The organism is Aestuariibaculum sediminum, assembly GCF_014596945.1.
GTDB classification, from domain to species: Bacteria; Bacteroidota; Bacteroidia; order Flavobacteriales; family Flavobacteriaceae; genus Aestuariibaculum; species Aestuariibaculum sediminum.
Genome location: NZ_JACVXB010000008.1, coordinates 12,329 through 69,999 on the forward strand (window position 1 = coordinate 12,329; position 57,671 = coordinate 69,999).

At 34.1% G+C, this 57,671-nt stretch carries 31 protein-coding genes (1 of these 31 cut by a window edge); 24 read left to right on the top strand and 7 right to left on the bottom strand.

Features of this window, described 5'->3' with window-relative positions; all coding sequences use genetic code 11:
- Positions 1-416: TlpA family protein disulfide reductase (locus tag ICJ83_RS14685; protein WP_188231165.1), on the top strand; the 416-nt coding region annotated here is incomplete at its 5' end.
- A gap of 336 nt (positions 417-752) precedes the next feature.
- Positions 753-1,817 (top strand): NADH:flavin oxidoreductase/NADH oxidase, encoded by a 1,065-nt coding sequence (locus ICJ83_RS14690; protein WP_188231166.1) that lies wholly within the window; start codon positions 753-755, stop codon positions 1,815-1,817.
- A 389-nt stretch (positions 1,818-2,206) separates the two neighbouring features.
- On the opposite strand, the gene ICJ83_RS14700 is transcribed toward ICJ83_RS14690, so the two are convergent.
- A complete protein-coding gene (locus ICJ83_RS14700; protein WP_188231167.1) occupies positions 2,207-2,803 on the bottom strand; it encodes an RNA polymerase sigma-70 factor in 597 nt (198 codons plus the stop codon).
- A 136-nt stretch (positions 2,804-2,939) separates the two neighbouring features.
- Here ICJ83_RS14700 and ICJ83_RS14705 point away from each other — a divergent pair, with 136 nt between their 5' ends.
- The 6 genes from ICJ83_RS14705 (at position 2,940) to ICJ83_RS14730 (ending at position 12,803) form a co-directional block, all read left to right on the top strand.
- A complete protein-coding gene (locus tag ICJ83_RS14705; protein WP_188231168.1) occupies positions 2,940-4,091 on the top strand; it encodes a FecR family protein in 1,152 nt (383 codons plus the stop codon).
- A gap of 157 nt (positions 4,092-4,248) precedes the next feature.
- Entirely contained in the window at positions 4,249-7,644 is a 3,396-nt protein-coding gene (locus tag ICJ83_RS14710) for a SusC/RagA family TonB-linked outer membrane protein (protein ID WP_188231169.1), read from the top strand.
- A gap of 44 nt (positions 7,645-7,688) precedes the next feature.
- Complete coding sequence (locus ICJ83_RS14715; protein ID WP_188231170.1) at positions 7,689-9,194, top strand: RagB/SusD family nutrient uptake outer membrane protein; 1,506 nt, start codon at positions 7,689-7,691, stop codon at positions 9,192-9,194.
- Between the two features lie 390 nt (positions 9,195-9,584).
- A complete protein-coding gene (locus ICJ83_RS14720) occupies positions 9,585-10,787 on the top strand; it encodes a TlpA disulfide reductase family protein (protein WP_188231171.1) in 1,203 nt (400 codons plus the stop codon).
- A 7-nt stretch (positions 10,788-10,794) separates the two neighbouring features.
- Entirely contained in the window at positions 10,795-12,291 is a 1,497-nt protein-coding gene (locus tag ICJ83_RS14725) for a hypothetical protein (protein ID WP_188231172.1), read from the top strand.
- Positions 12,292-12,299: 8 nt separating this feature from the next.
- A complete protein-coding gene (locus ICJ83_RS14730) occupies positions 12,300-12,803 on the top strand; it encodes a protein-disulfide reductase DsbD domain-containing protein (RefSeq protein ID WP_188231173.1) in 504 nt (167 codons plus the stop codon).
- A 280-nt stretch (positions 12,804-13,083) separates the two neighbouring features.
- Here the strand turns inward: ICJ83_RS14730 and ICJ83_RS14735 are convergent, their stop codons facing one another.
- From ICJ83_RS14735 to ICJ83_RS14745, 3 genes are all read right to left on the bottom strand, one after another.
- The gene (locus ICJ83_RS14735) at positions 13,084-17,124 is read right to left on the bottom strand and encodes a pectinesterase family protein (RefSeq protein ID WP_188231174.1); all 4,041 of its coding nucleotides are present in this window, start codon (positions 17,122-17,124) and stop codon (positions 13,084-13,086) included.
- An 88-nt stretch (positions 17,125-17,212) separates the two neighbouring features.
- Positions 17,213-19,030, bottom strand: coding sequence for a T9SS type A sorting domain-containing protein (locus ICJ83_RS14740; protein ID WP_188231175.1), 1,818 nt, complete (start codon positions 19,028-19,030; stop codon positions 17,213-17,215).
- Positions 19,031-19,092: 62 nt separating this feature from the next.
- Positions 19,093-21,807 carry a pectinesterase family protein gene (locus tag ICJ83_RS14745; protein WP_188231176.1) on the bottom strand — a complete coding sequence of 905 codons (2,715 nt, stop codon included), beginning with the start codon at positions 21,805-21,807 and terminating at the stop codon, positions 19,093-19,095.
- 262 nt (positions 21,808-22,069) lie between these two features.
- On the opposite strand from ICJ83_RS14745, the gene ICJ83_RS14750 reads away from it, so the two are divergent.
- The 3 genes from ICJ83_RS14750 to ICJ83_RS14760 all read left to right on the top strand — a co-directional run bounded on the left by ICJ83_RS14750 (position 22,070) and on the right by ICJ83_RS14760 (position 33,763).
- Positions 22,070-26,452 carry a hybrid sensor histidine kinase/response regulator transcription factor gene (locus ICJ83_RS14750; protein WP_188231177.1) on the top strand — a complete coding sequence of 1,461 codons (4,383 nt, stop codon included), beginning with the start codon at positions 22,070-22,072 and terminating at the stop codon, positions 26,450-26,452.
- 466 nt (positions 26,453-26,918) lie between these two features.
- On the top strand, positions 26,919-32,360 hold the full coding sequence (locus tag ICJ83_RS14755) for an HYR domain-containing protein (protein ID WP_188231178.1): 5,442 nt from the start codon (positions 26,919-26,921) through the stop codon (positions 32,358-32,360).
- 455 nt (positions 32,361-32,815) lie between these two features.
- Positions 32,816-33,763 carry a S1 family peptidase gene (locus tag ICJ83_RS14760; RefSeq protein ID WP_188231179.1) on the top strand — a complete coding sequence of 316 codons (948 nt, stop codon included), beginning with the start codon at positions 32,816-32,818 and terminating at the stop codon, positions 33,761-33,763.
- A gap of 182 nt (positions 33,764-33,945) precedes the next feature.
- On the opposite strand, the gene ICJ83_RS14765 is transcribed toward ICJ83_RS14760, so the two are convergent.
- Positions 33,946-34,533, bottom strand: coding sequence for an RNA polymerase sigma factor (locus ICJ83_RS14765; protein WP_223154797.1), 588 nt, complete (start codon positions 34,531-34,533; stop codon positions 33,946-33,948).
- A gap of 220 nt (positions 34,534-34,753) precedes the next feature.
- Between ICJ83_RS14765 and ICJ83_RS14770 the strand changes: the two genes are divergently transcribed.
- The 6 genes from ICJ83_RS14770 to ICJ83_RS14795 all read left to right on the top strand — a co-directional run bounded on the left by ICJ83_RS14770 (position 34,754) and on the right by ICJ83_RS14795 (position 44,304).
- A complete protein-coding gene (locus ICJ83_RS14770) occupies positions 34,754-35,902 on the top strand; it encodes a FecR family protein (protein ID WP_188231181.1) in 1,149 nt (382 codons plus the stop codon).
- A gap of 154 nt (positions 35,903-36,056) precedes the next feature.
- The gene (locus ICJ83_RS14775; protein WP_223154798.1) at positions 36,057-39,365 is read left to right on the top strand and encodes a SusC/RagA family TonB-linked outer membrane protein; all 3,309 of its coding nucleotides are present in this window, start codon (positions 36,057-36,059) and stop codon (positions 39,363-39,365) included.
- Positions 39,366-39,378: 13 nt separating this feature from the next.
- The gene (locus tag ICJ83_RS14780; protein ID WP_188231182.1) at positions 39,379-40,800 is read left to right on the top strand and encodes a RagB/SusD family nutrient uptake outer membrane protein; all 1,422 of its coding nucleotides are present in this window, start codon (positions 39,379-39,381) and stop codon (positions 40,798-40,800) included.
- Between the two features lie 25 nt (positions 40,801-40,825).
- Positions 40,826-41,548 (top strand): DUF4843 domain-containing protein, encoded by a 723-nt coding sequence (locus tag ICJ83_RS14785; protein WP_188231183.1) that lies wholly within the window; start codon positions 40,826-40,828, stop codon positions 41,546-41,548.
- A gap of 25 nt (positions 41,549-41,573) precedes the next feature.
- Entirely contained in the window at positions 41,574-43,079 is a 1,506-nt protein-coding gene (locus ICJ83_RS14790) for a PKD-like family lipoprotein (protein WP_188231184.1), read from the top strand.
- 10 nt (positions 43,080-43,089) lie between these two features.
- A complete protein-coding gene (locus ICJ83_RS14795; protein ID WP_188231185.1) occupies positions 43,090-44,304 on the top strand; it encodes a thioredoxin family protein in 1,215 nt (404 codons plus the stop codon).
- Positions 44,305-44,551: 247 nt separating this feature from the next.
- Here the strand turns inward: ICJ83_RS14795 and ICJ83_RS14800 are convergent, their stop codons facing one another.
- Positions 44,552-46,000, bottom strand: coding sequence for a sialate O-acetylesterase (locus tag ICJ83_RS14800; RefSeq protein ID WP_188231186.1), 1,449 nt, complete (start codon positions 45,998-46,000; stop codon positions 44,552-44,554).
- A gap of 299 nt (positions 46,001-46,299) precedes the next feature.
- Here ICJ83_RS14800 and ICJ83_RS14805 point away from each other — a divergent pair, with 299 nt between their 5' ends.
- On the top strand, positions 46,300-47,202 hold the full coding sequence (locus ICJ83_RS14805; RefSeq protein WP_188231187.1) for a S1 family peptidase: 903 nt from the start codon (positions 46,300-46,302) through the stop codon (positions 47,200-47,202).
- Between the two features lie 296 nt (positions 47,203-47,498).
- On the opposite strand, the gene ICJ83_RS14810 is transcribed toward ICJ83_RS14805, so the two are convergent.
- A complete protein-coding gene (locus ICJ83_RS14810; protein ID WP_188231188.1) occupies positions 47,499-47,903 on the bottom strand; it encodes a hypothetical protein in 405 nt (134 codons plus the stop codon).
- An 846-nt stretch (positions 47,904-48,749) separates the two neighbouring features.
- Between ICJ83_RS14810 and ICJ83_RS14815 the strand changes: the two genes are divergently transcribed.
- From ICJ83_RS14815 to ICJ83_RS14840, 6 genes are all read left to right on the top strand, one after another.
- On the top strand, positions 48,750-49,028 hold the full coding sequence (locus ICJ83_RS14815; protein WP_188231189.1) for a hypothetical protein: 279 nt from the start codon (positions 48,750-48,752) through the stop codon (positions 49,026-49,028).
- A 99-nt stretch (positions 49,029-49,127) separates the two neighbouring features.
- Complete coding sequence (locus ICJ83_RS14820; RefSeq protein WP_188231190.1) at positions 49,128-50,189, top strand: alpha-L-fucosidase; 1,062 nt, start codon at positions 49,128-49,130, stop codon at positions 50,187-50,189.
- A gap of 32 nt (positions 50,190-50,221) precedes the next feature.
- A complete protein-coding gene (locus tag ICJ83_RS14825) occupies positions 50,222-52,306 on the top strand; it encodes an alpha-galactosidase (protein ID WP_188231191.1) in 2,085 nt (694 codons plus the stop codon).
- A gap of 192 nt (positions 52,307-52,498) precedes the next feature.
- Positions 52,499-55,669: a SusC/RagA family TonB-linked outer membrane protein gene (locus tag ICJ83_RS14830; RefSeq protein WP_188231192.1), complete on the top strand. Its 3,171-nt coding sequence runs from the start codon at positions 52,499-52,501 to the stop codon at positions 55,667-55,669.
- Between the two features lie 42 nt (positions 55,670-55,711).
- Positions 55,712-57,181 carry a RagB/SusD family nutrient uptake outer membrane protein gene (locus tag ICJ83_RS14835; protein WP_188231193.1) on the top strand — a complete coding sequence of 490 codons (1,470 nt, stop codon included), beginning with the start codon at positions 55,712-55,714 and terminating at the stop codon, positions 57,179-57,181.
- 128 nt (positions 57,182-57,309) lie between these two features.
- A protein-coding gene (locus ICJ83_RS14840; RefSeq protein ID WP_223154799.1) for a VCBS repeat-containing protein crosses the window boundary here: on the top strand, positions 57,310-57,671 show its 5' end (the start). It continues 2,974 nt past the right edge of the window; the window shows 362 of its 3,336 coding nt (coding positions 1-362); the start codon lies at positions 57,310-57,312; its stop codon lies beyond the right edge, outside the window.

Sequence of the window (57,671 nt, forward strand, 5' to 3'; positions counted from 1 at the left end):
CTTTAAAACTGGCTGATTTCAAAGGGAAATATTTACTTATAGATTTTTGGGCATCGTGGTGTGTTCCTTGTAGAAAAGGGAATCCGCATTTAATTAGTTTATATCACAAATATCATTCTAAAGGATTAGAAATTCTTGGCGTGTCTGATGATGATAGAGCACATGACAAATGGAAAAATGCAGTAGAAAAAGATGGAATAGGTATTTGGCACCATGTTTTAAGAGGTTTAGAATATAAAGAAGGGACTTACCAACGTATAAACAAAGACAAGGATATAAGTGATGCTTATAATATTCATTCGTTGCCAACCAAAATACTTGTAGACCCTAATGGGGTAATTGTTGGACGTTATGGTGGCGGTGGCGGCACTGATGACGATATGGATAAAGATTTAGCAGAAATTTTTAATCAATAGATAAAAAATGAAAACAGAAACCAGAAGTTAGAGAAATGGTTGATGGAAAATGAATTTTGAACCAGCCAAATACCTTTGCTGTGGTTTATATTAAGCAGTTTGAAGGGAAAAATCCAATTGCAAGAAAATATAAAGATAGGATAACTACTAAGGATTAGATTGAATGGATTATTATGTCCGCTTTGCATGGCTCTCGGTTACCATACGATCCACCTAATAAAGAAGCCGAATTGTATAAAACTAAAGTAGAACTTGATTTGCTAAATAAGCTAGAAAAAAACAAGACTGTCAATTCAATTTGGTTTAGTATTTTTATTTTATCAAATTGAATAGATTATGACAAAATTGTTTAGTCCTTTAAAAATAAAGGGAATTACTTTAAAAAATAGAATAGGGGTTTCTCCCATGTGTCAATATACTTCTATTGATGGTTTTGCAAACCAATGGCATCTTGTGCATTTGGGTAGTAGAGCTGTAGGAGGTGCTTCGCTAATTATAGCCGAAGCTACAGCGGTTTCTCCAGAAGGTCGAATTTCTCCTAAAGATTTAGGAATCTGGAAAGATGAGCATATTGAAAAGTTATCAGAGATAACAGCTTTTATTAAAGAAAATGGTAGTGTGGCAGGTATTCAATTGGCACATTCAGGAAGAAAGGGAAGTACCATGGCACCAACCGAAGGATATGGCACTGTAAATATTGAGTCAGGTGGTTGGAATCCTGTGGCACCATCCCCTTTACCTTATTCTGAAAACTATCCTCAACCTATTGCGTTATCTGTTGAAGGAATTAAAAAAGTTGTCGATGATTTTAAAATGGCAACAAAAAGAGCTTTACAAAGCGGATTTGAAATTATAGAGATTCATGCTTCACATGGGTATTTATTGCATCAGTTTCTGTCTCCTTTAAGTAACCAAAGGAAAGATAATTATGGCGGAAGCTTTGAAAATCGTATTAAATTATTACTTGAAGTAGTAAATGCAGTAAAATCTGTACTTCCAGAAGAATCCCCTTTATTTGTTAGAATTCCGGCAACAGATTGGGTTAATGGTGGATGGGAAACTAATGATGCAATAAGACTAACATCTATATTAAAAAAAGAAGGTGTTGATGTGGTAGATGTTACAACAGGAGGATTAAGTAACGAACAAAAAATACCTGTTGGACCAGGATATCAAACACCTTTTGCTTCTAAAATTAAAAAGGAAACAGGTATGCTAACAGCTACTGTTGGAATGATTACTAATGCTGCACAAGCAGAATATATTTTAGTCAATGAAGACGCAGATATAATTTTGTTAGCTAGAGAATTTTTAAGGAATCCTTATTTTCCTCTAACAGCAGCTTCAGAGCTGGGAGAAGATATTACCTGGCCCGCACAGTACAACAGAGCTAAATTGTAATTTTAGATAAGTTTTGTAACTTACTTCCAAAAGCCTTTATGAGGTACTCTATTAGATTGTTTTTTGTCATTATTTTTAGTCAACAATTTTATGCTGCAAACCCCAACAGTTTGTTTTCCGAATATATGGTTATCGAGCTGGACTTGCAACAAAAACTGTATAAATAGTTGAATGACTGTACTGCAAAAAACGGAAATAGAGTACCTCTTGCGGCGGGAAAAATTGAGTATAGCTTAATTTATAGTAAACCCTTATTTAATAATATTTTATATAAAGAATTGGGCTGGTTCCTTATGTCCACTGTAGGTGGTTCATGGTTTCTGTCCCTATCCACATAATAACTATTTAAAGTTAATATTATTTTTTACGCTTTTTTAAAACGTTCGGGCTTAAGGGAGGCTTACCTTTCTTTTATTCAGAAAACTTAAAAACAAATTAAAAACATCTTTATCCTTTAAATTTTTTCTCAGAATTTTATAGGCTTTTCCGATTTGGTTTTCGACTGTATTTTTCGAAATATTTAATTTTTCTGCTATTTGACTGTATTTTAGGTTTTTAAATTTACAAAGCATAAAAATCTCTTTACATCTTAGCGGAAGCTCATCAATTTCTTCTTTAAGTAGACTGATTTTTTTATTTAAAATGTCGTTATCTTCTTCAATAATATCTCTTAGTAATTTATATCTCAATTCTTCTAAATTTTTATTTAAGGTGTTTTCTTTCCTGATTAAATCTAAAAAAGCATGGTAAACAGATGTCATTAGGTAGCTTTTAATATTGCCCTTAAAATTGATATAATTTTTAGATTCCCAAAATTTCAAAAGAACGTCTTGTACTATATCTTCAGCTTTTTGAGTGTCGTTAGTATAATTACAAGCAAACGCACATAAATCCTGATAATATTTCAAATAAATATCATCGAAATTTTCCTCTACATTTGTTGTAAAATTATCGGAGTATTTTTTATTTGTAAGAGAATTGTTCAAATAAATTCTAGTTTTATTGATAATAATACAAAAGAAATAAAAATAATAAAACAGTAGTGGTTTTTTTAAAATAATCCGTTCTATATATAAAAACAATTGCTAGAAAAGAAAAAATAAATCCTTGTTTATAATAAAAATGAAAAAGATAATTGCAAAATATATCAATAATGAAGCTTCTAAAGAAGACTGTGACCTTTTAGAAGAATGGTTAAAGGATGATAATAATAAAAGGAAGTTTAAAGAGTATTTAAGAATTAACTATCTCACAAAGGCGGATTATGAATTTAAAGGCCTGACCAGCCAGAATGATTCAAGATTGGAAGAATCTGATGTTAAAGTTTTCAATATTAATTATAAAACGTTTTTTAAATATGCTGCGGCAGCATGTATTATTGCGTTTGTTAGTTATGGATTATTTACAAATCAATTTGATTTTAATCAAAAGAAAAACAATATAGCAAACCAGGAGCGTGTAATTTCTCCAGGTACGAACAAAGCTACTTTAACTTTACAGGATGGTACAGAAGTTTATCTGGATAAGGAAAATGCATATGAAAACTCCTATGTTAAAGGGAGTGAAAAGGAATTAGTTTATCAAAGTGCGGTTACCGAAAAGAATGATGTAATCCAATATAATTATTTAACCATTCCGCGTGGTGGTCAATTTAGTTTAGTGTTATCAGATGGAACGAAAGTTTGGTTAAATTCAGATTCTAAATTAAAGTATCCCGTTAAGTTTATTAAGGGAGAGTCAAGACAGGTTGAACTTGTGTATGGAGAAGCCTATTTTGATGTAACCCATAGTTCTGATCATGGAGGAGCAGATTTTAAAGTTTATACAGAGGGGCAAGAAGTTGAAGTACTAGGGACAGAATTTAATGTAAAAGCTTATCCAGAAGAAGCTAATATTTATACAACATTGTTGGAAGGATCTGTTGCTCTTCATACTATGAATGAAAAACATGAAACGCTTCTTCCTGGACAACAATCGATTTTAAATAAATCAACCCATAGTATTTTGGTGTCTAATGTAGAAACCTTTTACGAAGTTGCCTGGAAAAAGGGCGTATTTAGCTTTAAAAATAAATCTTTAATAGATATAATGCAAGTACTTTCCAGATGGTATGATGTTGACGTTGTCTTTCAGGATAAAAATTTAGAAAAAGTACTGTTTACGGGACAAATTAGTAAGGATCAAGATATTGATAATATTTTATCCTTAATACAGAATACAAATTTTATACATGCCTATGAAATTGAAAACAATAAAATCATTTTAAAAAACTAAAAAGGGAATAAAGGTTTCGCTCGCCAAAGTAAAAGCCTTTATCCCTTGTGAGTATTAATCAATTAATAAAAATTAACTAACAACAACAAACAAATTTATGGAAATTAATTTAACTAAGGCTTTTTACCTTTTCAGGAAGAAGCTTATTAAAATTGCTATGAAAACTTTTGTCTTTTTATTATGTACAACTATGTTTGGTTTAACACCAGATGCTATTCTATCACAGAATGCTAAAATAATGGTTGAATCAAATAGGAAACTAACCGTCGATGAAGTTTTCGAATTAATCATGAGTCAAACGGATTACACTTTCGTGTACCAATCCGATATGTTTAAAGGCTATCCTGAAATCAGCCTGAAAAGAGGGATAATAGGTGCGAACGATTTATTGAATTTAAGTTTAAATCAAGACGAGTTTGAATTTTCTTTTCAAGATAGTAATACCATCCTTATTAAAAAGCTCATTCAAAATCAACAAGAATTTACTTTAACAGGAAGAGTTACCGATATAAACGGTGTGCCTTTACCTGGGGTAACAGTATATGTAACGAATCATGATTTTAAAGGTAAAATTGAGAAAGATTTTATCATAAGAGGAACGAGTACAGATTTTGATGGACAATACTCTGTAAGAGCAGAAGTAGGAAATACATTGGTAGCTTCTTTTATAGGTTACGAAATGTATTCTGAAAAAATAGTAGAAGAAAAATCGATTTTCAATATTATACTTAAAGAACAAATTAGTGCTTTAGAAGAAGTTCTTGTGGTAGGATACGGTACAACTAAAAAGAAAGATTTAACGGGGTCTGTGGGGTCTGTTGATTCAGAAGATATTCAACAAATAAAAACTCAAACTATCGATCAAGCGCTCGTTGGTAAGGTAGCTGGTGTTTTTGTACAAAATAGAGGAGGTCAGCCTGGCGCTGGTGCTTTTGTGCAAATTCGTGGGTTAAGTCAAATACGCGGAGATAATCAACCTCTTTATGTTGTTGATGGTGTCCCTATTAACATTACACCAAATACTGAAACCTTGGGTTTAATAAATTATGGGGCTAGAGAAAACCCATTGCTATCTATAAACCCAGAGGATGTAGAGCGTGTAGATATATTAAAAGATGCTTCGGCAGCGGCTATTTATGGTTCGCGTGCAGCTAATGGAGTTGTTATTGTAACCACAAAACGAGGAAAGCAAAATCAGGCTCCGAGATTTTCTTTTAACGCAAGTACAACCATTCAAAACCCGGTCGATACTTACGACTATTTAAGTACTTCAGAATATATAGATGTGGCCAAAGCAAATGCTCAAAGCGTGCTAGATCAATATCCACCAGTTTATTGGCCTTTATATTTTCCAAATGAATATGCCATGGTAAATGATCCGGATAATTATTTTGGATCAGCAGATACCGATTGGCAGGATTTAATTACCAATAAGAATGCTTTATGGACACAGTATAGTTTTAATGTTGGTGGAGGATCTGAAAAGGTAAATTATTTTACTTCTTTTGGCGTTTCAGATCAAGATGGTGTGATGATTGAAAATAATTTTAAACGCTACAGTTACAGTGCAAATATAGATGCTAATGTAACAGATAACTTTAAAGTTGGTACCTCTATTAACTATAATTATTCGGTAAATAAAAACAAAGGATTTGGTTCATTGGGCCTTGGTGAATTCAGGCCAGACCTGACACCATATAACGAAGATGGTACTTATGCCACCTTTGATGGGATGTATGGAGAACAGTATACACTTTTAGGTGATGGTATGCAAACCCGTTATAAAGCTGTTGCAAAAAATTTATTAGGAACCGTTTATGGAGAAGTTAAAATTTTAGAAGGATTAAAATTTCGTTCTCAAATTAATATTAGACAAAGTCAAGATAGAACAGACCGATTTTTAACTTCAAAATCTACAAACGCTTTATTCGAAGGTTTATATTATGCTAGACCAGGTGCCAATTTAGAAGTTCAAACCAATAATGGTTGGTCTACCACCTTTACTAATACACTAAATTATAATAAAAGTTTTGGGGATCATACTATTGACGCTGTTGCAGGTATATCTTGGGATCGTAATCGATATGATGCAGAATCTCAAAGTTATCGTGGTTTTCCTGATGATAATATTTTAACAAATATTGGTTCGGCTAGTTTTATTGATGAAGCTAGTAGTGAGCATTTACAACAAGGTTTAAACTCATTGTTTGGTAGAGTAAACTATAATTATAAAAACAGATATTTAGCGACGTTTACTGCACGTCGAGATGGATCAACAAAATTTGGACCAGATAACCAATTTGGTTTTTTCCCTTCAGGAGCTTTAGCATGGAATGTTCATAATGAAAGTTTTTTTAATGTAGAATCCATAAATCAGTTAAAGTTAAGAGCTTCAATGGGACGTGTAGGATCAGATAACTTACCTTCATTTACCTATTTAGCGTATTATCAGTCTCTGGAAAATAACGATTCTTTTTATGATGGACAAAATGGTATTGCTGTTACAGGTGTTCCAAATACTGGTATTCGTTGGGAAGAGACCGATCAGTTAGATTTAGGATTAGAATTTGGGTTGTTTGGGAGCCGATTAAATGGAGAAATTGTGTATTACGAGAAGAATACATCAGGAATCATTTTATTTACCCAGATACCTTCAGAAACAGGTGCTACATCTTGGGATACTAACGTAGCAGATGTTTCCAATAAAGGTTGGGAATTTACCATTGGGGGAGATATTTTTAGAGGTGAAAATCTGCGTTGGAATTCTTCGATCAATTTATCAACAGTTAAAAATAATGTAGATCATTTATATGGCGCAAATACAGGATTCCAAACAGGGATTATTGAAGGAGAGCCTATTGGTGTTATTACAGGTTATGATGTGATTAAAATAGCGCAAACTCAAGAGGAAATAGATGAACTTAATACAGCTGCTGGAGGAATGTATCAGTCGACTTTAACACAGCCAGGCGATTATATTTTTAAAGATATTACAGGAGATGGAATAGTTAATACTAGAGATAGAGACCCTATAGGTGACCCTAATCCAGATTTCTTTGGAGGATGGAATAATCAATTAACTTATAAAAACTGGGATTTTACAATGAACTGGACTTTTGTTGAAGGGGCAGAAAGATCATATCAGCCTATTTCAAATTTGTATTTTATGGCGCCAAATTCTAATCTTACAACTTTAGTTAATGATACTTGGGCTCCAGATAATACTAATGCATCTTATGCAAGGCTCGGTTCCAGAACACATGGATTTACACCAACATCAAGATCTGTAGTTGATGCTTCTTACATTAAATTACGTTCAGCATCTGTAGCCTATAATTTGCCGAAACAGTGGTTTGGTAAGTTAGGAGTAACTAATACTAAGTTAACTTTAAGTGGTAATAATTTAATTATAATTTCAAATTATCCTGGGCTTGACCCAGAAGATGTTGTAAACTTTGGATTTGCCAACAGGTCAACAAATTTTAATGCTGATAATGGTAGGTCATATCCTAATACAAGAACGTTTACATTCTCTTTAAATGTTACATTCTAAAGAAATAAAGTTGGACTTAAGTAAATTAAAAAATGATTAAAAGAATGAGAAATTTAACAATATATAAGTACACGGCCTGTTTAACTTTAGCCATTATGGTGAACTCCTGCCAATTAACAGAGGAATTAGATGACTATAAACCATTGTATGCTTTAGAAGCCGAAACAGCTATTAATACACAAGAAACAGCAGAATTGGCATTAGTTGGTGCTTATTCAGCATTTAGACAAGGTTCACAAGGAGGGTTTCCAGAAATGTTTTTAACGCCAGATATACTTAGCGGTTATAGTACAGCTGGAGCTTCTTCTGCAAGTAGGCCTGAAGAACAAGGCTGGGTTCAAAATAACCCTTTGGCAACAGGCGCATCAACAACCCAATCAATTTATACAGCATTATATGATTTAGTTAATAGAACCAATTGGTTGATTAATGCGGTTGACAAATTAGAACCAAATGTTTTTGAGCCTTCAAGTAGAAAGTCAGAAATTTTGGGTGAAGCTAAAATTTTAAGAGCTTTAGGACATTTTTATTTACTTAGAAATTTTGGACAGTTTTATAATGTCAATTCAGAATACGGAATTAATTTAAGATTAGAACCGGTAAGATCAGATGAAGCATTTCCAAGAAATACAGTTCAAGAAACCTATACTTCTATTCTTGAAGATTTAGATGTGGGTATTGCAGAAGGGCCTGATTTAAGAACTAAAAAATATACAAACAGTACATTTGCAAAGGCCTTAAAGGCAAAGGTGTTATTGTATATGGGAGCGTATGGCCAGGCAGCAAATTTAGCGCAAGACATAATTGATGGTGCTAATACAAACTTTATGTTAGAGCCAACCTACGGAGCTATTTTTGACGATCATGATTCGCCAGCGATTTTTCAAAGTTCTGAAATTTTATTTGGAACGGCAGGCGAGCCTGCGGCTGGTACAGGCATTGGAAATTTTTACAGTGGCTTTGCGATTACCATTACACAAAACTATTTAGATGCTATTTCAGAGACATTTGAGGTAGATGGTCAAATGATAGATATTGATGGTGAGAATAGGGGGAAAGCAATAATATTTGATAATGTTTCTTTTGGAGGTTTTTATTCAACTAAATATACAACTTATTTTACTTCAGGTGACTATGAGATGATTTACCACATGCGTATGGCTGAAGTGTATTTAATTTTGGCAGAAGCCAGCGCCAGAGCAAATAATATGGTTACAACAGAAGCTCTAAATGCTTTAAACGAAATTCGTTTAAGAGCGGGAGCAACCACTACAGGAGGTGACGGTTTTGAAACCTACCCAAACACTATTAGTTTAGACCAGTTTTTAACTGCCGTACGCTATGAGAAATTAGCAGAGATATACCAAGAAGGTGGTGAAAACTGGTATGATTTAATACGTTATGATTATGCAGATGGATTTGGTACAGGTTTTCAAGTATCAGATGTTAAACCGACCGCTACAGATTCAGATAAGTTTATCTTACCAATTCCAACTGAGTCAATTGATGCAGGAGGTAATGTGGTAGATCAGAACCCAGGATATAATTAATATTCAGATAAAAGCAACCTAACAAAAATTTGTTAGGTTGTTTTTCTAAATATTATAAAATCAATCAAAAAAACATAAAAATTCACTTTTCATATTAAGTTTCTTTTTGTTTAGGAGAGGCTATAAATGATCCCCATTTTGTTAAATAAAAGTTTATTCGAATCAGAATTTATGGAACTCGAAAATTACCAACTTGTTTAATAAAAACTGAGACCCAATTTTCAAGATTTAATGTCTGTACCTTGTTATTTTACGAGTTTGTTTTGCATATCCCTGTGGTTATCGAAAATAAAAAAGGTAATCAATAAGCTGTTCTAAATAAAAGACATGCTACAGTATTAAATCGTATTAAAAAGACATTTGAAATTAAATAATAAAACGAAATCAATAATGAAAAAAGTATTAATCATAGTTGCCGTATGTTTAACCGCATTGGCATGTAAACAAGAAAAGCCTTTGGCAGAGGGTACGTATAGAATAAATGGAACGATATCTGGATTGGAAAATGGTGAAATTTATTTAATGAATCGTGATTTAGATACCATTAAAGTTAAAAATGGAGCATTCATCATTGAGAATACTATTGAAAATGGCGTAAAGCTTATACACATATCAAAGACCTCCAATAAAGGAGCAAAGCAAGGAGAATTCGTTTCAATATTTGTAGAGCCAACAAAAATGACTTTAAATATTGATTATGAAGACTTTTCAGAGGCTAAATTGTCAGGTTCTAAAACCCAAGACGATCAGTACAGGTTACAAGCCATTTTAGACAAAATCTCTGAAGACTATAAAGAAGAGAAGAATCATGCTGACGCAGTAAGAAAAAAATACCATGAGGCGTTCAAGGCAGGTGCAAGTGATGAAGAATTGGAAGCTATTAAATATGAGGATGATGAAGCAAGAGGAAAACTCGCGTCAATGTGGGAAAAGCAAAGTGAGGCTACTTTACAATTTATTAAGGATAATCCGAAATCCTATGTCAGCTTTCATTCATTTTTATTTCAAATAAATAAACTAAAATATGCCGAGGCTAAAGCTATTTTAGATCAGCTTAATCCAGAGTACTTAAAAACCGACTTAGGAAAAGATATTCGTCAAGAAGTAGACAATTTACAAAAGGGAATACCCGGAGCTAAAGCAGCGAATTTCGAAACGGTAGATATTAATGGAGACTCTTTAAAACTGGCTGATTTCAAAGGGAAATATTTACTTATAGATTTTTGGGCATCGTGGTGTGTTCCTTGTAGAAAAGGGAATCCGCATTTAATTAGTTTATATCACAAATATCATTCTAAAGGATTAGAAATTCTTGGCGTGTCTGATGATGATAGAGCACATGACAAATGGAAAAATGCAGTAGAAAAAGATGGAATAGGTATTTGGCACCATGTTTTAAGAGGTTTAGAATATAAAGAAGGGACTTACCAACGTATAAACAAAGACAAGGATATAAGTGATGCTTATAATATTCATTCGTTACCAACCAAAATACTTGTAGACCCTAACGGGGTAATTGTTGGACGTTATGGTGGCGGTGGCGGCACTGATGACGATATGGATAAAGATTTAGCAGAGATTTTTAATCAATAGATAAAAAATGAAGACAAAATCAAAATTTCTAACAATAGCATTGCTGCTATTTACAATGATAAGCTTTGGGCAAAAAAAACAAGATGTGAGTGTACTGTATGTAGGTTTTGATCCAAAAACACCAATTCCTGAAGAACTATTGGGAGGTTTGGGTATAGCTAGCATGACCCCAGAGCGATTTAAGGACGATTATAAAACCCGATTTCCTGAGTTTAAAAGTTATCTTGAAACTTATTTTAGAAAAGTAAAAACTGTTGATGCCAGAGTGTATAAAGTAGAAATGTCAGCTCATTTTGATGTTACAATTTTTGATCAGGCTATTAAACCATGGAAACCTCAGGTAAGAGAAATGGTTGATGGTAAAATGAATTTTGAACCAGCCAAATACCTTACTGAGGATTTTGATCATGCCACCATTTTTATAGGCCATACGGCTCCGCTAATGGGCCAGAGTATTGGGTCTAAATTAGACTGGTTGTGTTTGTGCTTAGATGCCGATGCGCATCACATAAAGACAGAGCATCCTATTTTTAAAGGGCCTTTTCCAGTTGAATTGACTCTTAAAAAGAAAGCTACCCCAGAAGGGATTTTTCTTTATCCATCAGGAAAAGATGTGCCGAAAGAAATTCCTATGTGGCGTGTACAAAAGGAGGGGTATCTAGAAGGAAAAGGTTACAGGGTAGGCATGGTGTCACGTGGTGACGGTTTTTTAGACTCTCCAGATGCTGAATATATATCTAGTGGGGTTAATACTAAAGACGTTGGAGCTGTTGCTATCGGGCGTCATGGTAATTTCTTTATGTGGGGCTTTTCAGGGTCACCAGATTATATGACTGATGAAGCGAAACAGGTATTTGCAAATGCTGTGGTTTATATGAAGCAGTTTAAAGGGAAAAAGCCAATCGCAAGAAAATATAATGATAGGATATCTACTAAGGACAGGATTGATTTGATTGTTGGAAGTTTGACGGATGATTCTTATTCAAATTATAAAGTTTACATAGAAAAGAATAATGAAAAATCAGCAAAGTATTTTTCCGATTTGAAAAGCAAAAAGCAAAATGGAGAAACACTTACCGATAGCGAAGAGCAGATGTTGCAAGTAACGCCTAAACCCATGGGCATTCCATCAAAGGAAGAGTTCTTTCAACAAGTGTCAGGTTCATTTTTTGAACCAAAATATGAAAATAATATTCAGGAGCTTATAGATTATTTAGAAGCGAATAGAAAATATATGTATTCTGATCCAGATGGATTTCATTCCCTAAAAATCGATGAGGATTTAAAGAAAATAGGAGTCGGAAATGATTCCTTAGATTTTTTTGAAGTTATTATTCCATTGCTAAAGGATGCTGAAAAGATGGAAATAGCAAAACGAGTATTGTTACGTTATACAGGCATGGAAAAATCTCATAAAGAATGGCGTAAATGGTATAAAACCAACAATGATAAACTGTTTTTTACAGAATCAGGTGGCTATAAATGGATGATAAATAACAGATAATAGAAGTTATGCGACGTTTAGTATTCTATATGCTACTCCTTTGCTACAGTAGTGTTACGGCTCAAATTGAGTTAGACAAGGATTTTAAGTTAGCTGTTGAAAAAGCATCAAAAGAACTCGAGGTAAAAAGGCCAGAAACTACAGATCCTGTTAAGGTTAATGCAAATGTAGTTTGGAACGAATCGAAAGATCAGCTAGCTGTTATTGTTAAAGCCTCCATTTTAAGGGGCTGGCATATATATGCATTTGTTCCTGAAAATCAACCTTATATTGAGTTTAATACGGTTTTAAATAATATTGAGGGTTTAGAACCGATAACATCATGGAAAAACCCACCCCCATTACCTTACGAACAGGGTATTTATATTTATGAGGGAGATTTAATATTTACAAGGTATTTTAATTTGAAAGAAAGGTCTAAGAAGCCTATAGAAGCTGGGTTGTTTTATCAAACTTGTAATATTAATCAGTGTTTGCGTCCCAATCAAAAGACAATAAATATTACACTTTAAAATTAGATAATAACAAAGTGAAATAAATTGATGTAGATGTTTGCTAATTAAGCATAAATGAGATTGTTAGAAATAATGAATTGATCTTATACTTAAGAGACTTTTGTTAAAAATATAACTGATATATTGTATGGTTAAAAAATTTAAAATAAAGATGTTAAATGTAGGTTTTAATCAGTGGATTTAAACAATCAGAAAGGATTAGGTGTCTCGGTTAACACACTAAAAAAAGCCAGCTATAATAAAGTTATAACTGGCTTTTAGATTGTTAACAATGTATTTAGTTTTTAACGATTTTGGATGTTTGTGACCCTTTTTCTGAATCAACTTTTAACAAATATACACCCGAAGGTATTTTAGACATATTAATTATCGTTTTCGTGTTTTTTACTTCCATTTTACTAATAATTAATCTTCCATCTAGTGCAAAAAGAGACATTGTTGTTTTTGCACTCAAAGAAGGTATAGATATAAAAATAACATCATTCACGGGGTTTGGAAAAACTTTAACTCCTAATGATTTATTTTCTTTAACCCCTAAACTGCTAATATCTACTTGATTAGAAGCTTTTCCTAAGCCTCCCATGGCATTAGCAGCTCTCACAGTGTAAATGCCTGTTGTGTTACCCGCGATATCATAACTATTTGTTATTACAAAATCGACAAAAACATTGTCTTTGAAAACAGCCCAGCCTAAAACATAATTATCATCATCCCAGTTAATAGTAGATCCTGATTTTGAAACAATAGGTGTTAATGCTTGCTCAGTGTACAAGGTTGGTTGCCAGCTATCAGTGCCACCTAAAACGTTTGGAATTGTATATTGAGAAGCTTCCGCTTCATTTAAGGTAGGGTCTAATGTAACAGAGGTAGCATCTTTTGTATAATCAGTTCTTCTCTGACTTAAATCCACCTCAATTCCTGAAGATGTTAAGCTTTTATATTCAGCAAAACGATATGGTACAACATTCATTGGATCTCCCCAAGCTCCTGCAGTAGGTAATTTATTCATTATCGTATTTATATAAACTACTTTAGGTGCATTATTCCAAGGCCTTCCTAATCCAAAAATGCCATCTTGTTGTGCGTCACCATCAATAGTACAGTTGCTAAATACATAACCCCAATCTGAACTGGTAGCTGCTGCGGTAACAATGCCTCCACCACCAGAAGCTCTGTTTTCCATATACAGTAGGCATTCATTAAAGAAAATATCGCCATTTCCAAAAATATAATCTACGGTACCGTGAATCTCTCCATTTTCCCAATACGTTCTTCCGGCTCCGGTATAATAGGTGTCTTGATTACTTAATAATCTAACATTTTTGAATATGTTTTTATCACCTTGATGACGTAAAGCCACGGCACGTTTTTCAGGTATTCCTAAGCGATAGTCCATTTTATTAAGCAAAGTAAGGTCTTGCATATAAATGTTATCTGCATTAGATGTAAAATTAATTGTTGGTGTTTTATCTATTCCTTCTTGAGCTTGAGTTGGATTGTTAAAAAGTGTTACACCTTCAGTACTTTGCCCGATTAGTGAAATATTAGGTAGACTAATAAATGTTTGTTGTGTTGCATCTCCTGTGGTATTTCCTAAGTCATATTCTCCATTCGGGAAGAAAATATAAAATCTATTACCACTATTTTTTGCGGCATCTGCAGCTGCTAAAGCTGCTGCAAAATCACCATCAACGCCCACTATAAAGTCATAAGCTTTTTTAGTTACTGTTGGTTTGTTAAGTGTGGTAAACGAAATTGAAATAGCATCTGTTAACGTATTATCCGCTAAATCTGAAATTACGTTACCTGCTAAATTAAAGGTGTAAGTTGTGTTATATTCTAAGCTGGAATAGTTAAACGATATGGATTTTCCAAATACTACAGGTGTTAGATTTTGTCCATTAAGAGAGGCAGTTGTATTATCAGCAATTTTAACGCGCTCATCAAAATTTAATACCACTTTTCCTGTTGCCGAGGCCCCTGTGGCATTGTTGGCAGGAACAGAACTGCTAAGAACAGGTGCTGTACCATCATCAAATACACTTTCTGTACCGTAAACATATATGTTAGATATGGAAGTACCATCGTTACCACTTCCAAGAATAGATGATGTGTAATCTGGAATCCATCTTATATAAACTTCAGTTTGATTGTTAGCATTCGCAGGGAGATTAAAAGAACCATCAACCCATGTATTTAAAGTACTCGTATCGTAAGTGCCTATTTCAATAAAATTAGTACCGTCTATTGAGTACTCACATTTTTGAGTTGCATAGCCAGAATAGCTCGTTAACATTTTAGCTTGAACACTAATGTCTTTATAATCAGAAGCATTAATTTTTAATTGGTAATAGTATTTATCAGCTATCTGAGTCCAGTTAATCCGGCAATATTCACCATACCAAGGTCCACCTGAGTTTACTCTAGCTACATAAGAGAAATTTAATCCTCCAGTAGTAGCTCCAGCGGCATCTCTTAGAACCAAAGTAGTAGCATCGTTAACAACATTCGATGAAAAATCTACAGTAACCACATCGTCATAAAAATCCCATCCAACAATATAGTCGGCTGCATTGTAATTTGCTGTAATAGCTTTATTGGAATCCATAGTAACATTAAGTTCGCTATTGGTTTCTCCTGTTCCCCAATTAGAGAAATTAAGGATAGGGTTACCACTGGCAGTTAAAGTCACATTAGTACCAGCTTCATACATTCGTTTACCATCGATCATGGTTCCAGCAGGATTAATGTCTATCATATATTGGTTAGCACCACCTTCAACGGTAAGATTTAATTCGTATGTAGTTAACTGATTAAAAACAGCAGTATAGCTTACATTATCGGTTACAGTAATTTGTAATGGGTTATCAGTTGAAACCGTAGCACCTAAATCATCCTGCCATTCCACGAATTCATAACCAAAGTTAGCATTAGCTGTTAAGTTAACAACCGTACCATCATCTACAGTAGCGGGATTGTCAGAAATGATTGCGCCGCCTTCAGAAGGGGATACAGCTGTTGTAACTGTATATTGTGCCACATCAGCTATTGTTCCATTTAGGTGGCCCGTAATGGAAATGTTGGCTAGTGCAACTTCTTTACCGCTACCTAGACTGTGGATATAAATTTCTAAAGTAGTTTTACCGCCAAGTGCCGGAATTGATAAGCCAGAAACATCCATGTTAAATGTGTTGGTATCACTGGCTTCGCTTGTTGCATCTCCATCTCTCGCGGGTTTAATACCTGTTCCAATTAATGTTGATGTGCCATTAGATGATTTCCAGTAAACATCTATAACTCCGGTTCCAGTTCCATACCTTTGGCAGTCAAATGATATGTTGGTTGGGGTAAAATCTAAACCTGTAACTGGAGTAAATTCAAAACCAATTAAGTTAGTAACATCAGGACCTGTTGGAGTTGTAGCTCCACTTTCATTTTTAAAAGATGTATAAGTTATTGTAGGATTAGATCCAGATCTTGTTCCATTATATGAATAGTTGCTACCTTTCGATACGTTATCAGGTTTGTAATAACTGGCGTCGGTATAGGTTGCGGTTTGTCCTTCAGTACCCAAATTAAAAGCCCAGTCGATTGTTGAAACCGTGTTTGTTGGTAATGTAGTAGATGTACCACTCACTTTAAAAGAATCTACATAAAAATAATTACCCGTGGCTGCGTCGTCTTTTACACCTATTAATCTTACCAAAACATTGCTCTTGTTTTTGGCAACAATATCTAATTGCGTTGTTTTAAGTTGCCACCAACAACAGTTTCCGGTTGCTTGACCTGCTGATGCCCAGGAGGTTCCTTCGTCAACAGAATAATAAACATAAAGATTATCTGTTACTACATTTTGCGTAGTGTAAGAGAGGTCTAGTTTTATTTGATTGTAACCTGTTGTTGGGAAAGAGAACTGAAAATAATTGGAATGATTGGAAGGATTTGTGAAATCTGCAGGAGATGTAGCACCTTGTATTCTTGCTGAATTGTGATAGGTCGTGGTGCCTTGATATACATTTTTTATTTGACCACCTTGTAATGGAACCATTGTCATTTCATAATCTGTAAGTGTACCTTCAGCAGTATTGGGATAAAAAACATCATTAACACTAACATTGATATCCAGTGCGTCGGCAGCATCTCTTGCTGTTGCATTTGGAGTGTAAATGTAGGGACCAGTGCCACTTTTATCATAATCATAATCAAATGTCCACTCAGCTAGTGTGGTCTGAGCAACCAATTGTAAGCTGGTTGCCAAAAAAACAATAAAAAAAGAGTAAAAAGCCCAATGCTTTTTTAGTTGTAAAGTTGGTTTCATAATTTAATGGTTTAGTTTAATTTAATACTGTTATGATTATTGGAAGATAAAACCTCCTAGATGTTATAGATTGCATATTCATAATGGTTTATTCTTTGACAATGGTTTTATTTATAACACCATGGTCCGTAATTATTTTAATTACATAAATGCCTTCCCCTGAGTTAATGTTCACTTTTGTTGTTTTATTTATAATTTCGTTGGCGTTTATTAAGCGAATTTGTTGACCAAGCATATTGAATACCGAAATTTGTTTAACCTTTCCTGCTTTAGCGAAATCTATATGAAATTCATTTTTAAATGGTACGGGATATATTTTTATTAAAGAGTTATCAATGGTATTGTCTCCTACAGATAAAGAATTTTTATTTTGACTACTTATTATTGAAGAAACAAGGTGATTTAAATAAACTTCCACATTCGTATAACCTCCGTCTAGAGAAGTAGATGTTCCATCGGAAGCATTGTTTTTATTAAGTCCGTTTGCGTCCTCCCATGTATCTGGCATACCATCACTATCGGTATCAGTAGGAGCTATTGTTGAATTGTATACCGGCCATCCACCAACATCAGTTTGTGTATCAATGATACCATTAGAGCTGCCATTAGAACCATTATATGTATAAGTGCCATTTTCTGTTTCGGTAACTATTCGAACATCTATAGCGTCGCGCACCAGGGAAGCCCCACCATATGCAAGCACTTTTGCATAAGCCTCGGTAGCAGAATGTGTTGAAACATTACCTTGCACATTGTGCGGTACATTTAGTTTCATCATTGTTTTATCGGATTCAGAAATGGGAATGGTATACTCACATATTATGGTATTTCCGCCACTATCTTTACATGAACTTGGATAGGTATTATAGGTGCTATGAAATTGATTATACACGCCATATGTCCAATTATCATTAGTGGGATTGGGATGCCCATGTACATAATTACCATCAATGTAAAACTTTCCCCAAGTATCATATACTGCAGTGCCTTTTACTTTATTCTTATCGATTGATATAATTCGCCCTTCTTTAGTTGTTCCGTTATTTGCTAATGTGGCAGGACCTGGCTTGTAATAGTTATTAATAAGGTTTATATTCATCGCTTCACCGCCATAGGAGCTATTGTGTCCCCAATTATAAATGACATTGTTTCTAAAATCCACTAAGTCGGTAAGAGCGAAAGCTGACCCAGCTGTCTCACCAAATCTTGCATTACGACTATCATGGTGGGCCAATAAGTTATGATGAAAGGAAGCATTTTTTCCTCCCCAAATACCACCATAACCATGAGCACCCTTTCCATGAACAGAATTGCGCAGGCTTTCTGAAATAATGCACCATTGTACGGTTGAGTTTTGATTATTATAAAAAGACACACATTCATCTGTAGACCAGCTCATAGAGCAATGGTCTATAATAATATTGTTATGGAATCTGCCACCTAAAGCATCGCCTTCATGTTGTGCTTCATCCCCCATTCTAAATCTCATAAAGCGGATTATTACATTATCGGCATCAACGGTTACAGAATAATTTTTTAAGCATATACCATCACCAGGGGCAGACTGGCCAGCTATGGTAATATTTCCGTTAGTTATTTTTAAATCTTTGGTAAGTTCAATAATTCCAGAAACTTTAAACATAACAGTTCTCGTTCCACTAGCCTCAACAGCTGCACGTAAACTGCCTGTTCCAGAGTCGTTCAAATTGGTTACATATATAATCTGACCACCTCTGCCTCCTGTAACTTGCATTCCAAAACCTTCAGCCCCAGGAAATGCTGATGGGTCAACCAAGCTATTAAAAGCATTTAAATAATTTGAAGTAATCGTAATTTTATTTGCATTTTCTCTTGGTAAAAAAGCGCAAAAGAGTAATGGAATAATTAATAATAAAATTTTCCTCATAGATGTATGAATTAATATTAAATACGCATTTTTCATTTTGATTTAAAGCACATTTCTTTTGTTTAATTTTTATAAATCTTGAGAGTTCCCAACTTGCCGTCTATTTTATAGCGAACAATATAGATTCCTGATTTCAGCCACTTAATGTCAATAGCTTTAGAAGCTTTTGTTTTGTGTACGTTCTGTCCTAAAAGGTTATAGATTTCAAGGTTTTCTAGATGACCTTTTATTTTTAACATGCCGGATTCTATAAAAACCTTGTCGTCTATACTTAAACTAGAATCAACAATAATAGAACCAATGCCTGATAGCAAACCAGGGTGTGTAGAAGCATCGTACGTTCCATTTGCCAGCGAAGTTCCGTTTAGTGTAAATTGTTGCACTGTAACATCAACATTTAATACCGCGGTAGCACTTCCTGCAATATCCATATTCAAAATAGGACCTGCGCATTTAGCATGATTGAAAATGGCCTGGTTATTCACTGCTAGGTCAATTTTTCCATTCCCGAAGGCATTTTCAAGCAACCCGTTAATTGCAGAATATCCTCCCGCATTATAGGCGGCTATGGTTAAGTCCCATGTTCCTGTAAAACTACTGTTATCTCCACCTAAGTTTACGGTGGCACTATTAGCAATATCTCTTGTATTACGCACTATCACTTTATTGGTACCGGTAATGGTTCCTGGTAATTCCATGATACTACCGGCAACATTTGCACTATTCATAAAAAGAGAGATATCGCCTTCAAGAGCGATATCGGCATCTAGATAAAATCCAGTTCCACTTGTAGCATATGAAATATTGGTTCCCTGGTACATGGTAACAGAACCTAAACATTCAGAATCATTTCGTCTTAAACGAATACTCCCCCCATTTTGCACATACATATTTCCAGCAAATGGCGCGCTTTGAGCCTCAATGGTTACGCCATCGACAATAATTTTTTCGCCTGTTTCAGGTAATAGTGCGGGTGAATAATTATTAGCATCGTCCCAATTTCCTCCAAGAAACGTAAACTCACTTGGTCGTCCTATAATTATTTTACCACTACCGCTAATAGTAGAGGCATGTGTAGTAGCATCGTACTGTCCAATAGGTTGTATGGTACCATCAATATACCATTCGCTAATGGTAATATCTTGGTTAAGGACGAGTTGCGCTGTTCCTTCTGTATAAAGCGCTGTATTCACATCAATGGCATTGCTAACATCAATGGTTAAGGCGCCATTGGTTTTTACAGTTATTTTGCCAGATGTACCTAAGGCACTTTCAACTTTAGCTTGTAAATCTCCTGCATCAACAATCACATCTCCCGAAAAACCGGTGTTTTCATTGTTGAATAGGCATATGCCAGAACCTGTTTTAGTAATTTGATGCACACCAATAAGAGCGGCTGTTATATTGAGGTTGTTAGCGGTATTTATATAAGAATCGCCTTTTGTTTTAATAGTTCCTGCAAAAGATACATTAGCAGAAGACGAAAGTGTTGATTGATTAAGTGTTAATAGGGTTGCTGAACTGCTAGCTGAAACATCTATTATTGCTCCATTTATTAAATTTAAATCGGCCGCAAAGTTTCCTCCATTAGCATCTATAGTTATGTTGCCATCAACATTTGCCGCTTCAGAGATTGTAGGAATTCCATCCGGATTCCAGTTATTAGCTTCCAGCCATCTATTTGTTCCAGCACCACCATCCCAATCGTAAACGGTTACTGTTGGTGCTATTACTGTAGGGTCCCAATTATCAGAACCAGCCAGAACGATTTCGGGTTCATATAAATTGGCCTCTGTTTGATCTACCATGGCTCTTAGACCAGCCCAATCCGCTCTTCCGCTCATATTAGCTCCTGCACCCGTATTCATCCATTCATACAAGTGAAGGTCTGTACTCGTATCTGAATAGGCCATATTCCACTTATCACCCCATCCTTCAGGATGAATTTCTGCTGGCATGTCGCAATACAGCCAAGCTACTTTTGGGTATTCGTGCCATGGCCGCCCTAGTCGAATTAAAGCGCCATCATCTCCAGCTCTGGGGCTGTTCGGCTTGTAAGTTAAATGGCACTCATAAAAAACAAACCCATAATCCTGATTGATGGTAGTCGAAGGAGCAGTAATCCAGCCGCCGCCGTAACTTCTTATCTCACACTGATTAAAAAATGCTACACCTCGACCGTAGATATAATCGGTTCTTCCCTCTATCACACACCCATCAAAATAAGCTCTGGAGGTTTCGTTCATCCAAAAATAAATAGTGTCTTGGTATGCTAGTATGTCGCAATTAACAAATACGTTCCGGTCTGATTGAATGGTAAGAGCTTGAGCTTGACCAACTGGTCCAGCTGTATTACGAAAGCTGATGTTTTCAGCCCTAAAATCGTTAGCCATAATGGTTAGTGTAGCTGCCGTTCTTATCAAGTCACTATTGCTGTTCCAAAGTGCAACTTTTTCGTCAGGACAAAGCCCGTCACCACCATCATTACAATTATAAATGTCGTAAGAAATAATGGTTTCTTGCCTACTTTCTCCAATTAAGGTGATGTTTGTTTTGTTGGCAGGGATGATTAACTTTTCTTGGTCGTAAAGCCCTCGTTTTACATAAATAATTGTTGGTGTGCCAGCGGGAGCGGCATTAAAAGCCGCTTGAATGGAAGTGAAGTCTCCCGTTCCATTAATATCTACTGTAATATCTGGAGTAAAGTTTTGAGCATAAGCAACAAGAGATAGTAATAGGCCAATAAAGAATAGGCCTACTCTTTTAGGGAGTTTCATAATAATTAGTGGTCTTATTTAGTTTAGTTTCGACCATATAGAATAAATCTATATGCAATCGATTACAAAAATACAATAATCAAGGACTTTCAGTATGGTCAAATTACAATAATAAAGGGGGTAAATAACAAATGGAGCTTTTTTATGAGTTATATTGTATTAATAATAAATTGTATATTTCTTATTTTAAAATCATGTTTTAAAACATATTTATGATTACCAATTTTAATTTTTAAGACCTTCCATTTAAGAACTAATGTTAATGAAACGAATAGAAAACTTTTACTTTTTATTTATAATTTTTTTAGGAGCTTTTAATTGGCTGGAAGGGCAACAAAATTTCTCGGTGGAACATTTTTTAGTTGAAGACGGTCTGCCTCATAATACCATAAGTCATATTATCCAAGATAAAAAAGGGTTTATATGGATGGCCACTTTTAATGGGCTTAGTAAATATGATGGTTATACTTTTCAAAACTATAAGCCACAATCGTCTGATGAAGTTTTGATGAAAAATAATCGCATCGATAAAATTATTGAGGATGAATATGGCCGTATTTGGATGCAGTCTAATTCAAATAAACCAAATACGTTTTGTTTCGACCCCAAAACAGAAGTTTTTTGGAATACTGATTTAATTCCAGATTTACCCAGAGGAGAGTTTAGACTAAGTGGCGTAAAAACGAGTAAATCGGGATTAGTATGGCTGCTTTCTGAAACGAATGGGTGTATTTTAGTTTCCGATTCATTATTTAAAACTAAAGTATATAGTAAAGAACTAAATACACTTAATGCGTCGACTGTAAATTCGGTTTATGAAGATGCACAAGGTAACTCATGGTTATTAACTAATAACGGGCTAACGCTTTTAAAGGTAAATAATTTAAATAAACCCAATTATTACTTTTCAAAGCAAACGGGACAAGCTACGTGTTTTTACACAACCGTGGAATTTGATGATGAAATTTGGTTTGGAGGATCACAAGGAATAATTGCCAAATACTCAAAGATAGATCATTCTTTTAGAACACTTAAGCTTGAGTTGAATGCTAATATAATTTGGATGAAAAAGCTTAACCAGCAGACTGTTTTAGCTGTTACAAACCAAGAAGGCTTTTGTTCTATAAATATTGACACCGGTGTTATTCAGTTTTATAATTCTAAAACACTTTCAGGTCTAAATACCGATGATTTGTCTCCTGTAACTCTTTTACAAAATAGGTGGTTTTGGTTTGTAAATAATCAAAAAACAGGTATTAATCTTTTTGATTTTTCTAAACAACAGCTTCATTGTTATCCATCTAACAATCAGAGTTTACCAGTGCCTACGTCTATTCCTAGATCTTTTGTTTTTACCGATCTTATGGGGGATATTTGGATACAACCTCAAGGTGGAGGTTTCTCAAAATTCAACCAAAATAATAATGAACTTACACCATTTAATTATAAGGGCTATTTTCCAAAAGGTAATTTTTCAAATAGTTTTCTTGCTGCATTATTCGATAAGCAAGGTAATCTATGGTATAGTACGCGTTCATCGGGTTTGGTAAAAGTGGTATTTAGTGAAAACAAGTTTAAAACAACTATTACAACTAATGGGTTTAATCAATCTTCTATTAACGATGTTAGAGCGATTATGCAGGATAAATCAGGAAATATTTGGGTAGGTAACAAACAAAACAAAATAATTGTTTTAGATAAAGATTTTAATAGAATTGGAGATTTTTCTTCCTTGGGAATGTTAAAAGACAATGCCAAATGGAATAAACCCGCTTATAAAATTTTACAAGATAATCAATTGAATATTTGGATTGGTACCCGAGGCGATGGGCTTTACAAATTAATTCCGAAAGAGACTTCTTTTTCTTACAAAGTGATTCATTTTAAGTCAGATAATTCCAACCCCTATAGTATAAGTAGTAATGATATTTACAGTATTTTTCAAGATAAAACTAATAGAATTTGGTTAGGAACATTTGGAGGAGGTGTTAATCTCATAGAAACTGATGCTTTTGGAGAAACCAGTTTTATTAATTACAAAAATAAATGGCACCATTATCCTATTAATGTTTTTAATAAGGTTCGCTGTTTAAAACAAACCTCTGAAGGGTTATTGTGTGCAGGAACAACTAAAGGAATGTTGATTTTTAATCCAAACGAGATTTTACAACCTCAATCTGAATTTAAAACGTATGAAATTGGTTTAAAGGAAACACATAAAGGATTAAGTGGAAATGATGTAATTGATATTTGTATCACCAAAAAAGAAGAAATTTTTATTGCCACAGTTTCTGGAGGTATTAACAAAGTAACAGAAAAAGATTCTTTTGGATTTCCGGTAACTTTTAAAAGTTTTACTAAAAAAGAAGGTTTGCCTTCAGATAATATACTTTCATTATTAGAAGATGTTGATGGTAAAATATGGGTTACAACAGATTATACATTATCTCGTTTTAATCCTGAGCAAGAATTTTTTGAAGTTTTTCATGACGTAAAACCAAATATTTCTCATGGTAATTTTTCAGAGGCAACCAGTGTGCAATTAAGTTCAGGAGAATTGCTGTTCGGGTTTTCTGAAGGCATTTTACATTTTTTTTCTGAGGATTTTAAAACTAATAATTATTCTCCTTATTTAGCATTATCAAACTTTCAACTATTTAACCAAAGCGTTCCTATAAACAAGGATTCTCCATTAAGTTTATCTTTAGATAATACCAAAGGGTTGGTTTTATCTCACAACCAAAATTTCTTTACCATTGAATTTGCCGCTTTAGATTATAAAAAGCCTGCAAACATTAATTATTCCTACAAATTGGAAGAGTTTGATAAAAACTGGAACAACAATCAAACATATGGTTCTGCAACGTACACCAATGTCCCTAAAGGAGAATATGTTTTTAAGGTAAAGTCAACCAATAGTCAAGGCGTTTGGGTCGAAAACCAGCGAGAGTTACCTATTAAGATAAAACCATCTATTTGGGAGACTAATTTGGCCTATGCTCTGTACACAATAGTTTTTATTGTTGTTTTTTTATTGGTTAACTATGTTGTTATTACAATCTATCGTTTAAAAACTAAAGTGAAGTTAGAAAAAGAAATGTTTAACATGAAACAAAAGTTTTTTACAGACATTTCTCATGAACTCCGAACTCCTTTAACACTCATTGCATCACCCATAGAATATTTAATTAATGACAATAGAACACCAGAAACCATAAAAAAGCAACTTTTATTCATATCGCATAATTCGAATAGGTTGCAGCGGTTGGTTAATCAAATATTGGATTTCCGTAAGATAGAGGAAACAAAAATTAAAGTTTCTGAAATAAAAGTTGCGATGTTTGTAAAAGATATTTTCAATGATTTTAAGGGAGTTGCAAAAGAACGGGGTGTTAATTTTAAATTTTTTAATTACGCAAATGATTCTACAATTTGGGTAGACAAAAATGGTTTCGAAAAAATAATAATAAATCTTTTATCCAACGCTTTAAAATTTACTCCAAAAGGAAAATCTGTTTATGTTAAAATAACTAATAATGAGAAACAATTAGGAATTCATGTGGTAGATGAAGGAATAGGAATTTCAAAGGATAACCAAAAAAAGCTATTTAATCGCTTTGTGTCATTTAATAATAAAATTAATAGGCCAAGTACGGGAATTGGTTTGTCTTTGATAAAAGAGATAACTGCTAAGCATAGCGCAAAATTACATTTTGATAGTGAAGAAGGAAAAGGTAGTGCCTTTTCTGTGTATTTTAAATTAGGTAAGGCACATTTTTCAAACGATGTAGATTTTATAACCGAGGAAGAAATAACAGAACCAATATTAGATCCAACATTATTGTCCACTACAAATGTGATGCAAGAAAAAGTTAAAATTTTGGTTGTTGAAGACAAATTAGAATTACGGTTATTCATTAAATCTATTCTTGAGGATAAATACGAAGTAATAGAGGCAGAAGATGGAGAAAAGGGTTATGAATTAGCTATAATGGAAGCTCCCACATTTATTGTTAGTGATATTATGATGCCTAATTTAAATGGAGTTGATTTTTTAAAGAAGATTAGAAACAATACTGAAACAAGTCATATTCCAGTAATTCTTCTTACTGCTAAAACCAATATAGAAAGTAAGCTAGAAGGCCTTTCTTATGGAGCAGACGATTATATTACAAAACCTTTTAGTGTATCTTATTTTATTGCTCGAATAGAAAACTTACTTAATCAGAGAAAGAGATTGCAGGATATTTTTAGTGTTTTTGATAAAAGTGTTAATGGCTATAAGCCAATGCCAAGCTTGATTACAGAACAGGATGAAGAGATAATGAAAAAAGTAATGCATTCTATTGAAAAAAACATAGATAATAACAATTTTACGGTGGAAGAATTAGGAGCAATAGTTGGAATTAATCGTACTACATTTGGTAATAAAATAAAAAGTTTAACGGGATTTACCCCTGTGGAATTTATTAAAGATGTAAGATTAAAGAGAGCAGAACAGCTTATTGTTAATACTCAGCTATTAATAAAGGAAATTGCCTCAATGTCAGGTTTTGTGGACATGAAATATTTTGGTAAGTCTTTTAAAAAAAAATATGGAGTAACTCCAATGGAATATAGAAAACAAAAAAACAGATTTGAATAGCCAGTTTAAAGGAAAACTGACACTGTCCCGTAAAGTTTTTGTTAAACAAATTTCTACAACCAGGATAACTGCGATTGGAATCAGTAGCATCTTTAAATTTTCTTTAGTATTTGCTTACCTAAATTATTCAACCTTATATTTTTAGATCCATTAAGTCTTAAGATTTATGGCTGAGTACAAATAGCAACTCCAAATTATTGCTAATGCTATTTTGGGTGGCTTGCACATACTGGTCACTGTATCGATTTTAAGGAAGGTGCATGCCTAAAATGTTAGATAAATAAGAGCAAATTTAACCACAAATGAATCGATTGAAATACTTAGTTTACTTGTCCTGTTCACAATGGTATAAGTATTTGATAATTAATAATTAAAAAATTAATGAAAAGAACTTAAGTTATGTAGATGGTTGGTTATTTCATCATTAGTAATTAAATTAGCTATTGATTAACCCTATTTAACTTTTATGATAAAGCTATACCAATTTTATGTTCATGGAATTCTAAAGATTTTATTAAGTTACCACCTAAATTCTTTCACAAATAAATTAGCTACATTATTGTTTTTTATTGTATTACTTCAAGTTAATGTTGCTGGGGCTCAAAACCTTGTTCATAATTTTGAGTTTAACGGTAATTTCAATGACTCCAAAAGTACGGGGATTTCTTTAACACCAGATAATATAGCAACTTCATCTTTTCAAACTAATCCCAACGGATGGACTTGGACACAGCCAACTTCCCCAGGAGGAGGATTGGTATTACAAACCGACCAACTTTCCGATCCACAAAGTTATTCTTTGGGATTTCGTATAGAATTCGATCAAACAAGTCCAGGTTATAAAAAAATTCTCTCTTTTAAAGGGCAAACAGATGATAACGGATTGTACTACCACAATTCCAATTTGCAGTTTTATCCTTTTGGAGCAAATAATGCCTTGACTTATGCTGCTAATACTTTTTATGATTTTGTGTTTGTTAGAAATAGTAGTGACAATATCAAAGTTTATATTGTTGATGCAAGCGGCAGTGTAACTCAGGTTTATGATGAATCGGATGTAAGCGATGCCTCAGTGCCTCATCAAGTAAATGGAAAATATGAATTTCTATTTTTTAAAAATGATAATGTCGGAACCGAGCATACCACAGGCGGTACAATTCGTGGAATCCGATTATGGGATGCACCCCTTTCGGCAGCAGAGATTTCAGGAGCTCTTTCGTCAGTCACAACAGGGGATCCGTTAGTTGTAACTTCAGGATCAGCTACTTTTTCAGGAGAAGTAAATCCACAGGGCACTTCAGCAAATTTTGAATTCGAGTATGGTGAAACAACTGCTTATGGACAAACAGTTACGGGTAGTCCAGCAAGCGGCACTGGAAATGCGCCTATTGCTGTTCAAGCTACCGTTTTAGGTTTAAAGGCAGAAACTACATATCATTACCGGTTAAAATCTACCAATGTGTCTGGTTCAGCCTATGGTTCTGATAAAACGTTTACAACTTTAGCCGCGCCGGGTGGGGTAACTGGTTCTGAAATTTGGCTTGATGCTTCTGACCCTGATGCAGATGGTGATATTGCAAATAACCCGGGAGATGGTATAGATATTACCACGTGGAAAGATAAATCGGGTAATGGAAATGATGTTACTACCTCTGGTATTACACAAGGAGGAGTTAATCCGCCTTCGTATCTTAATAATCAATTTAACGGAAAAGCTGCATTGCGTTTTGACAAGAATAATAGTGAGGCTTTGGGTAAAATTCTTGATTCGAATTACCTTGGAGATTTTACCGTATTTATTGTTTTAGAAGGACAAACAGCTTCTCCTGCTAATTTCGAATCATTTTTTAGTTCATGGAACGATCCAAACAACGCCTCTAGCTTTCAGATAGACTATAACAGCGGTTCGTCTAATTTTCAGGTACGAACAACTGAAGGAAATGTTGCTTTCGGTCCTTTTAATCAAGAACTTGATCTTTTCACAGTTCGGCAAGAAAATAACAATCTGGAAACTTACTCGGACGGCGTACTGCAAAACAACCTGAACGTTAGTACTACGAAAGGATTTAATGCCTATCGCATTGGGATCAATAGAAATGCAGGCTCTTTTTACGATTCAAAAATAGCAGAGGTTATTATTTATCCAAGAGCCTTAAATGCTTGTGAAATGGAAGAGGTGAACGATTATCTGGGATCAAAATATGGACGTGATTATTATAACCTAGCTTCGAATTTTAACCATACTACAGACTTCCCAAATGATGTTGCCGGAATTGGAGCTTTCTCGTCGGCCTGTTCAGGAAATAAAACAATTAACGAAGGAATATCAAGTATCTTAACTATCAACAACCCTAGTTCAAATGATACGCCTAATGAATTCCTTACATTGGCACATAATGACGGAACATTAACAACATCAGGTGCTAATTTACCTTTAGATCAGTCCGGAATGTTACGACTGGAAAAAGCCTGGAAAGCTGACCGTGACGGAGATGTAGGAACCGTAGATATGCAATTTGATATAGACGGTATTTCCGTTAGTGGAACACAAACTTCTGAGTTTCTTTTGGTAATTGATTCGGATGGTGATGGTGATTTTAATACGGGCACTACACAGGTTGTAAATGCTGATACTTTTGCAAATAACAGGGTTGATTTTAATGGCGTTTTAATCCCTGACGGAGGGGTGTTTACCTTGATTACGGGCGCAACTCCAGGACCGGGAGTATCAGGTACTAATTTATGGCTAAAAGCGAATAACGGAACGACTAGCAGTGGATCAGACCTAACCAGCTGGGTCGATCAAAGTGGCATCAATACTTTTACCAAAGTTGGAACATTAGGACTTAAACAAAATGCCGTAAATTTTAATCCAACAGTAGAAATTCTTAATACCAATGCTCCTGCTAATCAGTTGCCACCAAACCGGTTAGATGGCAATGCACCGATTACCGTTTCCGAAGCTTATGCTGTATATAAAACCAATTCAGAATCGCATGCTACTGTTGTTGGAACTACAGTTTCTTATCCTCCAAGTGATCCAAATTACGGAAATTGGGGTAATGCATTTTTTGGAGGGTTACTCAATAAATGGGCTTTAGTAAGCCGTGGATCGCCTTACCAATATTATGCTAATCCGGTACTAACAGATCAATTTTCAATAAACAATTTTGATGTGGGAACTACTCATGCATCTAATCAATCGGCAAGATTTAATGGTGCTTTTTTGAATACTACTAATAGTGGTGAAGACTTTAGTGAAGTGTTGCTGACCCCGATGGTAGGAGGAACAAACAATCCCTCTACTTCTGGTTGGCTGCCTATGGATGGGGAAATAGCTGAAATTTTATTATTCCCAAGCTCCTTAATCTTGGATGATAAAATTAAAGTAGAGTCATATCTCGCTGTTAAATATGGAGTCAATCTAGCTTCTTCTTTAGGAAACTATTTGGCCTCAGATAATACCATTATTTGGGGTAATACTACCTATTGGAATGATGTTTTTGGAGTAGGAAAAGATGATGGCAGCGGTTTGAATCAGATTCAAAGTAATAGTATCAATACCGGTTCAGGAGATGGAACAGGTCAAAGCGGTAAAGGGAATATAGTAATTAGTAGCCCTACTAGTTTAGATGACGGTGATTTTATAATGATAGGTCATGATAATGGAGCATTGACTGAGCAGTCAACAGGTTTGCCTGATTCTGAAAGTTGTTTTGCTAGGTTAACCAGAGAATGGAAAGTAGCTGTAACCAACGACCCCGGTGCGGTAATGTTATCTTTTGATTTAAAAGGATTAACAGTTGGCGGTTCAGATGTTTCAGATTTTAAAATATTAATAGACTCAGATGGTGATGGCGATTTTACTAGTGGGGCATCCTCAGTGGTGGCCTCGAGTTTAGCTAATAATATTTTGACTTTTAATAATTTAACTTTAGTCGATGGTGTAGTGTTTACTTTCATTACAGGAACAGAAACTATTCAACCCACAATTACTACTTCAGGTCCAATAATGGTAAGCTCAGATTCGGGGGGTTGTACCTATGCAAGTTCACAATTAACCCCTCCAACTACAAGTGATAATTGTGGAGTTGCAAGTGTTGTAGCAAGTCCATCGACTTTAGTTTTAGGATCTAATACGGTTACTTGGACAGTGACCGATGATTCAGGAAATACAGCAACATCAACTCAAACCGTTACTGTAGAAGATAATGAATTACCTACTGTAGGGACTTCAAGCCCATTAACAGTAAGTTCTGATGCCGGGGTTTGTACCTATGCAGGTTCTCAGTTAACTCCGCCAACTACAAGTGATAATTGTGGTGTGGCAAGTGTTGTAGCGAGTCCATCGAGTTTAGTTTTAGGATCTAATACGGTAACATGGACAGTTACCGATAATTCAGGAAATATAGCAACATCAACCCAAGAAGTAACTGTGGAAGATAATGAACTACCAACAATTACTACTTTAGGAGACTTAACATTTGCAGCCAATGCAGGTGTTTGTACTTATGAGGCTTCGAAATTGCCTCAGCCAACTACTGATGATAATTGCGGAGTCGCAAGTGTTGTACCTAACCCATCTGTTTTAGTTTTAGGGGTTAATACGGTAACATGGACCGTAACTGATGTTTCTGGTAATGTTAACACAGTTGACCAGTCGATTACCATTATAGACAATGAAAAGCCAAACATTTCTAGTTTAAGTGATTTTACAGTTGAGGCCGATACAGGTGTTTGTACTTATGATAGTTCTCAATTGCCGCCACCGGTGACAAATGATAACTGTGGTGTAGCCAGTGTTGTGGTAAGTCCTTCTGTTTTGAGTTTAGGGGCGAATACAGTTACCTGGACTGTAACGGATGATTCTGGTAATAAAAGTACCTCTACTCATATTGTGACTGTTCAAGAAAATGAGCTGCCGACTATAGCAACCTTAGGCGCTATTACGGTGCATTCGGATGCAGGTGTTTGTACCTATAGTAGCTTGCAACTTCCATTGCCCGCAACCAGTGATAATTGTGGGGTGGCCAGTGTTGTGGCAAATCCATCTGAATTAAGTTTAGGTTTAAATACAGTAACCTGGACAGTAACTGATGATTCAGGAAATACTCAAAACTCAATTCAAGAGGTAACAGTTGTAGATAATGAAGATCCAATTATTGGAACCTTAAGTGCAATAAGTGTAAATACAGATAGTGGTGAATGTACATACAATATTTCGCAATTGCCACCACCAACAACCAGCGATAATTGTGGTGTAGCGAGTATAGTTCCTAGTCAAAGCATATTGAGTTTAGGATTAAATACCATAACCTGGACAGTTACTGATGACTCAGGGAACACAAGAAGTTCAATTCAAGAGATAACAGTATTAGACAATGTTGCTCCGATAGTGAGTTGTCCTTCGGATCAAACTGTAAATCCAGGGTCTGGAAATTTATACATACTTCCCGATTATTTTGGAACATCGGAAGTAACTGTGTTTGATTATTGTACTAACCCAATAACCATTTTAACGCAAAGTCCCAACGCAGGAACTCAATTGGCTGACGGAATACATACTATTACATTCACAGCAGAGGACGCTAGTGGAAATATAGGGGACTGTAGCTTTGATTTAACTGTTGACTCAACATTAGGTGTAGTCGAAAATACAGATGTATTAAAGGACTTAAAACTTTATCCGAATCCAACATCTAGTATTGTAAAAATACAAAACCTTTCAAACATAAAATTAACTCTTTTGACGATTTACGATATGATGGGGCGTGTAATAAATAGTATTGACTTAAAGCAAATGGGAGAGGAGAAAGAGATTGATTTATCTTCGTTGGAAAGTGCGGTATATTTATTTGAAATCCACAGTGAGCAAGGAAAGTTAGTTAAGTCAGTTGTGAAACGATAATTTATTATATAGAATTAATTATGTGAACCTTAAATGTTTTTTGAAGAAATAATCATGTAATGCGGAACTTGTATGGTTTTGGTTTCACTTATTTTAGAAAACACAAATATTTGAATGTTATTTTTGTACGCTATTATAGAATTTTAGTGTGCATTTTTGCGGACCTGTTAAAGTGTTCTTTAAGGTACACGGTATCTTTAAATTAAAAGTTAGACTTTCCTTTAAATAGTCTTTAGCTATATTTTCATTTTTTAAGTCCTATTCAATTAAAATTCCTAAAATACATGTCTAAGAAAAAAAGAATCAAGTATTAGGGGATTTAATAATATGAGCCGTCTAATAGGTGTGGTAAGGGAAAAGGATTAAAATTAAGTTACTCACAAGGTTTTTTCTTTTTCATAAAAGAAGTAGCCTTATTCACGCTAAAGTAGCATATTAATATAATTAAAAACTAAATGAAAAATCGTAGGAATTACTCAAGCAGTAAAATGAATAAAATGTATGGTAAATATTTTATTGTAACCGCACTCGCAATTATTTTGTTAAGTTGCAATTCAGGAAGAATATATACTGCCAATTCAGAGGAAAAAATTGAAAAAGTTTCCATGCCAAAGCACAATTCGAAATTCTTTAAAGATATTACGGCAAAAGCTCAGGAATTAATAAGTGCTAATAAATATACCCCCTTTGATACGTTGCAATCTCAAAAAATAGAACGTTCTGAAGAAAATTCGGAAGTATTTATTAGTTCTTATAAACCGGATATAATGACAGGTAATGAAATTTATAATTACTTACAGGCATCTACTATGATAATTGGGGCATCTTATCTATGCGACCGATGTCCAAATATTCATTTAAATTGTGCTACCGGGTTTGTAATTCACGAAGACGGCGTTGTTGTCACCAATTATCATGTTATTGATGTTAAGGAAAAAATGGACATATCATCTATTTTTGCTTCAGACCATAAAGGTAATTTGTATCCTGTTTCTAAAATTTTGTCAGCTAGCAAAGCAAATGATGTTGCAATATTACAATTGGACACGAATGGAGAAAAGCTAAAAGAGTTGCCACTTGCCCCAGTAGAATTGGTTGGTGAAACTATTTATACTATGGGTCATCCTTTTTACAATCATTATTTTATGACCAAAGGTATAGTGGGAAGAAAATATATTAAAGAGCACACCAATGTTTCTAAAATAGCAATAACAGCTGATTTTGGACAGGGGTCAAGTGGAGGACCTGTAGTTAACGAAAATGGTCAGCTCGTTGGTATTGTAAGTTCTACGCTTGCTAATTACAGTAACAGGTCTAAAGACGATGGCGACCTGCAACTACTAATTAAAGAGGTTATTCCTGTAAGTGTACTGCATCAATATGTAAAGAAATCTAAAGAATAATTTCTGTTTAAAATAAAATTATTCATTATAAGACGTTCGGAGTTCATCTATTTCACTTTTTCATTTTCCTTAATAGATAAACATTCAAAGTATCATGTGATATAGGAGTTTAATCAAGAATATTTTTCTTTAGATAAACAAAAAAACTCTGGACGTTTTAAGAAAATAGCATTTGTATTACCTTAACAGAAAGTCTTTTTAACCTCATTTGAAGGCATAAGCGCAATATATAACAGTAAATTATTGTCTTCAAAACCTAATCTAATTTTTTTAAAAGCCAATCGCATTTGGGCATCGACTGTTTTTTCTGATATATTTAATTTAGAAGCAATTTCTTTGTAGTTGAGACCTCTTAATTTATTGAGTTCTAAAATTTCTTTACATTTTGGAGGAAGGGTATTTATGAGTTTTTTTAATTGAAGAATGCGTTTTTCCTGGTATTCTTTATTTTCTGTTATTAACTCCCTTAAAATGTCCTGACGCAGTTCTTCGAAAAATAAATTTTGCTTTTTGGTAGTTCTGTATTGGTCAATAAAAGTGTTGTAAGCTATTTTGTATAAATAACTTTTTAAGGATTTTACCCCTTCTAATTTTAGTCTTTTTTCCCAAATGGTTATAAACACTTGTTGCACTATATCTTCCGAAGCAGGCACATCGTTTGTGTAGGTAGTAATATAAATAACCAGAGGACGATAGTACTTTGAAAATAATGAATTAAAGGCCTCTTTATCATTATTTGCGATAGCTTGTATTAACCCCAAATCCTCCATTATTATTTATTCTTTTATTAAATCTATGTAATTATTTTGAATTAATTTAAAAAAAATCTCCACTTTGAAGAATAGTATAAATCGCAATAAATACTCGAAAAGAGACATAATACTAGGCTTAAATACAAACTAAATAAAGATTATTTCAAAAAAAAATAATTTTTTTTAGGGGTATTTAAAATCTTAATACGTCTAGGGTGTAAATATAAGATTAAAAAAGTTGAAAAAATTAATTCGCAAATTTTTATCGCATTCAATTTCTGATTCAGAAAAAGAGGAACTGCGCATTTGGTTAAAGAACCAAAAAAACTACAACACATTTAAAGCCTATGTGCGAGATGACTATGATTTAACATCTTTGCTTGATAGTTTGGATGAGCAGTTGGCTTATAATAAAGTATTGAGTAAAATAAATAAAACAGACAAAGTTCGTTTTCTAAATCCACGAAGGGTAAGTAGCTTACTTAAATACGCAGCGGTTGTTTTAATACTTCTTACAGTGGGATATGTGGCATTTAGAAATAATAGTAACCAACTACCTGAGCCAATTATTGTTAATAACAATATAAAACCAGTTAGTAATAAAGCAATTTTAACACTGCAAGACGGAACTGATATTAATCTGGATGAAGAGAAGAATTATGCGAATTTGAATCTAACCAGTACAGGAAAAGAGTTGATTTATAAGGAAGATCCATCATCAAATGTAGCTGTAACATATAATTATCTAACTGTTCCGAGAGGTGGCGAATTTCAAGTTGCTTTAACCGACGGAACAAAGGTTTGGTTGAACTCCGATAGTCAATTAAAGTATCCTACAAATTTCCCGAAAGGAAAAACCAGAGTAGTAGAACTTGTTTACGGAGAAGCGTATTTTGATGTTGCTTCAAGTACTAAAAACAATGGAACCTCCTTTAAAGTTATGGTTTCGCAGCAGGAAGTTCAAGTTTTAGGAACTGAGTTTAATATAAAAGCCTATTACGATGAAGATAACGTGTCTACCACTTTGGTTGAAGGTAGTATAGCTTTAGTAACTGAAAGCAATGAGGAAATACTAAAACCTAATGATAAGGCGATCTTTAATAAAACGAACCAGGATTTATTCATAGAAAGTGTAGACGTTTATAATGAAATTTCATGGAAGGATAACGTCTATAGTTTCGAACATAAACCTTTAAAAGAAATAATGAAAGTACTATCACGCTGGTACGATATGGAAGTAGAATTTGAAGGTGATGGTATAGAAAATATTCGTTTTAACGGTGTGCTGGACAAAAAACAAAATATTGAAGAAATTATAGAAAACATAAAAGATTTAGGATTTATAAATACCTATGAAATATATGATAAAACACTCATATTAAAATAAAAAAAAAGGAACGAAGAGAAGAAACTTGCCGGAATCGATCTTCGCCCCTGATAGTAATGAATTAATTTATAATAAACTAACCCAGAACAAATTTATGGAAAAAAATCAGAATTGTTTATTTCCTTTTATTAGGAAGAAAATGCTAATTAATATTATGAGGCTACTCACATTTTTATTATGCATTAGCTCATTTGCAATTAACCCTGCGAAATTAATATCGCAGAATGCAAAAATTAAGATTGAAGCTAGCGAATCTTTAACTGTTGATGAGGTATTTAAACTTATTAGAAATCAAACAGATTACAGGTTTATCTATCAAGAAGATTTATTTAGCAATGCACCGAAGGTTTACGTAAAAAAGGGAGAAATCCCAGTTAAAGATTTGCTTGGGCAGTTTTTAACTAATAACAATTACATTTTTGAGTTAACTGAAAATAATACCATTTTAATCAAAGATGAACTTAGTAATCAACAAAAACAATTTCGAGTAACCGGAACTATTTCAGATATGGATGGTATGCCTTTGATGGGAGTTAACGTTTTCGTTAAAGGAAAAGCAAGCGGAAGTGTAAGCGATATGGACGGAAAGTTTAAGGTGGTTGCATCGAAAGGTGATGTTGTAGTATTTAGCTATATAGGTTATACTACTAAGGAAATTGTAATAGACGACCAAAAGGTTCTTAATGTTGTGATGGAATCGGATGTATCTGAACTACAGGAGGTTGTTATTACAGGTTATTACGAAAGAAAGAAAGAAAGCTTTACAGGGGCCGAAACTACTATTTCGGGAGAAGAATTAACAGCATTATCCGGCCAGAATATCCTAAAAGCATTGGCAATAGCAGTACCAACATTTAAGTTGGTTGAGAATAACGAATTTGGTAGTGACCCAAATAGGTTGCCTGATTTTCAAATACGAGGTAGTAGCAGTATCAATACTGGAACTGACCTAAATTCTGAGTTTCAAAATAATCCAAATATGCCGACTTTTATTTTGGATGGATTTGAAGTGTCAGCGGAAATTATTTTCGACTTAGATCCTAACCGAGTAGCAAACGTTACGGTACTTAGAGATGCCGCGGCAACAGCAATCTATGGATCAAGGGCAGCAAATGGTGTCGTAATTATCGAGACTAAAAGGCCTAAGGAAGGTAAAATGACAGTTTATTACAATACAAACTTAAATTTAGCAGCTGCCGATTTATCAGATTACAACTTAATGAATGCCAGAGAAAAGTTAGAGTATGAAAACCTAGCTGGATTATATAACCATCCTAATGTAGCTGTTAATGAGGATCGTCAAGAAAAGTATAATGAAATTCTAACACTTGTAGAACAAGGGGTTAACACCGATTGGATATCTATTCCTGTACGAAAGCTTGGAACAACAAGTGCTCATTCATTATCCATTGAAGGTGGCGATGAACACTTTTTATATTCTTTTGGTGTAAATAGTAATAATAATGTAGGAGCTTTAAAGGGCTCAGATCGTTCAAGAAATGGTATGAACATTAAATTACAGCATACTAGAGAGAAAATGAAATTCATGAATACTACCTCGTTTAATAGTGTTAAGAGTTACAACTCTAAATACGGTAGTTTTGCATCTTATACATTGCTTAATCCGTATTTCTATCCTTATGATGAAAATGGTAATATTAAAAGAGATTTATATGTTTTTAATGATGGAACGCGTGTAGCAAACGCTTTATATAATTCAACATTAAATATTAAAAACGAGAGTGAATACACCAATTTCCTGAATAATTTTTCTTTTGCATGGAATGTTACAGATGCATTTAAAGTTACGAGCCGTATCGGAATAAATTTAAAGAAGGGGTCAAGTGATAACTTCTTACCAGGAGATCATTCTTCGTTTGTTAATTCAGCTGTTAAAGGCAGATATAAAAAAGGTTCTGATAAATCATTTTCTTATGACGGTAACATTGTATTGTCTTACAATAAGATGTTTGGAGAAAGCCATTTACTTAATGCTACAGGTATATACAATATTTCAGAAACTAAATTGGATTCCTACTCAATTACTGCAGAAAATTTCCCAAATGCAAATTTGGACCATATTAGTATGGGAACACAGTATCAAGAGGGAAGCTCGCCTTCGGGAAACTATGAGGTACAGCGTTTAGTAGGGTTCGTAGGTAACTTGAATTACTCTTATGATAATCGTTATGTTGCAGACTTTTCCGTTAGATCGGATGCTTCATCGGTTTTCGGAGCCAACGATCGTTGGGCAACATTCTTTAGTGGTGGTCTTGGTTGGAACTTACATAAAGAAAATTTCCTTATAGATAACGACAAAGTACAATTGTTAAAGGTTAGAACATCTTTGGGGCAAACTGGAGGAACCAAGTTTAACCCATACCAATCTTTTATGATGTTTAATTATAATGATGGGTCTTTAGATAATCTTACTTATAATGGCAATTTAGGAGCTATTTTAATCGCTTTGGGTAATCCAGATTTAAAGTGGCAGATTAATAATAAGTTTAATTTAGGTTTAGATTTTGGGTTTTTCTCAAATCGTTTAACAGGTAATTTTAACTACTATAACGAAATATCTAAAAATCAGCTTATTAATGTAACATTAGCACCGTCAGTTGGATTTTCAACATATACCGAAAATTTAGGAAAAGTAAAAAATGAAGGTATCGAATTGAGCATGAGGTATGCTATTATGAAGCCTCAAAGTGCTAATAATGGTTTGAGATGGGATGTTTTTGTTAACGTTTTACATAATAAAAACAGCTTGTTAGAAATTAATGATGCTTTAACAGCATTCAATGAAAGACAGGATGAATTGGCTGGTGATGAGGAAAACCCAAATACAAAACCTGTAGTAAAATATGAGGAAGGACGTTCGATTAACACAATATGGGCAGTTAAGTCCTTAGGAATCGACCCATCGAGTGGTCAGGAAATATTTGTTGATAGAAATGGAGATATTACAAACGATTATCGATTTTCAGATCAAAGAGCATTAGCAACAAGGGACCCAAAGCTGGAAGGTACTTTTGGAACTTTTTTAAAGTATTCTAATTTCGAACTGGGCGCATATTTTTCATACCGATTAGGTGGTTATTTATATAACCAAACTTTGGTTGATAAAGTAGAAAATGTAAATCCTAATACAAACGCGGATAGACGCGTGTTGTATGACAGATGGAAACAACCTGGAGATGTAGCATTATTTAAAGCAATAAGCGACAGATCAAGAACATTCCCATCGTCAAGATTCATTGAAAAGGATAATGAGTTAAGATTAGCATCTTTGAACCTTGCGTACGATTTTAAAGATAACTTAACAAAAAAGTTAGGGTTTAACCGTTTAAGAGCTGCAATTATAGCTAACGATGTCTTTAGAGCAAACACTTCAAGGATAGAGCGCGGAACGTCTTATCCATTCGCACGCTATTATTCATTTAACATCCAACTATCACTTTAAAAAAAACACACAAATGAAGATTAGAATATTTCAATTTTTATTAATAACAGTATTATTTAGTTCTTGTAGTGACTATTTAGATGTTTCTCCAAAAGCTAATGTGAAAGCAGAAGATCTTTTCAAAGATGAAAGCGGTTATAATGACGCGTTGGTTGGTGTTTATACAATTATGAGTACCAAATCGTTGTATGGCGATGTGTTGAGCTATGGATACTTAGATGTATTGGCTCAGTACTATACAAGTATAAACAATAATGAACAGCACAGATTTATTAATGCAGTAGATTATGATTATGATAATATAACTGAGGAAAATCGTATCAAGCCTATATGGTCAGATCATTATAAAGCCATTGCGAACTTAAATGCAATTTTAGAATTTATAGATTCAGATTCAAGTAATTTTTCCGAAGGTGTCTATGAGGTTTTCAAAGGAGAAACTTTAGCACTTAGAGCGTATTTGCATTTTAATTTATTGCGCTTATTTGCTCAGGCTCCGGTTTTAGGTACCGATGTTGAGGCTATTCCTTACGTAGATGTTTATGGTAATGAACCGCAACCAGCATCAACAATAGCTGAGGTTTTAGGTAAAATTAAAACCGACTTGGAACTGGCTCGTACTTTAATGCAAGCCTATGACCCGTATGGACCTAACTATGAATTAATAGATGAGGCTACAGTACCAAGAGTTCTGGAAGATCGTCAGTTTAGAATGAATTATTTTGCTGCTACAGCATTATTTGCCAAAGTTAGTTTGTATGAAGGAAATTATGAAATGGCATTAAAATACGCCCAGGAAGTTATCGGAACTGCCGATGGCATTACAGTTGCCCCAGTGTCATTATTTCAATTCTCAAGTATTAGTGACGATGTACTTGCAAGTTCTGAAACGATATTTGGTTTAAGTATTTCAAAGCTTTCAGAGTATTCAGACGTATATTTTGGAATTGATGCTGCTTCAGGTCTAAAAACAAATTTCTTAGCAATAAATTCAGCTATCATAGATCAAGTGTATACCTCGTCTGGAGGGTCTGTAGAAGTAAGAGGAATGAATTTCTTTGGAGCCAGCTCAGGAGGATTACGACCGTTAGCTAAATTCGAAAAAGACAATGAAAGAAGAATGCCTCAATTTAGAATCTCTGAATTGTATTTGTTAGCTGCAGAAGCGGAAACCGATATTAATAACGCAATAGCATATTACAATGCATTTACTGCTAACCGCGGTATCGAACCTCAGGAAAATGTGTCTAGAGAAGAGCTTGATGACTTGATTAAAAAGGAATTTCAAAAGGAATTTATAGGTGAAGGTAAAATGTTCTTTTTCAATAAACGTAAAAATTCTGAGACCATTGGAATTTTAGAAGATGTCGATATGGTTCCTGAAAATTATGTGCTACCAATACCGGCAGCAGAATACGAATTTGGAAACCTGTAAAAGTTTAATTTGAAGAATTAGAATTATGAAAAAAATAATTTATAATATAACAGTAGTAGCTCTTTTATTAGCGGCATGTTTTAGTTGTGAACCTAATGAAGGGTTAGTATATAAAGAAAAAGACGGTTTATATTTTTTAAGTGCAACAAAAAATACCGACAGTGTTTATTATTCATTTTTAGGTAAAATTAATAGCGTTGATACATTAAAATTACCAATACAAATCTTAGGAACTCCTACCGATCAAGATAGAACATTTAAAGTCGTAGTAGATCAGGAAAATTCTACAGCTGTAGAGGGGGTGCATTATGAAGCACTTAAAGAATCCTATGTATTTAATGCTAATAATTTTAAACAAAATTTTAATCTGGTATTATATAAGGATGATCCGGCTCTGGAGTTAGAAGATAAGGTTATTGCTTTAAAAGTTGTAGAATCTGATGATTTTAACCCAGGCTATACTCATAGAACCAATTTAAAAGTTTATGTAACCAATAGAATTATAAAGCCATCATATTGGGATACTTTGTTGTATTTGTTTTTTGGAGAATACTCTAAGGTAAAGCATAATGTGGCTATTAATTTAATGGGTAAAGACTTTCCTTTTACCTATGATGAAGCCAGATTCGGAGCCGGATGGGGGATAACGTATTTACAAATTCAAGGAAGAAATTGTGCAGAATATTTTATCGATAATGATGTAAATGATGAAGACGGAAATAAGATATATCCATGGCCGGTATACTAATCAACATTAATCTAAACGAAAAATAATGAAAAATATATTATATACATTACTTATAGCGATAACCCTAGTAGGTTGCGTTAAAGACGATACAGTACACGATTTTAAAACTTTAAATGAAATTACGATTTCTGGATTAGAGGATTCGTACGAGTTTAATTATTTAGAAGAGGTTTCTGTTGTTCCAAATATTTCATTTACCAGTGGTATGGAAGAGAACTTTGAATACCGATGGTACATGTACACAACCATTACCCGTTTTGAAGCAGATACTTTATCAAAAGAAAAGGACTTTAATGTTGTTATGTCTGCACCTCCTGCTGAAGATTATACTTTAGTATTTAGTATAAAAGATAAATCAACAGGTATTGTTACAAAAAAAGAAATGGCTTCAGCTGTTAACGGCCCTTTATCTAAAGGATGGGTAGTTTTGGCTGAACAAGGAGGGCAAAAGGTAGTTAATTTTGCCAGAGAGGATAAAACGGTGCTTTATGATGTGTTCGCTAAATCTAATGAAGGTGTGGAGTTACAAGATCCTTATATGGTAAGATCTCTAAATCCAAATGATAACAAACCTCAAATGAAAAATGTGTCTGTCTTTTCTAAAAATCAAGATGGTGGGTTTATTCTTAATCCAAACACATTTAAAGTCACAAATGCATTTAGAGATGCGTTTTATCAGATTCCCACAGCTACGGAGCTGAATGTAGATGTTTTCCAAAATTTCAGATTTACAGAATATTTAATGGTTAATGGTAAAGTCCATACACGTTCTATTAGTTCTGGTGATGCCGATTGGAGAACGTCATTAATCATCATTGAGGGAGAATCTAGTTACGAGATGGCTCCTTATGTTGGCGATAATACATATCAAGGTGTGTTTTTTGATAATTTGCATTCTCGTATACTATATCATTCAAGTTATAACCTGGGGTATTTAAGTGAAGCTTCCGATGATGCGGCCAAAAATTTAAATTTTACAGCGAATTTAATTCAAAGAGCTGGTGTTGTTCGATCTCCTGAGACGGCGTCATCTTATTTTATAATAGGACATGACAATAATGATCCTTCAAAAATAGTTATGAAAAAATTTCTATTAGGATTACGTCCTCCTAATAATTTTTATGACATCGGAACAATAAATTTTTCTGAAGCTAATTTTCCAGGATTATATACTTCAACTATGATGCAGTCTGGATATGATGCTTTAATTAGAGGGATTTTATGGTACAGTGATGGTAAAAAATTATACGCTATAAATACGCAAGCGGCAGAACCAACTGAAGTTGTAATTCATGATTTTGAGGCTGAAGGAATCGAAGTGGATACTATGAGATTAATACCATATGTAGGTAGTTTTAACAGAACTTATTATTATCTGGCATTGGGTGTTAGAGATACAAATCTTACCGAAAATCAGGCAGGAATTCTTGTTTACCAAGGAGGAACGGTTGGTGGAATCAATATTACCGAGGTTGATAGTATTTACGGGTTAGGCGATAAAATTATAGACTTCGATCAAAAGATAAATTAATAAATTTAAAATGAATAAGAAAATTAAAATTGCCTATTTACTATTGTTAATAGGAGGGATGGTTAATGCCCAAGGTATTGAGTTTTTTCATGGTAAATATGAAGATGCTTTAAGAAAAGCGAACAAAGAAAAGAAAAATATTTTTGTAGACGTTTATACAACTTGGTGCGGACCTTGCAAGCAGATGTCTAAAAACACATTCACCGATGAGCAAGTAGGTAAATATTTTAATGAAAACTTTGTCGCAATTAAATTGGATGCCGAAAATGAGGCGGATAGTCCGTTTTTTGACAAATATCAGGCAGCAGCTTTTCCAACTTTATTTTGGTTGGATTCAAAAGGAGATATTTTAGATCAATATTCAGGATATATGGATCCAAAGGCTTTAATAGATAGAACAAATGTGGCCTTAAAAACTAATATTATGGCCGATTATAAAGCGGCTGAGAAAAAATGGAATACAGAAAAACGTGATTTTGATATTTATCAAGGTTACGTAATGAAATATGTTAATAAATTAAATAGAGACCAGGTATTTCCATTAACAGTTGAGTTTTTTGAAGGTTTAACAGAGGAAGAAAAGTTGTCACAAGAAGCCTATGGAATATTGATGATGTTTACTAGAAATGCCGAACACAATATATTGTTCGATACGCTTCTTAAAAACTGGAAACACTACATGGAGCTGGTTAATAATGATCCTGAAGCCTGGAGACGTATGTATACCGCTCTTGTAAGACAAGTAGTTATAGCTAAAAATAGAAAAGATGAAAAAGCCTTAAAAAAGCATATGGAATTTATAAAAGGTTTAGACTGGGAGTTCCAAGATATGTTTGTTAAGTCTATTGATCTTGAGAATATTATTTATGAGAAAAATTATGATTTAGCCATTAACAAAATGTTTGAATTGACTGAGGAGTATAACGATTTTCCGTTCTTGTATAAGCAGTATTTTTATTCATTAATTATTAGCGGATATTTTTTACAAGAAGATGTAAATATGGAACAAGCTGATAAGTTGATAGAGTTTACAAGAAGAAATGCAAAATTTAAAGCAACGCAGGAGTCTATGCTTTACATGGCAGTAGCATACGCACATAAAGGAGATTATAAAACCGGTTACGAATACTTAGCTTCATTAGGTTTTTATCCAAAACCAATGTTGTCTAATGCAATTTACAGATACATAAAATTACCTAATCCTAAACAAGAATTTCCCTGGTAAAAGATTAATAGCAACTTAAATTTAGTCAGGTCATCCCCCATTTGTAAAATTACCTATGGGGGATTTTTTATTTTTGATGCAAAGTCTAATCCAGAAATCAAACCTAATATGATTACCAATACGAGAAAGTAAATTAGGTGGTTCAAAACATAGTAAAAGTTCTTCGGAAGTTATTATTTTAAAGTGTCTAATAAAATTGGGATAAGTTGATATTTGTTCTTGTAAGTAGTATGCATTTATTTTCAAATTAATTGTTTTTAGCATCGTCCCAATCATCTGTTCGAAAAGAAGATGCTGGTAGCATGTTTACATCATACAGAGAACCTATAATCCAGTTTTTCCAGGCATATCTGACTGCCACAGGGTTTGGTACTTCTTTGCTCTTAACGAAAACATTTTTTCTGTTAATTATTTTCGCTTCAGCTGGATAAAATACTTTGTCACTGCCTGCAATTTCAAAACCAGAAAGTGTGTCTGGAGTATAAAGGCCAGTTTCAGCATTTTCAAAATGTAATAAAATACCATGGTCCTTTATTTCGAGAGATTCATAGGTGGGAGAGTTACAATCTATAGTTTCATATCCATAGGTTTTATTTAGTGCATTAAGTAAAAGTCGATCTGCAACTTCTTTCTTTTTTGGAGGATGAATGCAGTATTCATCTCCAAGGTCCAGGGTGATGGCAATTCCTGAATTGGGAATTAAATTTAAGCACTGCAACTGCGTTTCCCTAATAAATGCTGAGTTTACATACGGGGTTTGGGTATCTTTATCCTGATAGGTAAATGGAGCAATTTGTACGTAATAGAACGGAAAGTCTCCAATTTGCCATCTATCCCGCCAATCTTTAACCATAGCCGGGAAAAGTTTTTTATAATGTTCAGGTTCTAGTCTATTGGATTCACCTTGATACCATAATGCACCTTTAATGGTATATGGAATTAAAGGGTGGATCATCGCATTAAACAGTTTTGTTGGTGTTCTGTTTGGCGGATTACTAGATGCTTTATCATCTAAATTAATCTCTGGATATTGATTTATTACCTCGCTACTCATCCAGGCTTGAACCGAGCTGCCTCCCCACGATGTATGTATTAAACCAACTGGGACATCTAAAATATCCTGAAGTTGTTGTCCGAAAAAATAAGCAACAGCGCTAAAGTCTAAAACCGTTTCGGGAGAAGCTTGTTGCCAGGAATTAAATTTTTCTATATCGCTTAAAGGTGTATCAGAACTTACTCGCTCCACTGTAAATAACCTTAAATTAGGATTGTTAGATGTTGCAGTAGCCATCATGCCTCCAAAAGTAGGTTGACCCATGTAACCTTTTAAAGGTTGCTGCATGTTAGATTGTCCGGAACATAACCAAACTTCACCAAATAATATATTGTTTAAGTTGATGTTAGAACTGTTACTTTTAATATTAATAGATTGTGGTGATTTGCTTAGTGTGGTTTGTACTTTTGTCATCCAGTTTCCATTGGAATCGGCTTCAATCTTTATATCCTGTTCAATCCAAGATAATTTAATAGTTATTTTTTCACCTGCATCTGCCCACCCCCAGAGTTTTACCGTAGTATCGCGCTGTAGTACCATATTCGAAGAAACTATAGCAGGAAGTTTAACATTAGCAAAAATTAATTTCGGAAAAATTGCATGCAGCAAAATAAATAGGATAATTAATGTCGTTTTTTTCATTAGTTGGTTGTTTAACTCTTGGATGTGATTTAATAAAAAGTTTAATTAATTAGAAAAATGAATTTAGTTAATATACTTTAAAATTGAAAATTATGCATTAGTTTATCAATAAAGTTGCTTTTGTATACTGCAATAATGAATAGGCTACAATCAAGGGAAAGCCTTGAAAATATTAGAAAGTTTAACAAATATTTACAATTATACTGTTAAATGTTAACGACTCGGGTGATTGAATTAACTTAACTTGCGCCTCGAATTTAAACACCCTAATAAATAATTATAAATAGTTAATTAACATTATGAAATTTTTATCCAGAATATTTTCACTGATAGTATTAATTTTAATAACAGAGTCTGCTGAGGCTCAAGGTTTTAAAAATAATGTAACGCAGTATAAAATAAAACTAATAAGTGAAGCATCTAGTTTAATCGGTTCAGAAGATGTGCTGTCGACCGATGAGATGAAACCGCAGTTTAAGAGAAAGGGGTATGCGCCTGTTGATGTAGATTTAAAATCGATGAAGAAACGTAAATTGAGTCCTGCGAAAATATATGAGCGTGTATCAGTAGCAACGGTTATTGTATCGCCAGCGGGCAGATGTAACGAAGTAACCGACCGCGGTGCATGTAAACGTATTCATACCTATCCTGCATCAGGCTATATCATAGATTCATCCGGAATTATAGTAACGAATTACCATGTAGTTAATAGTTATATTTCGAAGTACAATAAAGATGCGAGAGATGTTTTTGTTGTGATGTTAAAAGACGGAACCTCGTTCCCCGTACAAGAAATATTGATGGCCGATAAATCGGAAGACCTGGCGGTAATAAGAATTGATCCTAAAGGAACAGAACTTCCTGTATTACCAGTAGCAACCAAAGATGCAGAAATAGGAGATCCTGTTTATATTGTTAGTCACCCCAAAGGTTATTTTTATGCCTTTTCTTCAGGAATGGTAACCGATAAGTTTAGTGAAATAAACGCGAGTAATTATCGTAATTTAATGGCTATTTCGGCCGATTATGCCGCTGGGTCTAGTGGAGCTGCTATCATAGATGAATCTGGTAATGTCATCGGTACTGTGTCTTACACCAAAACTTTTCAGCATTCTGGCGACGAAACCAAAACACAAATGGTATTAAAAGCAACTATCCCTTCTTCAAGTCTTTTAAGATTAATTAATGAAGGAAATTTATAGTTAATACTACTATTATCCGTTCGGAAATGACACCTTCCTTATTATGGTGTTTTCATTACATTAAAGTTTTAGTGTATTGCTATTGCTATTTCAGGACGGGACAGTAAATGCAAAAAAAAACAAGCGATGAGGGTAACGCTTGTTTTTTTAATTGACATCTATCTATTTTTAGTAGTAAGTGTCAGGGCTATTAATTACTTCTATATTTTCTATTTGATACAAAAAAATTACTTTTTAAGTTTAGATAAAGCCTTTTTACCATGAATAAGTAGGTTAAGTTTGTGGTTGTATTTAGGTTAAAAAGGCTTTATTTTTAGTAATCTTTTTACAATTGTTCGGTATTTTTCATATGCACCAGGTTTTATTTCTTTTATGGTGTTTATAGAATCGACTTTTGTCGTTGTCGATTGAAATTTCCAATTGATTTCATTTTCTATTGTTATTGCCATTTCAGGACTTTGTAAAAGTTTGCTTTCAATATGGCTAGAGCTTAAAATGTTTTTATTCAAAGCGTTTTGATTTCGGTAAACTTTATTTTTTTTTGGCTCGTTGCTAAGTAAGCTATTGGTCTGGATTTTTGTTTTAAATTGAAGATAGCTTACTTCATTTACGTTTGAGAACATGGTTTCTTTCAAAACAGAAAAATGTACCAAAAGTGGTAGTGTTAAAATTAAAATTTGTCTTGTTATTGAAAGAGTCATTGTTTTCGGTTGTTTCTTAATTTTCTATAAATAGTGTAATGAATGTTTCGAGTTGTTTGTTATTACATGACAATATTAATTGATAAAACTTATGCAGGAAGTGTTATTTTTTTCGAAAACGTTTTAGATGAATACGTAAACGTTTTCGAAACTCAAAATTTAAAAATGTAAGTTGTTGTTTGTTAGCTTGTTGTGAAAGAAAATTATGCAATATCTGTAAGTTTAATAAGACTTTTAGATCCTGTGTACAAGCGCTTCCTTGTCTTAAATGTATTCAACAATATCTTATGTTATAGTCTACGCTTTATGTTTCTTCGTATCTAAATATCCGCCTGTGCTATGTTTTACTGCCTGTATTTTTATTTGTCTTCATTTTATATATCTAGAATGTTTAATAAAATTTCTGTTAGTTTTTTGCTATCTGAAACCCTAGAAATTTGCACTGAAGCGATTTAAATAATTGATGTGTTTACAAGTTTATTTTAAGCTCTAAAAAATTGAGTGTTTTACTTGTAAATGATACTGTTGGGCTAAAACTTTTTCAATTTCCGAAAACGTTTTTGGTAAAATCGAAATCGTTTTCGGTAATAAATTTTTGTACGCATCAGTAGATAAGTTATATCATTATAAAACAAAACTAAAAAAGACTATAATCAAACGACCTTTACGAGTTGGTGTTGTCTACAATATATAGATGCCAATTTTGATGAGAAGTAAACGTAATATTAATGTTTGGACTAATAATTCACAAGACCGTCGTTTTTAAAACGGTGTGTCTCAAAATTTTCCAACTATATATTATATCTAAGTTTTTTATTAATTGTTAAGTTTTTAAAAAAAAATATTATGGAAGGATTTAATAATTTTCGTAATTTTAAAAATAGTGAAGAAACTTATAATCTATCAAATGTAGATATAAGTTATCGCGTTTTTCTTGGTATTCATAGTCTTTTATTCACAAAATCGAATTTAAAAGACCTCTACAATTCTACCGAAGAAAGTTCTCGGAAGTCTTTTGTAGAGTTTCTCTCCCAAATGATGCCAAATTATAATGATAAGTTTTCTAAAAATAGAGAAGTGAAAATTCATGGCGTCGGAATGTTAATGAAGATGTATTTGAACTAAAAAGGAAAATGATTATTAGCGCTCTTTTCCTCTAATTTTTAACTTTAATAAACTATTTATAAAAAGGGTGTTTGCCCATAGAAACAATTTAACTAAACTATGCCAAATAAAACATTATTATCAGCATTATTATTTCTGGTGCTTTTACAAGTTGTTCCAGCTCAGACAAAAGATTACTATTTCGAAGAAACCCCAGAAGAATTTAAAGAACGCATGGCATGGTTTAAAGATGCTCAATTCGGTATGTTTATTCATTTCGGACTATACAGTCAGTTAGGCGGTGTTTGGAAAGGCAAAGAAATTTGGGGAATCGCAGAATGGATTCAAGCGCATGCCGATATTCCAAGTCAGGAATATGCTATGCTTACCCACACTTTTAATCCAAAAAACTTTGATGCTGATAAAATTGTAAAATTGGCTAAAGATACAGGAATGAAGTATCTGGTTGTTACAAGCAAACACCATGAAGGATTTGCTTTATACGACAGTAAATACACCAATTTTGATGTAGCAAGTACTCCATTTAAAGGAAGAGATATTCTAAGAGAGTTAAAAGATGCCTGTGATAAGTATGGAATAAAATTCGGAACATATTATAGTATACTCGATTGGCATCATATAAGTCAGGAGCGCAATATAGACGGCGATAGCGTGCAGCAGCGCTGGAAGTTTGCCCGAATGAAATTAGGTAAAACTAAGGATTATGAAACTTATGTGAAAAATCAGGTAAAAGAGTTAATTGAAAATTACGATACCGAAATCATGTGGTTTGACGGTGAATGGTGCGATTGGTGGACCGATGAAATGGGTATTAATTTATATAATTACATAAGAAGCCTTAAGCCAAGCATAATTATAAACAATCGTTGCTTTGGCGTACGTGAAAATTTTGAAAAGGATTTTGGAACTCCGGAACTGGAAACACCAGATAGCGTTCTCGATTACAACTGGGAAGCCTGCTATACTTTAAATGATTCCTGGGGATTTAAGATGTATGATAAAAATTGGAAATCTCCCGAAACGGTTTACAACATGTTGAAAGAAATAACGGGAAAAGGAGGCAATTTCTTATTAAATATAGGTCCCGATGGTAATGGTGATGTCCCTCAGGAAAGCATTGATGTATTGCTAGAAGTCGGTAAAATGTTGAATCAGGATTAAATAAATTATAAAAGATCATTAAAGTAAATCGAATGAGTCAATTTGCAAAAGTAGTATATATAATAGTTTTAAGTTTAATAGTATTCGCTTGCTCCGAAAAACAAAACGAATATATACTTGAAAATGATTATTTAAGTCGTTGTATATCGATCAAAGACGGGTATTTGGTTACGACTAAAATCCAAAACAAAATTAACGGTCAATCTTTGACTCCTGAAGCGGCTAAAGAATTTAAAATTAGAGTTTCAAAAGGAACAGATAAAGTAGGAGGAGATATTATTTTAACTTCTAAAGATTTTAAGGTAGAAAATGTTAGCGAATTAAAAACTGGTGATGGTCAGAAACTGGTAGTTAATGTATCTAATGAGGAGAATAACCTTAAAGTTGCTGTACAGTATGAACTAGGCAATGAACAGCCTTATATTCATAAATACTTAACTATTATCGCTAATGAAGAACTTACTCTGGAACGTATTGATGTTGAGGCTATTGATGCCAAAGGAGCATATCAGCCTTATAAGTTAAAAGAAATTACGACCAGAGCAGCAGCTAACTGGAAACCAGGATTAGGTCAGCCTCTATATGATACCGAAACTGCTACGTTTTGGGGTACTGAATTTCCGGCATCTACAAATCTAGTAATTAACCAAGATTTAAACTGTGGTTATTTATGGGGTAATACCTTGAAAAAGGGGCAAGAATACACATCTTATAAATCGGTTGTGGGTGTAGCCGACGACTACAAATTTATTGATGAGGCATTTTATGATTACATAAATCAAATTAGAGTACGCCCTTTAAGACTTCAAGTACAATACAATTCATGGTTCGATTTTTACACAGGTGTGAATAAAGATAATTTTAAAGCTAGTGTACTCAAGGTTAACGATGAACTGGTAAATAAAAGGAATGTGACTCCCTTAAAGGCTTATGTTATTGACGATGGTTGGCAAGATAGCCGCCGCCCTGAATCCGATTGGTCTGATCAAGTGTGGAAAGTAAACAACAAATTTTCTTCAAATTTAGCCGATACGCATAAAACAGTAGATTCTTTAGGTGCTATGTTAGGCGTATGGTTAAGTCCTGCCAGTATTTTAGGAGCCCTACCGATGGTAGAAAAAATGGGCAATCAAGGGTTTGAAAAACTGGGAAGATCTATGTCCATGACCGGGCCTAAATACATGCAGAGGTTGGAAGATAGAATTCTGGAACTGGAAAAAGATGGTGTATGCTATTTTAAATTCGATGGGTTGTTTGGTCATTTAAATATTCGCGATTTCGAATTGAAAGGCCGAGGAACTCCAGCAATGCCGCAATTAGATGTTGAAAATTTAATAGAAAATGATAGTGTTCTTAGCGACCCTAAATATGATGAGTTAAAAACATATTATCTAGTGAATGGTACCGAACGTTTAATGTCCATTTTTAAGAAAATGGCAACAGTAAACCCAGACGTTTTTATAGCCATTACTAATGGGGCCTATTTAAGTCCATGGTGGTTACAGTATATCGACGTGGTTTGGATGATAAACGCTGGCGATGCTGCTGAAGGAGGAACGAGAACCGATGAACTGGTTTATCGCGATGGAATTTATTATGAAATATGGAAAGAAGAAGAGACTAAATTTCCTATGAATGCTTTGTTCAATCATGAACCCAAAAAGGTTAAAACAGGCGAAAGCAAAGAGGCTTTTAAAGATTATTTATTAATGAATATTTCCAGAGGTACTGGTTTTATTGAGTTGTATTTAAAAACCGATGTATTATCAAATGCCGATTGGGATGTACTTGCCGAGGGTTTAAAATGGAGTGAGCAAGTATTTCCATTGTTTACTAATGTAAAAATGCATGGCGGTAACCCTAAAAATCTTGATGTCTATGGATATTCGGCATGGAAAGACCATTCTGGATATGTGTCAATCCATAATCCATCAAACCAAACAAAAACTTATACATTAAAATTGGATAGAATACTAGGAGTAAAGGAAGATGGAACATATAACGTTTCATCGCCAATTGAGAGTGATCTTAAACAATTAGAAAATACATACACCTCAGGAGACACGATAACGATATCATTAGAACCAAAGGAAATAAGAATTCTCAATTTTAATTAATATAAAAACCTGAAGACTAAATTTTAAACAATAAAAACTAATAACAAATTAAATCTTGCCTATGACGAAATAAAGACAAAAACTAACTACAAAATGTAATAAAAAAAAGCCGGGGTCTCTCTCCAAAAAAAGCCCCGACTAATTCTAGTTACATCAATTAAAAAAAAATTATTAACTAATGATTACAAACATATGAAAAAATTGATACATAAGAGGTTGTGTTTTTTCAACCTCGGAGTTTCTAATTATAAGGTAAAGTTTGCAGCCGTATTTCTATCGGTGTCATGCTTAAACCTTAATGCTGTGACGCATTCCGAAAATTCAAAAAATAATGATAATGTTACAAAAACTGTATTAGGTACAGGGAACGAATCACCTATGCAATCTCAGGTAGCAGGTACAGTAACAGATATTAACGGTATTTCTCTTCCAGGAACAAACGTTGTAGAAAAAGGCACAACAAATGGTGCGCAAACCGACTTTGACGGGAATTTCTCTTTAAATGTTGGAAAAGATGCAGTTTTAGTGGTTTCTTACTTAGGTTATATTACCAAAGAAGTTCCGGTAAACGGACAAAGTAAAATGACTATCGTATTAAAAGAAGATGTGTCTTCTCTAGATGAGGTGGTTGTTATTGGATACGGTACAAAATCTAAGAGAGACGTTACTGGAGCTATTGCATCAGTAGGAGGAGATGAACTTAAAGAACAAAGTGTTGCCAGTTTCGATCAGGCTTTATCTGGACGTTCTGCGGGGGTACAGGTAGTACAAAACTCTGGTGCTCCAGGTGGAGGTGTTTCCATCCGTATTCGTGGTGTTGGTACACCTGGAAACTCAGAGCCATTATACGTAATTGACGGTGTTCCTGTATTTAACGACAACAATGGTCGTGGTATTAGCGCTGGACAAAGTGGTAACGTGTTATCTACCATAAACCCTAATGATATTGAGTCTATCGATATTTTAAAGGATGCGTCTTCAGCTGCAATTTATGGTTCCAGAGCAGCCAATGGTGTAGTTTTAATTACTACGAAACGCGGTAAATCTGGTCAAACAAAAGTAAATGTAGATGTATATGGCGGTATTCAAACACCAGCACGTAGCGTTGATGTACTTGACGGTCCAGCATATGCTCAATTTATAAATGAATTAGAAGGTACAGTACCTGTAAATCCTGCCAACACCAATTGGTTCGATGAAATTTATGGTTCAGCGCCTATTAGAAATGCTCAGGTTTCTATTTCTGGTGGTAACGAAAAATCGACTTATGCATTAAGTTTTGGGAACTTTAAACAAGATGGTATTGTTAAAAATAGTGATTTCGAAAGATGGTCGGTAAGAATGAATAGTGATCATAAATTGGGCGAAAGCGAAAGAGTAAGAGTTGGTAATAGCTTTACAGCAAGTAGAACCTTTGAAAACGGTACGTTAACCGACGATCCTAACAGAGGTGTTACTTCGTTAGCTCTTGTTTTTCCTTCTGTAATTCCTGTTTATGATGCGAATGGAGATTATGCAGGACCACCAAGTGTTGGGATTACTTTTCCTAGGCTAAATCCTGTTGCGATTGCTGATAAAATTATTTTTGAAAATCAAAAAGTAAGAATGTTAGGAAATGTTTACGGAGAGTATGACATTTTAGATGGACTTACGTATCGATTAAATTTGGGTGCCGACTTTTTATATGGTGGATCAAACAATTTTAATCCTGGTGTAGCCGTACCTGGAGGGCCACCATTACCACAATTATCACAACGATTTGATAGTAATGAACTTATTTTCTTAGTAGAAAATACATTAACTTATAACAAAACGTTTAACGACGCTCATAACTTGAATGTTTTAGCTGGTTTTACAAGACAGCATTCGCAATATGAATCGCATTTAGGTAGTAGAGATGGGTATATTACCGACAACCTTTATTATTTATCAGCTGGTACTTCAAACCCTAACGCTTTAGGTACAGGGTTTCAATGGGGATTACAATCTTATTTAGGACGTTTGTCTTATGACTATATGGGGAAATATTTATTCTCTGCTAGTGTAAGACGTGATGGGTCTTCAAGATTTGGTCCTGGAAGGAAATACGGAACTTTCCCATCGGTATCTGCTGGTTGGAGGATTTCAGATGAAAAATTCTTCGAGCCTTTAACAGAAGTAGTTAACGACCTTAAGTTTAAAGCCAGTTGGGGTAAATTAGGAAATCAAGAAGTTGATCCATTCCAATATTCAAGTGTATTAAGAAATACAGCCAGCTACGTATTTGGTGTAGATCAAAGCGCAGTTACAGGTATTTATCCAGGAAATTTAGCGAATCCAGATGTGTCTTGGGAAACAACAGCTCAAACCGACTTTGGTTTCGATGCCACATTATTTGATTATGCGTTAACAATCGGTTTCGATTATTATAAAAGAGAAACTTCAGATATTCTTTTACCAATCCCGGTACCAACATCATTTGGATATGCGAACAATTCGGTTTCTGTAACGCCAATTGTTAACGCTGGTACAGTAGTTAATAAAGGTATAGAATTGTCTTTAGGTTATCGTCACCAAGGCGAAAAGGTACAATGGGATGTAAACGCCAATTTAACAACGGTAGACAACGAAGTTACTAGTTTAGGTGGAGGAGAACCAATTTTTGGAGGAGACGGAACGACATTCCAATCAATCACAGAAGTAGGTGGCGAAATAGCATCTTACTATGGATGGGTACAAGAAGGTATCTTCCAAACAGAAGCTGAAATTCAAACTTCACCTACACAAGACGGAGCTGTGCCTGGAGATATGAAATTTGCCGATTTAAATGACGATGGTGTTATTAATGAAGCAGACCGTAAAAGATTAGGAAGTAATATTCCAGATTATATTGCTGGTCTTCAAGGTAGTTTAACTTATAAGAATTTCGATTTTAGCGTGTCTTTCCAGGGTGTATTTGGGAACGAAGTGTATAATAATTTAAATGCATTAGCATCAAATTTCTCTAGTTCTGCAAACAAATATACCGTGTTGTATAATAACCGATGGACAGGACCAGGAACTAGTAACACAGTTCCAAGAGTTGGTCAGGATAATAACAATAACTACAGAGTGTCTAGTTACAGTGTTTGGGATGGTTCTTTTGTTAGGTTAAAAACCATGCAAATTGGATATACCTTACCAGAAGATATTTTCGATTTCATTGGAGCTAGTAAAGTAAAAGTTTATGCTTCTGGGCAAAACTTATTTACCATTGATAACTATGATATTGGTCTAGATCCAGAGGTTGGTTCACCAGACCAAAACGCATTGTTTTCAGGTGTAGATAATGGCGGTTATCCTCAGGCAAAAACGTTCATTCTAGGTTTAAATGTTTCATTCTAAAAAAATACTATGAGAACAAAAACTAAAATAATATTATCAATAATGTCGCTCATAATCTTAGGTTGTGACGACATTCTAGACCTGGCTCCTCAGGATACTTTAACCGAGGAAGCTTTTTACCAAACTGCAGAGGACGCCGTAATTGCGGTAAATGCAGCTTACGATCCGTTTCAGAATTTATTCTACTATGGTTTTGCTTATCCAATATTAGGAAACTTAGCCAGTGGAGATGCCATGAAAGGAGGTTTCGGCTCTGGAGACCAAGCAGCGATGCTTCAGTTTCAGGATTTTTCCTCAGATGCATCTAATGGTAGATTAAACGATTATTGGAAAGCCATCTGGCCTGGTGTTTTAAGAGCGAATGTGGTATTAGAAAAAGTACCAGAAATTGACATGGACGAAAGTTTAAAAAACCGCGTTTTAGGTGAAGCTAAATTTATACGCGCTTTAAACTACTACAATTTAACAATGACATGGGGAGATTTGCCGATTTATGATTTTGTACCTACGGCAACAACCGAATCATTACCAAGATCACCAAAATCTGAAGTAGTTGCTTTCATTGAGCAAGATTTAAAAGACGCTATCAACTTATTGCCAGATGCTTCTGATTATGCACCTGCAGACGTAGGACGTGCCTCTAAAGGTTCTGCACAGGGGTTATTAGCTAGGTTATATGCAAATTTAGGACGTTGGCCCGAGGCTAGTGGTATTGTAGACGATATTATGAAAAGCCCTATGGGTTATGACTTAGCTGCAGATTATGCTAATAATTTTAATGGTGAAGGCGATAATAATATCGAAACACTGTTTGAGATTCAGTATAACACAGGAACGAGTCCAGACCAATGGTCTGATAATGGCCAATGGAATGGTAACCAAATTGCAGATACCTGGGGTCCTATTGGAACTGCTGAAGATGCGATTTTTGGTTGGGGATTCTCGGCGCCTACAGAAGAATTAGTAACTTCTTATGAAGCTGGAGATTTACGTTTGCCAGCAACGGTTTTACAACCTGGAGACGAGTTTCTAGGTGATACTTTCGATCCTGAAAACTCTGGACATTTTGATAATACTGGAAGTATGTATGGTAACGTAAAGTATATTAACCCAGGAGCTTCTGGACCAGGAACTTTAGATAGTCCTGTGAATTTCAAAATTATCCGTTTTGCTGAAATGTTACTTATCAAGGCAGAAGCCCTTAATGAAGGTTCAAACGACCAACAAAATGCTGTAATGTACTTAGATATGGTTCGTGAGAGAGCTGGATTAGATGGCATTGAAGCAACTTTAGGTTATTTGCCTGGACAGGCTGAATTAAGGGAAATTATCTATAATGAAATGCGTATTGAATTAGCCCTTGAAGGTACTACATTCTTTAATTTCGTTAGTAGAGGTTTAGGTTCTAATATGTATGGAGACCGAGGTTTCCAGGCAGGTCAGGATGAATTATTCCCTATTCCTCAAGGAGCACTTGACATTAATGGATGGAGTCCAAATCCAGGATACTAATTCATTAAATAAATTAAAAACATATTGTTATTGTTAAAGTTATCAGTCATATGTTTTTAAAGCCATAAAAACCAGAAACCTGTTCGACGGTGATTTGAACAGGTTTCTTTTAAAAAAAACTATATAAAATGTTTGTTTCTTCCCTAACAAAAATGGTTTGTAGTAATGCCATTAAAATTACTATCTTTCTAATGTTTTTGTTTGTTTGCGCCTGCAAAAATCAAACAAAAAAGGACTTGCCTATATGGAATAAAACCGATAATATTTTTGTTCCGATTTCTTCCGATACTTCAAATGTTAAGTTTACCAATAAACTTACTGAAACAAAAACGTTCAATTACTATACTTTTCCTTATATGTATTTTGGAGGAGGCGTTGCCGTAGGAGATATTAATAACGACGGACTTCCCGATTTATATTTTACAGGAAATATGGTGAAAAATGCCTTGTATCTTAATCAGGGCGATTTAAAATTTAAAGATATTAGTCA

Bases quoted from the DNA above. Each gene is read 5' to 3' on its own strand.
- ICJ83_RS14690 (WP_188231166.1), top strand. From the start codon at position 753: ATGACAAAATTGTTTAGTCCTTTAAAAATAAAGGGAATTACTTTAAAA.
- ICJ83_RS14705 (WP_188231168.1), top strand. From the start codon at position 2,940: ATGAAAAAGATAATTGCAAAATATATCAATAATGAAGCTTCTAAAGAA.
- ICJ83_RS14710 (WP_188231169.1), top strand. From the start codon at position 4,249: ATGAAAACTTTTGTCTTTTTATTATGTACAACTATGTTTGGTTTAACA.
- ICJ83_RS14715 (WP_188231170.1), top strand. From the start codon at position 7,689: ATGAGAAATTTAACAATATATAAGTACACGGCCTGTTTAACTTTAGCC.
- ICJ83_RS14720 (WP_188231171.1), top strand. From the start codon at position 9,585: ATGAAAAAAGTATTAATCATAGTTGCCGTATGTTTAACCGCATTGGCA.
- ICJ83_RS14725 (WP_188231172.1), top strand. From the start codon at position 10,795: ATGAAGACAAAATCAAAATTTCTAACAATAGCATTGCTGCTATTTACA.
- ICJ83_RS14730 (WP_188231173.1), top strand. From the start codon at position 12,300: ATGCGACGTTTAGTATTCTATATGCTACTCCTTTGCTACAGTAGTGTT.
- ICJ83_RS14735 (WP_188231174.1), bottom strand. From the start codon at position 17,124: ATGAAACCAACTTTACAACTAAAAAAGCATTGGGCTTTTTACTCTTTT.
- ICJ83_RS14740 (WP_188231175.1), bottom strand. From the start codon at position 19,030: ATGAGGAAAATTTTATTATTAATTATTCCATTACTCTTTTGCGCTTTT.
- ICJ83_RS14745 (WP_188231176.1), bottom strand. From the start codon at position 21,807: ATGAAACTCCCTAAAAGAGTAGGCCTATTCTTTATTGGCCTATTACTA.
- ICJ83_RS14750 (WP_188231177.1), top strand. From the start codon at position 22,070: ATGAAACGAATAGAAAACTTTTACTTTTTATTTATAATTTTTTTAGGA.
- ICJ83_RS14755 (WP_188231178.1), top strand. From the start codon at position 26,919: ATGATAAAGCTATACCAATTTTATGTTCATGGAATTCTAAAGATTTTA.
- ICJ83_RS14760 (WP_188231179.1), top strand. From the start codon at position 32,816: ATGAAAAATCGTAGGAATTACTCAAGCAGTAAAATGAATAAAATGTAT.
- ICJ83_RS14765 (WP_223154797.1), bottom strand. From the start codon at position 34,533: ATGGAGGATTTGGGGTTAATACAAGCTATCGCAAATAATGATAAAGAG.
- ICJ83_RS14775 (WP_223154798.1), top strand. From the start codon at position 36,057: ATGAGGCTACTCACATTTTTATTATGCATTAGCTCATTTGCAATTAAC.
- ICJ83_RS14780 (WP_188231182.1), top strand. From the start codon at position 39,379: ATGAAGATTAGAATATTTCAATTTTTATTAATAACAGTATTATTTAGT.
- ICJ83_RS14785 (WP_188231183.1), top strand. From the start codon at position 40,826: ATGAAAAAAATAATTTATAATATAACAGTAGTAGCTCTTTTATTAGCG.
- ICJ83_RS14790 (WP_188231184.1), top strand. From the start codon at position 41,574: ATGAAAAATATATTATATACATTACTTATAGCGATAACCCTAGTAGGT.
- ICJ83_RS14795 (WP_188231185.1), top strand. From the start codon at position 43,090: ATGAATAAGAAAATTAAAATTGCCTATTTACTATTGTTAATAGGAGGG.
- ICJ83_RS14800 (WP_188231186.1), bottom strand. From the start codon at position 46,000: ATGAAAAAAACGACATTAATTATCCTATTTATTTTGCTGCATGCAATT.
- ICJ83_RS14805 (WP_188231187.1), top strand. From the start codon at position 46,300: ATGAAATTTTTATCCAGAATATTTTCACTGATAGTATTAATTTTAATA.
- ICJ83_RS14810 (WP_188231188.1), bottom strand. From the start codon at position 47,903: ATGACTCTTTCAATAACAAGACAAATTTTAATTTTAACACTACCACTT.
- ICJ83_RS14815 (WP_188231189.1), top strand. From the start codon at position 48,750: ATGGAAGGATTTAATAATTTTCGTAATTTTAAAAATAGTGAAGAAACT.
- ICJ83_RS14820 (WP_188231190.1), top strand. From the start codon at position 49,128: ATGCCAAATAAAACATTATTATCAGCATTATTATTTCTGGTGCTTTTA.
- ICJ83_RS14825 (WP_188231191.1), top strand. From the start codon at position 50,222: ATGAGTCAATTTGCAAAAGTAGTATATATAATAGTTTTAAGTTTAATA.
- ICJ83_RS14830 (WP_188231192.1), top strand. From the start codon at position 52,499: ATGAAAAAATTGATACATAAGAGGTTGTGTTTTTTCAACCTCGGAGTT.
- ICJ83_RS14835 (WP_188231193.1), top strand. From the start codon at position 55,712: ATGTCGCTCATAATCTTAGGTTGTGACGACATTCTAGACCTGGCTCCT.